54 protein-coding genes and 1 pseudogene (1 of these 55 only partly in view) are annotated in these 56,094 nt (G+C 72.2%); 21 read left to right on the plus strand and 34 right to left on the minus strand.

Annotation, left to right across the window (positions count from 1 at the left end; all coding sequences use genetic code 11):
• Positions 1–155: 155 nt before the first annotated feature.
• From LG395_RS27235 to LG395_RS27250, 4 genes are all read right to left on the minus strand, one after another.
• Positions 156–1,562, minus strand: a complete 1,407-nt coding sequence (locus tag LG395_RS27235) for a carboxyl transferase domain-containing protein (protein WP_225811546.1) — start codon at positions 1,560–1,562, stop codon at positions 156–158.
• Complete coding sequence (locus tag LG395_RS27240) at positions 1,555–3,039, minus strand: acyl-CoA synthetase (protein ID WP_225811547.1); 1,485 nt, start codon at positions 3,037–3,039, stop codon at positions 1,555–1,557. The genes LG395_RS27235 and LG395_RS27240 overlap by 8 nt, the downstream gene beginning before the upstream one ends.
• A gap of 78 nt (positions 3,040–3,117) precedes the next feature.
• Positions 3,118–3,723, minus strand: coding sequence for an O-methyltransferase (locus LG395_RS27245; RefSeq protein WP_225811548.1), 606 nt, complete (start codon positions 3,721–3,723; stop codon positions 3,118–3,120).
• A gap of 10 nt (positions 3,724–3,733) precedes the next feature.
• Positions 3,734–4,825 (minus strand): MerR family transcriptional regulator, encoded by a 1,092-nt coding sequence (locus tag LG395_RS27250; protein WP_225811549.1) that lies wholly within the window; start codon positions 4,823–4,825, stop codon positions 3,734–3,736.
• Positions 4,826–4,967: 142 nt separating this feature from the next.
• Between LG395_RS27250 and LG395_RS27255 the strand changes: the two genes are divergently transcribed.
• Positions 4,968–5,867 (plus strand): ATP-grasp domain-containing protein, encoded by a 900-nt coding sequence (locus LG395_RS27255; RefSeq protein ID WP_225811550.1) that lies wholly within the window; start codon positions 4,968–4,970, stop codon positions 5,865–5,867.
• Between the two features lie 17 nt (positions 5,868–5,884).
• Here LG395_RS27255 and LG395_RS27260 read toward each other — a convergent pair whose 3' ends face one another.
• Positions 5,885–6,442, minus strand: a complete 558-nt coding sequence (locus tag LG395_RS27260; RefSeq protein ID WP_308071359.1) for a hypothetical protein — start codon at positions 6,440–6,442, stop codon at positions 5,885–5,887.
• A gap of 140 nt (positions 6,443–6,582) precedes the next feature.
• On the opposite strand from LG395_RS27260, the gene LG395_RS27265 reads away from it, so the two are divergent.
• Together LG395_RS27265 and LG395_RS27270 are read left to right on the plus strand one after the other, a co-directional pair.
• Entirely contained in the window at positions 6,583–7,356 is a 774-nt protein-coding gene (locus LG395_RS27265) for an IclR family transcriptional regulator (protein ID WP_225811552.1), read from the plus strand.
• Positions 7,353–8,198: an SMP-30/gluconolactonase/LRE family protein gene (locus LG395_RS27270; RefSeq protein WP_225811553.1), complete on the plus strand. Its 846-nt coding sequence runs from the start codon at positions 7,353–7,355 to the stop codon at positions 8,196–8,198. The genes LG395_RS27265 and LG395_RS27270 overlap by 4 nt, the downstream gene beginning before the upstream one ends.
• A gap of 105 nt (positions 8,199–8,303) precedes the next feature.
• Here LG395_RS27270 and LG395_RS27275 read toward each other — a convergent pair whose 3' ends face one another.
• The 4 genes from LG395_RS27275 to LG395_RS27290 form a co-directional block, all read right to left on the minus strand.
• Positions 8,304–9,695, minus strand: coding sequence for an NAD(P)/FAD-dependent oxidoreductase (locus tag LG395_RS27275; RefSeq protein WP_225811554.1), 1,392 nt, complete (start codon positions 9,693–9,695; stop codon positions 8,304–8,306).
• On the minus strand, positions 9,688–10,917 hold the full coding sequence (locus tag LG395_RS27280; RefSeq protein WP_225811555.1) for an MAB_1171c family putative transporter: 1,230 nt from the start codon (positions 10,915–10,917) through the stop codon (positions 9,688–9,690). The genes LG395_RS27275 and LG395_RS27280 overlap by 8 nt, the downstream gene beginning before the upstream one ends.
• Positions 10,914–11,546, minus strand: a complete 633-nt coding sequence (locus LG395_RS27285; protein WP_225811556.1) for a toxin-antitoxin system, toxin component family protein — start codon at positions 11,544–11,546, stop codon at positions 10,914–10,916. The genes LG395_RS27280 and LG395_RS27285 overlap by 4 nt, the downstream gene beginning before the upstream one ends.
• A 189-nt stretch (positions 11,547–11,735) precedes the next feature.
• Positions 11,736–14,690 (minus strand): beta-galactosidase, encoded by a 2,955-nt coding sequence (locus tag LG395_RS27290; RefSeq protein WP_225811557.1) that lies wholly within the window; start codon positions 14,688–14,690, stop codon positions 11,736–11,738.
• Between the two features lie 82 nt (positions 14,691–14,772).
• Here LG395_RS27290 and LG395_RS27295 point away from each other — a divergent pair.
• The 3 genes and pseudogenes from LG395_RS27295 to LG395_RS27305 form a co-directional block, all read left to right on the plus strand.
• Positions 14,773–14,900, plus strand: a pseudogene (locus LG395_RS27295) (transcriptional regulator); the annotation flags it as partial.
• 89 nt (positions 14,901–14,989) lie between these two features.
• A complete protein-coding gene (locus LG395_RS27300) occupies positions 14,990–15,193 on the plus strand; it encodes a hypothetical protein (RefSeq protein ID WP_171156654.1) in 204 nt (67 codons plus the stop codon).
• A gap of 267 nt (positions 15,194–15,460) precedes the next feature.
• Complete coding sequence (locus LG395_RS27305; protein ID WP_225811558.1) at positions 15,461–16,105, plus strand: DUF4360 domain-containing protein; 645 nt, start codon at positions 15,461–15,463, stop codon at positions 16,103–16,105.
• A 40-nt stretch (positions 16,106–16,145) separates the two neighbouring features.
• Here the strand turns inward: LG395_RS27305 and LG395_RS27310 are convergent, their stop codons facing one another.
• The 8 genes from LG395_RS27310 to LG395_RS27345 form a co-directional block, all read right to left on the minus strand.
• Positions 16,146–17,801 (minus strand): pyridoxal phosphate-dependent aminotransferase, encoded by a 1,656-nt coding sequence (locus LG395_RS27310; protein ID WP_225811559.1) that lies wholly within the window; start codon positions 17,799–17,801, stop codon positions 16,146–16,148.
• Positions 17,802–17,903: 102 nt separating this feature from the next.
• Positions 17,904–19,052, minus strand: a complete 1,149-nt coding sequence (locus tag LG395_RS27315) for an aldose epimerase family protein (protein WP_225811560.1) — start codon at positions 19,050–19,052, stop codon at positions 17,904–17,906.
• Between the two features lie 25 nt (positions 19,053–19,077).
• Positions 19,078–20,322 (minus strand): multiple monosaccharide ABC transporter permease, encoded by a 1,245-nt coding sequence (mmsB, locus tag LG395_RS27320; protein ID WP_171156661.1) that lies wholly within the window; start codon positions 20,320–20,322, stop codon positions 19,078–19,080.
• On the minus strand, positions 20,319–21,869 hold the full coding sequence (mmsA, locus tag LG395_RS27325; protein ID WP_171156663.1) for a multiple monosaccharide ABC transporter ATP-binding protein: 1,551 nt from the start codon (positions 21,867–21,869) through the stop codon (positions 20,319–20,321). The genes mmsB and mmsA overlap by 4 nt, the downstream gene beginning before the upstream one ends.
• 34 nt (positions 21,870–21,903) lie before the next feature.
• Positions 21,904–23,013 (minus strand): multiple monosaccharide ABC transporter substrate-binding protein, encoded by a 1,110-nt coding sequence (gene chvE, locus LG395_RS27330; protein WP_171156665.1) that lies wholly within the window; start codon positions 23,011–23,013, stop codon positions 21,904–21,906.
• 6 nt (positions 23,014–23,019) lie between these two features.
• Positions 23,020–24,036: a hypothetical protein gene (locus LG395_RS27335; RefSeq protein ID WP_171156666.1), complete on the minus strand. Its 1,017-nt coding sequence runs from the start codon at positions 24,034–24,036 to the stop codon at positions 23,020–23,022.
• A 122-nt stretch (positions 24,037–24,158) separates the two neighbouring features.
• Complete coding sequence (locus LG395_RS27340; RefSeq protein WP_225811561.1) at positions 24,159–25,163, minus strand: zinc-dependent alcohol dehydrogenase; 1,005 nt, start codon at positions 25,161–25,163, stop codon at positions 24,159–24,161.
• Complete coding sequence (locus LG395_RS27345; RefSeq protein WP_171156670.1) at positions 25,160–26,323, minus strand: mandelate racemase/muconate lactonizing enzyme family protein; 1,164 nt, start codon at positions 26,321–26,323, stop codon at positions 25,160–25,162. The genes LG395_RS27340 and LG395_RS27345 overlap by 4 nt, the downstream gene beginning before the upstream one ends.
• A gap of 200 nt (positions 26,324–26,523) precedes the next feature.
• On the opposite strand from LG395_RS27345, the gene LG395_RS27350 reads away from it, so the two are divergent.
• Together LG395_RS27350 and LG395_RS27355 are read left to right on the plus strand one after the other, a co-directional pair.
• The gene (locus LG395_RS27350) at positions 26,524–27,402 is read left to right on the plus strand and encodes an SCO2400 family protein (protein ID WP_225811562.1); all 879 of its coding nucleotides are present in this window, start codon (positions 26,524–26,526) and stop codon (positions 27,400–27,402) included.
• A 249-nt stretch (positions 27,403–27,651) separates the two neighbouring features.
• Positions 27,652–28,809, plus strand: coding sequence for a serine hydrolase domain-containing protein (locus LG395_RS27355; RefSeq protein WP_225811563.1), 1,158 nt, complete (start codon positions 27,652–27,654; stop codon positions 28,807–28,809).
• 95 nt (positions 28,810–28,904) lie between these two features.
• On the opposite strand, the gene LG395_RS27360 is transcribed toward LG395_RS27355, so the two are convergent.
• Positions 28,905–29,324, minus strand: coding sequence for an organic hydroperoxide resistance protein (locus LG395_RS27360; RefSeq protein WP_171156676.1), 420 nt, complete (start codon positions 29,322–29,324; stop codon positions 28,905–28,907).
• 121 nt (positions 29,325–29,445) lie between these two features.
• Positions 29,446–30,444, minus strand: coding sequence for an NADP-dependent oxidoreductase (locus LG395_RS27365; RefSeq protein ID WP_225811564.1), 999 nt, complete (start codon positions 30,442–30,444; stop codon positions 29,446–29,448).
• A gap of 97 nt (positions 30,445–30,541) precedes the next feature.
• On the opposite strand from LG395_RS27365, the gene LG395_RS27370 reads away from it, so the two are divergent.
• A complete protein-coding gene (locus LG395_RS27370) occupies positions 30,542–30,979 on the plus strand; it encodes a MarR family winged helix-turn-helix transcriptional regulator (protein WP_171156679.1) in 438 nt (145 codons plus the stop codon).
• An 82-nt stretch (positions 30,980–31,061) separates the two neighbouring features.
• A complete protein-coding gene (locus tag LG395_RS27375) occupies positions 31,062–31,856 on the plus strand; it encodes an EI24 domain-containing protein (RefSeq protein WP_171156681.1) in 795 nt (264 codons plus the stop codon).
• A gap of 42 nt (positions 31,857–31,898) precedes the next feature.
• Here the strand turns inward: LG395_RS27375 and LG395_RS27380 are convergent, their stop codons facing one another.
• Together LG395_RS27380 and LG395_RS27385 are read right to left on the minus strand one after the other, a co-directional pair.
• Positions 31,899–33,140: a pyroglutamyl-peptidase I gene (locus LG395_RS27380; protein ID WP_171156683.1), complete on the minus strand. Its 1,242-nt coding sequence runs from the start codon at positions 33,138–33,140 to the stop codon at positions 31,899–31,901.
• Positions 33,141–33,441: 301 nt separating this feature from the next.
• Positions 33,442–34,419, minus strand: coding sequence for an aldose epimerase family protein (locus LG395_RS27385; protein WP_225811565.1), 978 nt, complete (start codon positions 34,417–34,419; stop codon positions 33,442–33,444).
• A 163-nt stretch (positions 34,420–34,582) separates the two neighbouring features.
• Between LG395_RS27385 and LG395_RS27390 the strand changes: the two genes are divergently transcribed.
• Positions 34,583–34,753: a hypothetical protein gene (locus LG395_RS27390; protein ID WP_225811566.1), complete on the plus strand. Its 171-nt coding sequence runs from the start codon at positions 34,583–34,585 to the stop codon at positions 34,751–34,753.
• Between the two features lie 41 nt (positions 34,754–34,794).
• Here the strand turns inward: LG395_RS27390 and LG395_RS27395 are convergent, their stop codons facing one another.
• Positions 34,795–35,679, minus strand: a complete 885-nt coding sequence (locus LG395_RS27395) for an SGNH/GDSL hydrolase family protein (protein WP_225811567.1) — start codon at positions 35,677–35,679, stop codon at positions 34,795–34,797.
• A 257-nt stretch (positions 35,680–35,936) separates the two neighbouring features.
• Here LG395_RS27395 and LG395_RS27400 point away from each other — a divergent pair, with 257 nt between their 5' ends.
• Positions 35,937–36,431 (plus strand): DUF3145 domain-containing protein, encoded by a 495-nt coding sequence (locus tag LG395_RS27400; RefSeq protein ID WP_103810905.1) that lies wholly within the window; start codon positions 35,937–35,939, stop codon positions 36,429–36,431.
• An 88-nt stretch (positions 36,432–36,519) separates the two neighbouring features.
• Here LG395_RS27400 and fabF read toward each other — a convergent pair whose 3' ends face one another.
• The 5 genes from fabF to LG395_RS27425 all read right to left on the minus strand — a co-directional run bounded on the left by fabF (position 36,520) and on the right by LG395_RS27425 (position 41,473).
• Positions 36,520–37,782, minus strand: coding sequence for a beta-ketoacyl-ACP synthase II (gene fabF, locus LG395_RS27405; RefSeq protein WP_171156690.1), 1,263 nt, complete (start codon positions 37,780–37,782; stop codon positions 36,520–36,522).
• Positions 37,783–37,888: 106 nt separating this feature from the next.
• Positions 37,889–38,137 carry an acyl carrier protein gene (locus LG395_RS27410; RefSeq protein WP_018545314.1) on the minus strand — a complete coding sequence of 83 codons (249 nt, stop codon included), beginning with the start codon at positions 38,135–38,137 and terminating at the stop codon, positions 37,889–37,891.
• Between the two features lie 81 nt (positions 38,138–38,218).
• The gene (locus LG395_RS27415; RefSeq protein WP_225811568.1) at positions 38,219–39,250 is read right to left on the minus strand and encodes a ketoacyl-ACP synthase III; all 1,032 of its coding nucleotides are present in this window, start codon (positions 39,248–39,250) and stop codon (positions 38,219–38,221) included.
• A 10-nt stretch (positions 39,251–39,260) separates the two neighbouring features.
• Positions 39,261–40,178, minus strand: coding sequence for an ACP S-malonyltransferase (locus LG395_RS27420; protein ID WP_225811694.1), 918 nt, complete (start codon positions 40,176–40,178; stop codon positions 39,261–39,263).
• Positions 40,179–40,267: 89 nt separating this feature from the next.
• A complete protein-coding gene (locus LG395_RS27425) occupies positions 40,268–41,473 on the minus strand; it encodes a PucR family transcriptional regulator (RefSeq protein WP_171156696.1) in 1,206 nt (401 codons plus the stop codon).
• An 88-nt stretch (positions 41,474–41,561) separates the two neighbouring features.
• Between LG395_RS27425 and LG395_RS27430 the strand changes: the two genes are divergently transcribed.
• Positions 41,562–42,227, plus strand: a complete 666-nt coding sequence (locus LG395_RS27430) for a pirin family protein (protein WP_225811695.1) — start codon at positions 41,562–41,564, stop codon at positions 42,225–42,227.
• Here the strand turns inward: LG395_RS27430 and LG395_RS27435 are convergent.
• Positions 42,224–43,045 (minus strand): serine hydrolase domain-containing protein, encoded by an 822-nt coding sequence (locus LG395_RS27435; protein ID WP_171156698.1) that lies wholly within the window; start codon positions 43,043–43,045, stop codon positions 42,224–42,226. The two genes, LG395_RS27430 and LG395_RS27435, sit on opposite strands and share 4 nt — an antisense overlap.
• A gap of 19 nt (positions 43,046–43,064) precedes the next feature.
• Positions 43,065–43,541, minus strand: coding sequence for a GNAT family N-acetyltransferase (locus LG395_RS27440; protein WP_171156700.1), 477 nt, complete (start codon positions 43,539–43,541; stop codon positions 43,065–43,067).
• A 96-nt stretch (positions 43,542–43,637) separates the two neighbouring features.
• Here LG395_RS27440 and LG395_RS27445 point away from each other — a divergent pair, with 96 nt between their 5' ends.
• Positions 43,638–44,093, plus strand: a complete 456-nt coding sequence (locus LG395_RS27445) for a MerR family transcriptional regulator (protein ID WP_030649469.1) — start codon at positions 43,638–43,640, stop codon at positions 44,091–44,093.
• Here LG395_RS27445 and LG395_RS27450 read toward each other — a convergent pair whose 3' ends face one another.
• The 3 genes from LG395_RS27450 to LG395_RS27460 all read right to left on the minus strand — a co-directional run bounded on the left by LG395_RS27450 (position 44,094) and on the right by LG395_RS27460 (position 46,980).
• The gene (locus LG395_RS27450) at positions 44,094–44,942 is read right to left on the minus strand and encodes a DUF4429 domain-containing protein (protein ID WP_225811569.1); all 849 of its coding nucleotides are present in this window, start codon (positions 44,940–44,942) and stop codon (positions 44,094–44,096) included.
• Between the two features lie 66 nt (positions 44,943–45,008).
• On the minus strand, positions 45,009–46,226 hold the full coding sequence (locus LG395_RS27455; protein ID WP_225811570.1) for an alpha/beta hydrolase: 1,218 nt from the start codon (positions 46,224–46,226) through the stop codon (positions 45,009–45,011).
• 127 nt (positions 46,227–46,353) lie between these two features.
• A complete protein-coding gene (locus LG395_RS27460; RefSeq protein ID WP_171156705.1) occupies positions 46,354–46,980 on the minus strand; it encodes a TetR family transcriptional regulator in 627 nt (208 codons plus the stop codon).
• A gap of 112 nt (positions 46,981–47,092) precedes the next feature.
• On the opposite strand from LG395_RS27460, the gene LG395_RS27465 reads away from it, so the two are divergent.
• Both LG395_RS27465 and LG395_RS27470 read left to right on the plus strand, forming a co-directional pair.
• Complete coding sequence (locus tag LG395_RS27465) at positions 47,093–48,712, plus strand: MFS transporter (protein WP_171156707.1); 1,620 nt, start codon at positions 47,093–47,095, stop codon at positions 48,710–48,712.
• Between the two features lie 237 nt (positions 48,713–48,949).
• The gene (locus tag LG395_RS27470; RefSeq protein ID WP_171156709.1) at positions 48,950–49,255 is read left to right on the plus strand and encodes a small hydrophobic protein; all 306 of its coding nucleotides are present in this window, start codon (positions 48,950–48,952) and stop codon (positions 49,253–49,255) included.
• 54 nt (positions 49,256–49,309) lie between these two features.
• On the opposite strand, the gene LG395_RS27475 is transcribed toward LG395_RS27470, so the two are convergent.
• On the minus strand, positions 49,310–50,131 hold the full coding sequence (locus LG395_RS27475; protein WP_225811571.1) for a potassium channel family protein: 822 nt from the start codon (positions 50,129–50,131) through the stop codon (positions 49,310–49,312).
• Positions 50,132–50,254: 123 nt separating this feature from the next.
• Positions 50,255–53,002 carry a pyruvate dehydrogenase (acetyl-transferring), homodimeric type gene (aceE, locus tag LG395_RS27480; protein ID WP_171156713.1) on the minus strand — a complete coding sequence of 916 codons (2,748 nt, stop codon included), beginning with the start codon at positions 53,000–53,002 and terminating at the stop codon, positions 50,255–50,257.
• A 395-nt stretch (positions 53,003–53,397) separates the two neighbouring features.
• On the opposite strand from aceE, the gene LG395_RS27485 reads away from it, so the two are divergent.
• The 5 genes from LG395_RS27485 to LG395_RS27505 form a co-directional block, all read left to right on the plus strand.
• Positions 53,398–53,835 carry a DUF3052 domain-containing protein gene (locus LG395_RS27485; RefSeq protein WP_030649446.1) on the plus strand — a complete coding sequence of 146 codons (438 nt, stop codon included), beginning with the start codon at positions 53,398–53,400 and terminating at the stop codon, positions 53,833–53,835.
• Positions 53,836–53,963: 128 nt separating this feature from the next.
• Positions 53,964–54,422, plus strand: coding sequence for a peroxiredoxin (locus LG395_RS27490; protein WP_171156715.1), 459 nt, complete (start codon positions 53,964–53,966; stop codon positions 54,420–54,422).
• Positions 54,423–54,560: 138 nt separating this feature from the next.
• A complete protein-coding gene (locus LG395_RS27495) occupies positions 54,561–55,136 on the plus strand; it encodes a calcium homeostasis/redox stress adaptation protein (protein WP_132783663.1) in 576 nt (191 codons plus the stop codon).
• Positions 55,137–55,248: 112 nt separating this feature from the next.
• The gene (locus tag LG395_RS27500; RefSeq protein WP_171156718.1) at positions 55,249–55,827 is read left to right on the plus strand and encodes a TerD family protein; all 579 of its coding nucleotides are present in this window, start codon (positions 55,249–55,251) and stop codon (positions 55,825–55,827) included.
• A gap of 76 nt (positions 55,828–55,903) precedes the next feature.
• Positions 55,904–56,094, plus strand: partial view of a DUF475 domain-containing protein gene (locus tag LG395_RS27505; protein WP_225811572.1) — the beginning only. The gene runs 949 nt beyond the window's last position; 191 of the gene's 1,140 nt are visible here — the first part of the coding sequence; the start codon lies at positions 55,904–55,906; the stop codon falls past the right edge of the window.

Here is a 56,094-nt window from a genome sequence, read left to right on the forward strand (position 1 = left end):
GGCCCCCGCCGCCGCCCCCCCCGGCCCCCCGGCCCCCGCCCCCCCCGCCCGCCCCCCCGGGGGGCGCCCCCCGGCCCCCGCCCCCCGCGGCGCGTCCTCCGTCTCGCTGCGGGCCTCGGCCCGGGACGACAAGGGGGGAGCGGTGACGCAGGAGATCATTCGGGCCGTGGCGGTCCGGTGACGCTCCCGGGCGCGGACGTGCCGACGACGCCCCGGACCACGCCCAGTTCCACCAGGTCCTGGGGACGGACGCGCAGCTGGTCCGCGGTCGGGCGGACCTGCTCCGGCGGGCGTTTCAGGATGGCGGCCGCCAGTTCGGGCGCGATCACCGAGAAGTAACTGTCCGGCGTCGCCCAGGTGTTGCCGGGTGCGGCCAGCGCGAGGGCGCCGCCGGAGCCGCCCTCGCCGATGACGAGGGTGGTGATCGGCACCCGGGCGGCGGCCACCGCGCCGAACACCCCGGCGACGGCCGCGCCGACGCCCTGCCGCTCGGCCTCCGCGTCGTTCGCGGCACCCGGGGTGTCCACCAGCGTCAGCACGGGGACGCCGAGCCGGTCCGCCAGCCGGATCAGCCGGGCGGCGGTGCGGTACCCGGCGGGGCGGGTCGCCGTGCCGGTCTGCGCCGCGTACGCCACGGTACGGCCGTCCCGCTCACCGAAACCGCACAGCATCCCGCCGGGATCGGTGCCCCCGCACCGGTCACCGACGATCGGCAGCCGGTCGTCGAAGTAGGCGTCCAGGTAGGCCCGCGCCCGCGGCCGTCCGGCTGCCCGGGCCCGTTCGACGGCCTCCCATCCGGTCCCGGCCGGCCCGCCCGGCCCGAGCGCGTCCGGCACGGGCGCCGGCTCGGGCGGAGTGGGGCCGTCCGGCGCGGTCCCCGCCCCGCGCCCGGCCAGCAGCCGCAGCCACCTGCCCAGCACCCCCTTCAGCTCGGCCGGTGCCACGATCGCGTCCGCCGAGCCCGCCGCCAGCTGGGACTCCGCCGTGTACGCGGCCGGGTCGGCGTCCGGCGGGCGGACCCGGGAGCCGGCGAAGCCGACCTGGGCGCCGGGGAGGGCCAGGACGACGTCCGCGCCCGCGCCGAGGGTGGCCCAGCCGCCGCCGGTCGTCGGGTCCCGCAGGACCGCGATCTGCGGCAACCCCGCCTCGCGGGTGAGCGCGGACTGCCGGGCCACCCGCTGGAGCTGGGTGAGCGCGAGCATGCCCTCCTGCATCCGGCTGCCCCCGGTCGCGATCAACGGCACGACGGGCAGCCGGTGTGCGCGGGCATGGGCGTACGCCGCCTCCAGCCGGTCCCCGGTGCGCTCGCCCAGCGAGCCGCCCAGGAAACCGAACTCGAAGGCGATCAGCACGGCCCGGGTGCCCGCGACGCGCGCGGTGCCGCAGACCACCGACTCCGCCTCGCCGGTGCGGGCGGCGGCACGGGCGCGGGAGGCGTCGTAGCCCTCCCAGCCGAGGGGGCCGTCGCGCGGTGACTCCCGGGCCGGCGCGGGGAGTTCACGGAAACTGTCCGCGTCCGCGACCAGCGCCAGCGTCTGCCGTGCCGTGAGCCGCTCAGGCATCGGCCAGGGCCCGCTTCATGATCTTTCCCATGTCGTTGCGGGGGAGCGCCCGCAGGTAGCGGACGACCCGGGGGCGCTTGTGCGGGGCCAGCCGCCGGGCCACGTGGTCCGCCAGCTCCTCGGCTCCCGGCGGACTCGCCGCGTCCGCCGGGACGATCCAGGCCACGATCCGTTCGCCCAGGTCGGCGTCCGGCTCCCCGGTGACCGCAGCCTCCCGCACCCCGGGGTGCTCCAGCAGCGCGTTCTCGATCTCACCGGCCCCGATCTTGTACCCACCGCTCTTGATCAGGTCGGTGGCCTTGCGGCCGACGATGCGGACGTAGCCGTCGCTGTCGCGTACGGCCATGTCCCCGGTGCGGAACCAGCCGTCGGCGGTGAACGCGGCGGCGGTGGCGTCGGGCCGGTTCAGGTACTCGGTGAACAGGTTCGGGCCGCGCACCTGGATCTCCCCGACGCTCTCCCCGTCGTACGCGGTGATCTCCGTGCCGTCCTCCTCGACCAGTCGCAGTTCCACGCCCGGCAGCGGCACCCCGACCGTCCCGGGCCGGGCCTCCCCGTCGGCCCGCACGGCGGTGTTCATGAGCGTCTCCGTCATGCCGTACCGCTCGATCACCCGGCGCCCGGTCGCAGCCGCGATCCGCTCGTGGTCGTGCACCGGCAGCGCGGCCGAGCCCGACACCAGCAGCCGGGCCCCGGCGAGCGCCCTGGCCAGTTCCGGGTCGCCGGGCAGCGCCTCCGCGATCCGGTGGTACATCGTCGGCACCCCGAACAGCATGGTCGCGCCCGCGGTCAGCTCCCGGGCCACGCCCTCGGGGGAGAACCGCCCCAGGTGCCGCACCGAACCGCCGCGCCGCAGCGGGCCCAGGACGCCCAGCACCAGCCCGTGCACATGGAACAGCGGAAGCCCGTGCACCAGCACGTCGTCGCCGGTCCAGCGCCAGGCGTCGGCGAGCGCGTCCAGGGTGGCGGCGAGGGCCCGGCGGGGGAGGACCGCGCCCTTGGGCGGGCCGGTGGTGCCGGAGGTGTAGACGATCAGGGCCGGGTCGCCGTCCTGGGCGCGCTCCCGCGGGACGGCACCGGTGGCGGAGGCGTCGACGTCGATCCGCGGCAAGTCGCCGAACACGGGCGGCAGTCGCGTGCCGGGCGCGGCGAGCACCAGCGACGGCGCGCTGTCGGACAGGATGTGCGCCAGCTCCTTCTCGCCCGACTTGGGATTCAGCGGCACCGCCGCCACCCCGGCGAGCAGCGCGCCGGTCACCGCGACGGCGGTCTCCAGCTCGGCGGTGGCCCACACGGCGACCCGGCCGGAGCCCTCGATCCGCGCGGCGAGGGCACCCGCGGCGCCCGCCAGCCCGCCGTACGTCAGGGTCCGTGGCCCGAACCGCAGGGCGACCCTGTCCCGGACCTCGTCCGGGGGGACCCCCTTCTCGCTGCGCTCACCTGGACCGTCCGTCAGAGCGGGAAAGAGGGAGGACACGCGGCGCACTCCTTACTGTCGGACGGTGCCGACTGCACTGTCGGACGGTGCCGACTGCCGGGGACGACAGCACCCTTCCTACACCAGGACCCGCGTCCCGACGACCGCGCTCAGATCGGCCGCGAGCCGCAACTCCACCGCCCGCAGCGCCGGATGCTCCAGCCAGTGCAGCCGGGCCCGGTCGACCCGGCCCTCGTGCAGCGGCGGCCATCCGGCCGCGGGCGTGAAGTCGTCCACGACGACCGTGCCGCCGGGCGTCAGCAGCCGCTCCACGTCGGCGGGCGCGTCCCCGGGCGCCTTGCCCTGCCCGCCCCCGTCGAGGACGAGCAGGTCGAAGGGGCCGCGCTCCTCGATCCGCCGCCAGTCGCCGGTCAGCACGGCGACCTCGCGGCGGCCGGCGAAGACCTCGGCGGCGCGCCGGGCCCGCTCCGGCTCCCGCTCCACGCCGACCAGCTCCACCCCGGGCGCGGCCCCCGACGCGAGCCAGGCCAGGCCCACGCCGAGCCCGGTGCCGGTTTCCCCGATCCGCAGCCGGGCGCCGCCCGCCAGCACGCGCAGCAGGCGGCCATGTTCGGGCCGGCAGGAGAAGGGGAAGCCGTGCGCGCGGGCGGCGGCCAGGGCGTGCCGCACGAGCGGCGGCAGCCCGTCCGCACCGGTGTACGCGTCCGTGCCGTCCTGTGCCATGCGGCCGGTTCTAGCCGACGGCGGCGGCCGGCCGGGCGGATTCCACCACATCGGCCACGGCACAGCTGACGTTGTCGGGGCCGCCCGCCGCGTTGGCCGCGCCGATCAGGGACCGTACGGCGGCCTCCGGGTCGGGTTCGGCGGCCAGCAGCTCCTCGATCAGCGCGTCGGGGACGACCCGGGTCAGCCCGTCCGAGCACACCAGGTACCGGTCCCCGTCCCGGGCCTCCCGCACCCGCAGGTCCGGCACCGCGGGCGCACCGGAGGTGCCCAGCGCCTTCAGCAGCAGGGCCCGCTGCGGATGGCTCTCGGCCTCCTCCTGCGTCAGCCGTCCCTCGTCGATCAGCGACTGGACCACGCTGTGGTCGTGGGTGATGCGGAACAGCCCGCCGTCCCGCAGCAGATACGCCCGCGAGTCCCCGATGTGCACGAGGGCCAGCTTCGACCCCGTCCACAGCAGCGCGGTCAGCGTGGTCCCGCTCTCCCCGCCGTCCCCGTCCCGCGCGAGGTCCTGCACGGCCTCGTTCGCCCCGCGCACCGCCTCCTCCAGCAGGTTCAGCACACTGCCGGCGGCCGGTTCCTCCGCCTCGTCCAGGAACCTCAGGGCCGCCACGGCGGCACGACTCGCGGGTGCGCCCGCCGGGCCGCAGCCGTCGGCGACGGCCAGCAGCCTGCGGCCCGCGTACACCGTGTCCTGGTTCGCCGGGCGGACGTGCCCGCGGTCCGAACGGGCCGCGTAACGCAGTTCCAGCATGGTGTGTCTCCCTCTCGGTTCGCCGGTCAGCTCCGCGACGAGGAACGCGGCGAGGTCCCGCCGTACGGCCGTCTCCGCCTCCACCCGCGCCCAGTACGCCCGGATCTCCCGGGCCGCGTCCGCCGCGTCCAGCGCGCACACCGCCCGGATCCGCGCCAGGGGCATGCCCAGGCGGCGCAGCCAGGCCACGAGCCGGGCCCGTTCCAGCTGGGCGAGGGTGTAGTAGCGGTAACCGGTGTCCGGGTCGACCCGGGCGGGCGGCAGCAGGTCCAGCTCGTCGTACAGGCGCAGGGCCTTCGGTGACAGCCGGCTCGCCTTCGCGAACGCCCCGATGGTCAGCAGTTCCATGCGCACCTCGCCGTCTCGTCGTCCGCCACCGATGCTGGGGCTTGACCGAAGGGGAAGGTCAACAGGGGTGTCCCGGTTCCCCGGCGCTTGTTAGCCTCGCAGCCGCACCGACCGTCGAACCCGCGTACGACAGGAGTCCGCCGTGCCCCGCATAGCCCTCGCCACCTACGACCCCGGAGCCGGGCCGAGCAGGGACACGGACCTGCCGGCGCTGGTGCGGGCGCTCGCGGACGCCGGTGCCGAGGCGGAGGCCCGGCACTGGGACGACCCGGCGGTGGACTGGGCCGGGTACGACCTGGTCGTCATCCGCTCCACCTGGGACTACAGCTGGCGGGCCACCGAGTTCGCCGCCTGGGTGGACCGGGCCGGCGCGCTGACCCGGCTGGCCAACCCGGCCCCGGTGGTGCGCTGGAACGCCGACAAGCGGTACCTCGGGGAGCTGGCGGCGGCCGGCGTGCCCACCGTCCCCACCCGCTACCTGGCCCCCGGCGAGCCGGCCGGTCTGCCGGCCGGGCACGAGTTCGTGATCAAGCCGACCTCCGGCGCGGGCGCCCGGTTCGCGGCCCGCTACACGCCCGCCGAGCACGACACGGCGGTACGGCACCTGGCGCGGATGCACGCGGAGGGCTTCACCGCGATGGTGCAGCCGTACATGCCGGGCATCGACGTGCGCGGTGAGCGGGCGCTGCAGTTCTTCGGCGAGCGGCTGCTGCACGCCAGCCGCAAGGGAGCCGTGCTCTCACCCGGCACCCCGTACGACGCCGACAAGGTGGCCCACCCGGACCTGGAGCGCTGGCGGCCCACGGAGGCCGAACTGGCCGTGGCCGAGAAGGCGTTGGCGGCCGTGCCCGGCGCGCACGCGCTGCTGTACGCGCGCGTGGACCTGGTGGACGGCGAGGACGGCGAGCCCCGTCTGATGGAACTGGAGCTGGTGGAGCCGAACTTGTTCCTGTGGCTGCACCCGGACTCGCTGCCGCGCGTGACGGAGGCGATCCTCGCGGCGGCCGAGGGGGCGGCCACGACCGCCCCGACGATCGCCTGAGCCCGCACGCCCGGCGCTCAGGGAAGGACGGCCGTCCGCTGGAGCAGCCCCCAGGTGAACTCGGCGACCACCTGCCGCCGTACGCCGTCGCGGTCGGGGGCGGTGAGGGCCAGCCCCCACCGGGTGGGGGCGGTGCCCTCCAGCGGACGGGCGGGGGCGAAGGCGCGGGCGGCCTCGTCCACCGTGCAGGACCAGGGGGTCAGGTCCTCCAGCGTGCGCAGCTCCGGCGCCGGCGCGTCCGGCGCCCGCACCAGCCACTCGTTCCAGACCCCGCCGTCGGGCCCGACGAGCACCTCGAAGCGCAGGGCGGGCCAGAGCGGCAGGGCCCACCGCCGGGCCTCGCAGTCGACGTCGCCCAGCCGGCGGGGCACCACGGACTCCGGCTCGCCGAGGACGGAGCGGTAACGGGCGGCCGCGCTCCGGGACCGTGGTGAGCGGACCATGGCCTGCCACCGCTTGTTGGCCTCCCGCATGTCCGCGATCGAGGCGCCCAGCCGCCGCCGGGCGTCCGCCACGAGGTCGGGGTTGTGGTCGGCCATGCGGCGCAGGAGGACCAGCTGGAAGTCGAGATCCATGGTGTCCATGGTGCCCGTGACCACAGGGGCCGTTCCCGACCCATTGCCCGCGCCACCCGCCATGACTAGCCTGTGTTCGTCATGCCGATCGTCTGTTGAAATCTCGAACGCAGACACCAGACCAAGGGAGGGGGCCAGACGTGGGACGCCTTGTGCCTGCCGTGACCCGGGCTCTCGACATTCTTGAGCTGTTCCTCGACGGGGACGGGACGCTCTCCGCCCCCGACATCGTGCGCAGGCTCCAGCTGCCCCGCACCACCGTGCACGAGCTGGTCACCACGCTCGCCGCCCGGTCGTACATCGTGCAGGTGCCCGGACAGCCCGGACGGTACCGGCTCGGCGTGCGCCCGTACCAGCTCGGCAGCCGCTACGCCGAGCAGCTCGACCTCGCCGCCGAGGGCCAGCAGGTGGCCCGCTCCGTCGCCGAGACCTGCGACGAGACGGTGCACGTCGCCATCCTCGAGGGCACCGACGTCATCTACATCGCCAAGGTCGACTCCACGCACGCGGTCCGCATGGTCTCCGCCGCCGGCCGCCGGCTGCCCGCCCACTGCACCTCCGTCGGCAAGATGCTGCTGGCCTCGCTGCCCGAGCCGGAGCTGACCGCGCGGATCCCCGACGGCACCGAACTGGCCGGGATGACCCCGAACAGCATCACCGACCCGGCCGTCCTGCGCGAGGCCCTCGCGGACATCCGGCAGCGCGGGATCGCCGTGGAGAACCGCGAGTCCAACCCGGACGTCTCCTGCGTGGCCGCGCCGGTCCGCGACCGCACCGGACAGGTCGTGGCCGCGCTGTCCATCTCCGTGCCGATGATCCGCTGGAGCGAGGAGCGCCGGGCCGAGCTGGAGCAACTGGCCGCGAAGGGCGCGGCGGAACTGTCGGAGCGGCTCGGCCACCGGAGCGCGGCATGACGGCGTACGAGGTCGCGGTGCGGGCGGAGGCCACCCTCGGCGAGGGCCCCACCTGGGACCCGGCGACGGGCCGGCTGGTCTGGCTGGACGTCCTGGGCGCGCGCCTGCACACCTACGACCCCTCCTCCGGCCGGCGCACGATCCGTACCGCACCGCAGCACATCGGCGCGGCCAAGCCCCGGGCGGGCGGCGGCCTGGTGCTCAACCTGCGGGACGGCGTGGGCCTGCTGGACCCCGACGACACGTTCCGCTGGCTGCACCACGAGCCGGTCGCCGGGCGCCGCGCGAACGACGCGGCGGTGGCGCCCGACGGGTCGCTGTGGGCGGGCACGATGCGGTACGACGAGGCGCCCGGCGGGGGCACGCTGTCCCGGCTGACCGGGGACGGGTCCGTGCGCACGGTCCTGGCGGACGTCACGGTCAGCAACGGCACGGGCTGGAGCCCGGACGGCCGCCTGATGTACTACGTCGACAGCCCCACCCGGCGCGTCGACGTCTTCGACCACGACGAGGACGGCATCCGAGGGCGCCGCACGCTGGCGGAGATCGAGGAGGGCGCGGGCTTCCCGGACGGGCTGACCGTCGACGCGGAGGGCTGCGTGTGGGTGGCGCTGTGGGACGGGGGAGCCGTGCGCCGCTACACGCCCGCCGGTGAGCTGGACCGGGTGATCACCCTGCCGACGCCCCGCACCACGGCCTGCGCGTTCGGCGGCACCGGCCTGACCGACCTGTACGTCACCACGGCCCGCACGGGCCTGCCGTCCTCCGACCCCCTGTCGGGCTCCCTGCTCGTGGTGCCCGACGCCGGAAAGGGCCTGCCCCAACCACCGTTCGAGGGCTGAGCCCGGCCCGGGGCCGACCGGGCGGTTCCCCAGGGGCGCGGGGAGCCGCGCGATCAGCCGCCGCGGCCCCGCGGCCGGCGGACGGCACGAGCTGCCCGGCGTGCCCTACAACCCCGCGGACCGCCGCTCCTCCCGAGTCAACGGCGGAGCGGCGAGCGCCGGTCTCAGGGGTCCCGCCACCGCCGCCACCACCACACTCGGCGCCAGCAGCACCTCCGCCCCACGCTCCAGCGCGGTCACGTCGGTCACCCGCCGGGCCACGCGCCCGTTCCCCGCGGCGGTCCGCAGCAGGCGGCCGACGTACGCGGCCAGCACCCGGTCCCGCAGCGTCGGCCCCTTCTCGGTCGCGCCGGGATAGAACACGTCCGCCCCGACCGCGAGATCCCATGCCGCCCGGACGGTCCGCCCGACCGCCCTCTGCGCCTGCCGGGCCAGCCCCCGGCTCCCCAGCCCCCGGCGCCGCACCACGTCCCGCACGGCCAGCGCCGAGCGCGCGGCCACCGCCATGCCGTGCCCGTACACCGGGTTCAGCGCGCACACCGCGTCGCCGACGACCAGGAAGTTCTCCGGCCACACCGGCATCCGCTCGAAGAAGTGGCGCCGGTTCGCCGTCGTCCGGGTGACCGCGACCTCGCCGAGCGGCTCCGCGCCCCCGCCCAGCAGCTCCCCGATCAGCGGATGCCGCAGCCCGTCACGGGCATAGCGCTCGAACCCGGCGGCACAGGCGGGCGGTTCGTCACCGCGGCCCCCGAACAGCGTGACGATCCACTTGCCGTCCTCCACCGGCATCAGCACGCCCCCGCGCCCGGTCCCCGAACCCCGCGGATCGGGCTCGATGTTGACGACCGGGAAGCCGGCCCGCGCCGCCGCCGGCGCCCGGTACAGCCGGCTGGCGTACACCAGCCCGGAGTCGACCTCCCGCCGCTCGACCGCGGGCAGCCCCAGCCCGGTCAGCCACCCCGCCGCCCGCGAGCCGCGCCCGGTCGCGTCCACGACCAGGTCGGCCGTCAGCGTCCGCTCGGCGCTGTCGTGGGCGCGGACGCGCACCCCCGTCACGGCGCCGCCCGTACCGGTGAGCCCGGCCGCCTCGCCCCGCTCCAGCGAGATCCGCCCGTCGGCCAGCACCAGTTGCCGTACCACCCAGTCGAGCAGGTCCCGGCTCGCCGGCAGCATGAACGCCGACTCGGCCCAGCGCCGGTACCAGCCGTACGGCGACAGCGCCACCATGTCCGTGGTCATCGGCACCCGGCTCACCCCGGCCGCGCGCAACCGCCCGATCGCCCCGGGCAGCAGCTCCTCCAGCGCCCGCGCCCCGCCCGACCACAGCTGGTGCACGTGCCGGGCCTGCGGCAGCCCCTTGCGGGGCACCGGCCCGTCGGGCAGCGCGTCCCGCTCCACCACCGTCACCCGGGCGCCGCCGGCCACGAGGGCGCGGGCCGTGAGCAGGCCGGCGAGGGAGCCGCCGAGGACGACGGCGGTGGGTCTGTCCTCAGTCATGAACGGCGACGCTCTCTGCTGGGACGGCCGCACGCGCGCGCACCGCCGCGATGTCGTCGGGACGGCGGAGGGCCCGGGAGACGGCCCCGATCTCCTGGAGCAGGTTGGTGGTGTCCGGCCCGGCGGCCGGCTCGGGCGGCTCCGGCGTACGGGCCTTGGTCTCGACGGCGTCGAGGATGCTCACCGCCGCCGCCAGCGCGCGGGCCCGCTCCGGCGGGTGGCCGAGCCCGAGCGCGGCGTCGTGGGCGCGCCGGCCGAGCCCGGTGTCGATGTGCCGGGCCAGCGGCAGCAGCACGTCCCGGATGAACGTCTCGCGCCGGGTGAGCCGCAGTTCGGGCGTGGCGCGCAGCACGAACGGCACCCCTTCGCCGTTCGCGGTGCGCATCAGCTGGTACAGGGGCCGCAGTTCGCGGTGGGCGAGCCGGACCCGCCAGCGGTCGTGCAGGTACTGGCCGGCGTGCGGCAGGATGAAGCCGACGGCGATGAGGATGGCGGAGAGCGCGGCCACGGGCGGGGCCAGATTGGTGCTCAGCCAGTCCAGGTCCCGGCCGAACCAGCGGGCGACGACGGCGGTCAGCTTCACCGCGTCGAAGATCAGGTTCAGCACGTAGCCGGCGCCCAGCAGCTTCAGGCCCCAGCGCAGCCAGGCGTCCAGGCCCTCGGTGCGCACCCAGTTCCAGATGAGCCGGGAGGTGATCAGGCAGGCCACGGCGTGCGCGACGAGGTAGAGCAGGATCTCCTCGCGCATGAACGGGGTGGTGGCGTAGTGGGTGTCCAGGTCCCGCAGCCGCTCCTCGGGGGCGTCGGCGAGCAGGAACAGCACCCACAGGGCGACGATCACCCCCGAGTACACCGAGATCACCCAGCGCATGGCGCGGCGGGTGGCGGCCGAGCGGTCGGACAGGCCGTTGCGCCAGGTGATGATGAGCAGCAGACAGGAGCCGCAGAACGCGGTGATCAGCGAGTAGCACCAGGGCGCCGAGATGTTGGGCACGCCGGTCAGCCGGTTGACCCAGGCGATGATGGACGGGGTGCAGAACACGAACACCGCGCAGGCGAGCAGCAGCAGTCCGCCGACCGCGCGCAGCAGCGGGTCCCGCCACAGCCGGATGATGGTGGGCAGCTTGATCACCAGGGCGGCGGTGAGCACGGCGGTGGGGATCCAGAAGGAGATGTAGAACTCGCCGAGGAATCCCGAGGGGTTCAGCGCCAGCCGGGTCACCGTGCCGTTCCTCCACGTCCCCGGTACCCGAGGGACCGCTGCACCGGGTCCGGCGGGCTGGTGCGGCTCCCCTCGAGGTGGCCCCGGAACAGGGTGGCCAGACGGTGCCCGAAGTCGTCGGCCTCGGCCTCGTCGGTCTCCCGGGAACCGTCGCGGGCGGCCACGGTGAGGGCCGCCTCCCGCCAGCCGGGCGTGTCGGTGAGGGCCCGGGCGGCGGCGGCCCCGGCCAGGTGGTGGTGGCGGTGCCCGGCGTGCAGGTGCCACAGCTCGTGCCCGAGGATGACCAGTTGCTGCACGGCCTCGGCCCGCTCCTCCACGATGACCAGGTCGAAGTCGGCGAACTCGACCCACAGGCCGGTGACTTCGATCTCGTCCGGGAAGCGTTCGAAACGCAGCTCCACCGGGCGTCCGCCCCGCAGCGCGCTCATCTCCTCGCACAGCGCCCGGCACAACGCCGCTGTGCCGTCGGGCGGTTCGGGCCGGGCGCGGACGGCGGCGGCGAGGTCGCCGGCCAGGGTGCGCATCGCCGCGCCGGAGCCGGAGCGCCGGGTGCGGGCTGGGCCGGAGCGGGAGCGGCGCAGTCGTGAGACCAGGCGTTCCGCCTGCTCCCACGCGCCCCCGAAACTCATCTGTCTCCCTTCCCGCCGCCGGTTTCGGCTGGTCCGAGCGTACGCGCCCGGGTGTGTCCGCGTCATGCGATCCGGCGGCTGTCGTTCAACAGGGAACCACCTTGGCGGACGGAAGCCGACCGGTCGAGGGCACGGCCCCCGGGCACGGCACCCTCACCGCCGTACCGGAACCGCCGTCCTGGCGCCTGGTCAGACCGGCGTGACCGGCACACCGCCCGACGCCCTGCCGAGCAGGGTCAGCCGTACCGACCCGGGGCCCGACAGCGTGGTGAACTCCGAGAGGACCGCCAGCGCCAGGGTGTTGGTGCCCCGGGTGCGCAGGATGCCGTTCGGCAGGACGAAGGTGTGCTGCGGGCCGACGTTGTTGATGTACTGGCCCATGTTCCAGCCGTTGAGGAAGATCTGCGCGCGGTAGGCGCGGTACGGGTCGTCGTCCAGGGTCAGGCCGACCGACGCGTCGACGTCGGCCGGCACCGACAGCCGGAACGTCGTCCGGTACCAGGTCACGCCCTGGTACCGCACCGCGCGCGGCAAGGCGACCCGCTCCCAGTCCCGGTCCCGGAAGCCGGGCAGGTGCCAGCCCTCCCGCTCGCCGTACAGGCCGCCGTTGTTCATCGGCCCGCGCACGGGGTCGGCGGGGCCCGCGCCCTGGATGCGCCACCGCACCCGCGGCGAGGCCCCCTTGAAGGTGACCGCCGTCAGACCCCGCGCCGCCTTGTGGGTGTCGAGCGCCTTGCCGTCCTGGTCGTGCTGCATGCGCCGGACGAGGACCGACAGGACGTGCCGGCCGGGGGAGCGCAGCCGCTCCCGCACCGGGAAGACCGCCGTCTCCGCCCAGCTGCCCTTGCGGATGGTCACGTTCTTGTCCGGCACCGGCATCCGGTGGGTGCCCAGCGGCTCGCCGTCCAGCCAGGCCATCAGCAGGCCCTGCGTGCCGGTGCTGTAGGCGAGCGAGACCTCCTCGACACCGGTGGTGCCGGTCAGTTCACCCCGGTACCAGACGTCCCCGTAGTGGAAGCCGTAGTCGTCCGCGAAGAGGACCGGCCGGCCGTCCGGGACCGCCGTGGTGCTGTACGACGACGTCTTGTCCGCCACCGTCCAGGACGAGTCGTCGAAGCCCGGCCCCGCCTCCGGGTTCTCCCTGCGCATCCGCCAGCCGCCCAGCTCCGGCAGCCGCACCTCGGGCACGTCCGGCAGCATTCCGGTGGTCAGCAGGCTGCCGGAGAGCGTGGCTCGGGTGGGCAGCTTCCGCCCGTTCCAGACCAGGGTGTCGATCCCGCGCGGGCCCCACACCTCCATGCCGGTCCGCTCCACGACGTCACCGGTCAGGTGGACCTCCGAACCGCGCAGCTCCGCGTGCCGCAGCAGTGCCGGGCCGTAGACGAGGAGGGTCCCGGACGGGGTGTCGTACGGGAAGAGGCGTACGGCGGTGGCGTCGTCGGCGAAGAGCAGCAGCAGCGGGGTGTCCGTCCCGCCCCCGCGCACCAGCACCCGGGTCAGCCCGTCCTGGCCGAGGGGGGCGTTCACATGGAGTTCGTTCCGGTCGTAGGCCCAGCCGGCCTCCGGGTCCAGCCGCTGCGCGGAGGGCTCCTCCGGGCACTTCAGCACCAGCTCGGCCATCTCCTCGCGACGCCCGGCGAACACGGCGATGTCCTGCCGGCCCGCCGTCAGGACCGTCATGGGCGCGACGGTGGCGTACTTCAGGGTCCGCCTGCCCAGCGGCAGCCCGGTGGTGAGCAGCTTGGCGTCCTTGCCGGGCACGGTGACCCGCAGCCTGCCGGCATCGGTGGGCAGTTCGGTGGTGACCGGGTCGGCGCCGTCGTTGCGGGCGACGTACACGTGGGTGCCGGTGTCCGGGTTGGTCAGGTGGTAGACCTTCAGCCCGTCGGCGCTCACGTCCGCCGCCCGGTCCAGCTTCGCGAAGTCGGGTACGCGCTGGAGCAGATGGCCCAGCTGGTGCATCGGGGCGATCTTGTCCGTGACGTTCCGGCCCTCGTCGATGGCGGCGCCGTAGTCGTACGACGTGTAGACGACCGGCGCGGGCAGCCAGCCCCACGATGTCCCCCCGAACGTCATGTACACGTTGTGCAGGGTGAGCCCGTTGGCGAGGTTGGTCAGGTAGAAGCGCCGCTCGTACGCGGCGTCCCGGGTGCGCCGCGCCTCGGCGTAGCCCTTGCCGTCGAACCACGCCCCGCCCCACGGATCGAACCAGCCGCCCCCGAACTCGGGCACGAACCCGGGCGTGGTGGGGGAGGCGGTGGCCCCGCCCTTCGCCCCGCCGGGACCGTAGTGTCCCCAGTCCGGCGGGGTCTGCGACGGCGAGGGGTACCCGTCGAACCCGTACAGCCAGCCGCCCCTCTCCCCGCCGGTGCCGAACGACCCCGGCACCCAGTACCCGTTGCGCCCCTTGTCGTTGTGGAACAACGGGACGTCGATCCCGTCGCCGCGCACCTTCCGGTACAGGTGGGACATGTAGTTCCGCCCGGTGGCCTCGTCCACGTGGGCGTCGTACTCGTTCTCGATCTGGTACAGCAGGATCGTGCCGTTGCCCTGCGTGAACAGGTGGCGGCGGGCGATCCGGTTCACCCGGGTCAGCCACTCGTCCACGTGCGCCAGGTAGACCGGGTCGTCGGTCCGGGCCGTGCCCCTGGTCGCCGTCAGCCAGCCGGGGAAGCCCCCGCCGTCCACCTCGGCGTTGATGTAGGGGCCGGGGCGCAGGATGACGTACAGCCCGGTCTCGGCGGCCGTCCGCAGGAACAGGTCCAGGTCCCGGACGCCGCTGAAGTCGTACTCGCCGGGCGCGGGGGAGTGGTAGTTCCAGGCCACGTAGACGCTCACGGCGTTGTAGCCGTGCGCCCGCATCTTCTGCAGCACGTCCCGCCACAGGGACGGGCTCGGCAGCCGGAACGGATGCATCTCGCCGGACCACACCGCCAGCCGCCGCCCGTCCACGAGCAGCGAGTACCGGTCGTACCCGATGGTGTGCCGCTCGCCGTCGGCGCTCGGCGGCAGCGGCGCCGGGCCGGTGGGCGCACTGCTGCCCGCGTACGCGGACGGCGCCCCGGGGCCGCCGCTGCCGCCCAGGGCGAGACCGAGCGCGGCGGAGCCGGCCAGGGCACTGAAGGTACGTCTGCTGAGCGCCAAGGTGGGTCCTCCCGGGCGGTCCTACGGGGGCGCGGTCCGGCCATTCTCCCCACGGACACACCCCCGCGACGGACCCACGAGGATCTCGGCACGGGCGGATTACGCGGTACGGGCGGTACTGGAGCTGGCCGTACGGCAGGGTAACGGCCCCGTGAAGGCAGGAGAAATCGCCATCGTGCGGGGGAGCTTCCGCACAAGGTCCCGCAAGGTCCCGCGAGGGCACCCGTCAGGGGGAACGCCGGTCCCCCGGCCGGCGCACCGGCGGGTTTCCCCCGCGCGCGTCCGTCGTTAGGGCGGGCATGATCAAGAAACTCGCCTGTGTCACCGTCCTGACGACCGCTCTCCTGGCCGCCGCCGCCTCCGCCGAAGCCGGCACGCGCCCCGCGCCGCACACCGCCGTCCCCGGCGCCGCCCTCCTCGACGGCGTCCTCGGCTCCCTGGAGATCGGCCACCCGGCCACGTCCCTCAGGACGGTTCTCCCCTCGGGCGTCCGGGGCGAGTGAACGGCACGACCACCGCGGGCGCCCGGACCGCCGGGCGCCGCGCGCACGGCGGGAGTGCGTGAAAACCCCGCTGTGAATGGCCGGAGTCCGCTCTCCCGGCGCCGGGCCGGGCTCCCTACGCTACCCACGCCTCCACGCTCCGTCCACATCGGACACACAGTTCCTTCAAACTTGAACGGCTCGTACTACTCGAACGGCTGAACGACTGAACGGCCCGGAGCGGATGCGGCGGGAGGCGAACCCCCCACTCGACAACCGGGAGAAACCATGGCTGGTGGAGTCCTGCTGAGCGGCGCCGTGGCCGCTCTCCTCACCACCGCACTGCCCGCCCAGAGCCCCTCCTCCGTCTTCGACGACCCGCCCCCGGACAAGATCGTCATCGACGTGGCGACGGTCAACGGCTCCGGCTGCCCCGCCGGTACGGCCGCCGTGGCGGTCTCGCCGGACAACACGGCCTTCACGGTCACCTACAGCGCCTACCTGGCCCAGGGCGGCGGCACCTCGGACCCGACGGCCTTCCGCAGGAACTGCCAGCTCAACCTGGTCGTCCACGTCCCGCAGGGCTTCACGTACGCGATAGCCAGCGCCGACTACCGGGGCTTCGCCTCGCTCCAGCGGGGCGCCACGGGCACGCAGAAGGCGTCGTACTACTTCCAGGGCTCGTCGAGCACCGTGCCCAGGACCCACCCGTTCAACGGCCCCTACAACGACGACTGGCAGGCCACCGACTCCACCGACTGGGCCCAGCTGGTCTGGGCGCCCTGCGGTGTGCTGCGCAACTTCAACATCAACACCGAACTGCGCGTGAGCGCAGGCACCACGGCGCCCGACAAGGTCAGCTTCATGACGATGGACTCGACGGACGGGGACATCAGTACGGTGTACCACTTGGCCTGGAAGGAGTGCGGCTGAGAGGTGGCCGTCGGCCGGCCGCCCCGGCCAGGGGCCCGCGTCAGACGGCCGCCTGGCCCGTCCCCGCCGCGTTCGGCCAGCTCTGCGCGTTGGGCCAGCCCGTCGCGGGGGCCGGGGTCAGGCCGGCGGCCGGGGCCGGAGCCGTCATCCCGCGGACCTGGGCGGCGGTGAGCCCGCCCCGGGCCGGCACCCCGGGCGGGGTGGGAGCGACGGCCGCGGGGGCCATCGGTGCCGGAACCGGAGCCGGTACGGGAGCCGGTACCGGGGCGGGGACCGGCGGCACGGCGGCAGGTACCGGGGCGGGGACCGGCGGCACGGCGGCAGGTACGGGCATCACGGCCGCCGCCGGAACCGCCGGAACCGCCGGGGTCGGTGGCGGGGCTGCCGCCGGCATCGGCATCCCGCTGCCGGGCGGGGCCACGGCGGCGGGGAGCGGCATGCCGGTGCCGGCGGCCGGTGCGGGGCCGGGCGCGGTCAGCCGCATCCCGGCCCCGTTGGTCTCGCTGACCAGCCGGTCGACCGCCGCCGTACCCGAGCTGTAGCCGGTCCCGGTGCCCGGCCCGGGTACGGCGGCTCCCCTCCCGGACCCGTAGAGCACCTGTTCCAGGCCGGACACCAGGCGACGCACGTCGACCTGGGGGCGCACCACGAGCCGCAGGAAGCGGCTGGAGGATCCGATCTTGTTGCCGCACTCGCGGACCAGGATCCGGTGCTCGGTGAGCATCCGGTCCCGCACCACCGTGCCCTCGGCGCCGAGCGGCAGGCGCACGAAGAGGAAGTTGCCCTGGGAGGGGTAGACGGTGAGGCCGGGGAGCGCGGAGAGATGGCTGGCCATCTCCAGCCGGTCGCGGCGGACCTGCGTCAGGCTCCGCGCGTACTCGGCGCCGTGCTCCTTCAGCATGAACACCACGTGCTCGGCGAAGGAGTTGAGGTTCCACTTCGGCAGCATGGAACGGACCTTGCCCGCGAGCGCCGGGTTGGCGACGAGGTAGCCGAAGCGGATGCCGTGCAGGCCGAAGTTCTTGCCGAGGCTGCGCAGGACGATCACGTTGGGGCGGAGCATGGCCTCCTGGACGACGCTCGGCTCGGCCTCCGCGTCGGCGAACTCCAGGAAGGACTCGTCCACGATCACCAGGTCGAGGTCCGCCATGGCGTCCATGAACTGCACGATCTGCTGCCTGCGCAGGAAACCGCCGTCGGGGTTGTTGGGGTTGCAGATCACGGCCACCCGGGTGCCGCGGGCGCGGATGAAATCGGCGTACTGGCCGAGGTCCAGGGCGAAGCCGTTCGCCTCCTGGAGGGGGAACATGTCGACCCGCTTGCCGGTCTCCATCGGCTGGTCGGTCCAGCGGCCGAAGGTGGGCACGGGGACGGCCAGGGACTCGCGGACCAGCAGGTGGTCGATCCAGGTGATCAGCTCCGTGGATCCGTTGCCCATCGCCACGCACTGCGGCGGGAGCCGGAGCAGGTCGCACAGCTCCGCGGTGACGGTGTCGGCGCCGCTCGGGTAGTACGTGACGATCTCGCGCAGCCGGGCCGCCATCTCCTCGAACATGGCGGGCGTCGGGAAGTACGGATTGCACGGAATGCAGAAGTCCACCGGGCCGGTCCCGTCGCCGCCCTCCCGCGTCAGCGCCGCCATGGAGGGGCTGTGCGCGGCGGTGCCGCGGAACAACGAGGTGACGTTGCCGGCCAAGGGAACCTCCGTCGAAGGGCGGCCCGTGCGGGGGAGCACGGGCCGCCCTTCGATACGCAGGCGGCGGCGGTGGCGTTCAACTCGCCGCCGGTGTGAGCCGGTTCACGCTCCGAAGGTGTGGAGGGTCGACGTCCGGTACGTCCGCCCCGGCCGCAGCACCGTCGACGGGAAGTTCGCGTGGTTCGGCGAGTCCGGGAAGTGCTGCGTCTCCAGGCACAGGGCGTCGCCCTGCCGGTAGGTGCGGCCACCGGTGCCGGTGAGCGTCCCGTCCAGGAAGTTGCCGGAGTAGAACTGCAGGCCCGGCTGGTCGGTGGCGATCTTCAGGGTGCGGCCGGAGCGCGGGTCGCGCAGGGTGGCGACGTGCTCGGGCCTCGCCGTGATCCCCTTGTCCAGCACCCAGTTGTGGTCGTACCCCTTGGCCAGGACCTGCTGCTCGTGGCCCGCCCGGATGTCCCGGCCGACGGGCTTGGCGTGCCGGAAGTCGAACGGGGTGCCCGCGACCCCGGCCAGCTCGCCGGTGGGAATCAGGCCGGAGTCGGTCGGGGTGTAGCGGGAGGCGGCGATCGTGAGTTCGTGGTCCTCGATCGTGCCGCTGCCCTCGCCGGCCAGGTTCCAGTAGACGTGGCTGGTGAGGTTGACGACGGTGGCCTTGTCGGTGGTGGCCGCGTAGTCGATGCGCCAGTCGCCGTGCCGGGTGAGGGTGTACGTGACCGTCGTCCGCAGCGTGCCCGGGTAGCCCATCTCGCCGTCGACGCTGGTGTAGTGCAGGTGCAGCCCGACGTCGGAGCCCTTGACGAACGGCTCGACGTCCCACACGTGCTTGTCGAAGCCCTGGGCGCCGCCGTGCAGGCTGTTGTCGCCGTCGTTCACGGAGAGCTGGTACGCCGTGCCGTCCAGCGTGAACCGGCCCTTGCCGATGCGGTTGCCGTACCGGCCGATCAGCGCGCCGAAGTACGGGCTCTTCGCCACGTAGTCGGCGACGTTGTCGAAGCCGGCCACGACGTTGGCGTACCGGCAGTGCCGGTCGGGCAGCTCCAGGCTCTGGACGATGCCGCCGTAGGACAGCACCTTCAGCCGGGTGCCGCCGTTCTCCAGCGACCAGCGGTACACCTTCGTGCCGTCGGCGAGGGTGCCGAAGAGTTTCCTCACCGGCTTCCTTCCCGAGGCGGCTTCGGCGGTGCCGCCCAGGGTGGTGGCGGCGATGCCCGCCGCGGCTGCTCCCGCGATGACCGTGCGTCTGTTCAGTTCCATAGGTGCGGCTCCGTTTTCTGGGCGCTTACGAACCGGACTTGCGCTTGTTCCACACGTCGAACCCGACCGCCACCAGCAGGGCGAGGCCCTTGATGACCTGCTGCCAGTCGGTGCCGACGCTGAGGAGGTTCATGCCGTTGTTCAGCACGCCGAGGACGAGACCGCCGATGATGGCGCCGAGGACGGTGCCGACACCGCCGCTCATGGACGCGCCACCGATGAACGAGGAGGCGATGGCCTCCAGTTCGAAGTTGACGCCCGCCTTCGGCGAGGCCGCGTTCAGCCGGGCGGCGACCACCAGACCCGCCAGGGCCGCGAGCACGCCCATGTTCAGGAAGACGTAGAAGGTGACCTTCTTGTCCTTCACGCCGGACAGCTTGGCCGCCGGCAGGTTGCCGCCGATCGCGTAGATGTGCCGGCCGAAGACGGCGTTGCGCATGACGTAGCCGTAGCCGACGACCAGCGCGCCGAGGATGATCAGCACGATCGGGGCGCCCTTGTAGCTGGCGAGCAGCAGGGTGACGACGAGGATCGCGGCGACCAGGGCGGTCAGCTTGAGCAGGAACAGCCGGGTCGGCAGCACGTCCAGGGAGAACTCCTGCTGGCGGCGGCGGTCCCGGAACTCCTGCCACACCACGGCCGCGATCAGGACGAGCCCGAGCAGCAGGGTGAGGTTGTGGTAGTTGGTGTCCGGGCCGACCTCGGGCAGGAAGCCGTTGCCGAGCTTCTGCAGACCGTCCGGGAACGGGCCGAGGGTCTGGCCCTTGAGCAGGATCTCGGTGAGGCCGCGGAAGAGGAGCATCCCGGCGAGGGTGACGATGAACGACGGTATGCCGAGATAGGCGATCAGATAGCCCTGGACCGAGCCGGCGACCGCGCCGACCACCAGGCACAGCACCAGCGCGACGGGCCAGGAGATCCCGTGCTGCACGGTCAGTACGGCCGCGAAGGCGCCGACGAACGCGGTGAGCGAGCCGACCGACAGGTCGATGTGCCCGGCGATGATCACCAGCATCATGCCGATCGCGAGGATCAGGATGTAGCTGTTCTGCAGCACCAGGTTGGAGACGTTGCGCGGCAGCAGCAGGTCCCCGTCGGTCCAGATCGCGAAGAGGACCACGATCAGGCCGAGCGCGATCAGCATGCCGTACTGGCGCATGTTGCGGCGCAGACCGGCCAGCACCAGGCCGAGCAGTCCCCCGTCGGCGGCCGGTCCGCTGCCGCCCGGCGGCGCGGGGGCCGGGCTCTTGGCGGTCACATCCGTGCTCATCGCGTTACCTCTTTGTCCTTCGTCATATGGCGCATCAGCACTTCCTGCGTGGCCTCGGCCCGTGGCACCTCACCGGTCAGCCGCCCGGCGGCCATCGTGTAGATGCGGTCGCACATGCCGAGCAGTTCGGGCAGCTCGGAGGAGATGAAGACCACCGCCTTGCCCTGGGCGGCGAGCTGGTCGATGACCGTGTAGATCTCGTACTTGGCGCCCACGTCGATGCCGCGGGTCGGCTCGTCGAGGATCAGCACGTCGGGACCCGCGAAGATCCACTTGCTGAGGACGACCTTCTGCTGGTTGCCGCCGGAGAGCTTGCCCACCGGCTCGAAGACCGTGGGCGCCTTGATGTTCATGGACTTCCGGAAGCCCTCGGCGACCTGCCGCTCCTCGTGCTCGTCCACCACACCCCGCTGGGCGACCTTGTCCAGCGCGGTCAGCGAGATGTTCCGGTTGATGGTGTCGATGAGGTTCAGGCCGTAGTGCTTGCGGTCCTCGGTGACGTACGCGATGCCGTGCCCGATCGCCTCCGCCACGGTCTTCGTACGGATCTCCGTGCCGTCCTTCAGGACCGTGCCGGCCGCGTACCGGCCGTAGGCCCGTCCGAAGACGCTCATCGCGAGTTCGGTGCGGCCCGCGCCCATCAGGCCCGCGATGCCGACGATCTCGCCGCGGCGCACGGTCAGCGACACGTCGTCCACGACCTTGCGCTGCTGGTCGATCGGGTGGAACACGGTCCAGCCGCGGATCTCCAGCGCCGGTGCCGCACCCTCCTCCGGCTGGTGCGGGGTGCGCTCGGGGAAGCGGTGGTCGAGGTCGCGGCCGACCATGCCGGCGATGATCCGCTCCTCGGTCGTCTCCGGCGCCTTCACGTCGAGGGTCTCGATGGACCGCCCGTCCCGGATGATCGTCACCGAGTCGGCGACCTTGCGGATCTCGTTGAGCTTGTGGGAGATGATGATCGAGGTGATGCCCTGGTTCTTCAGTTCCAGGATCAGGTCGAGGAGCTTGTCGCTGTCCTCGTCGTTCAGGGCCGCCGTCGGCTCGTCCAGGATCAGCAGCTTCACCTGCTTGGACAGCGCCTTGGCGATCTCGACGAGCTGCTGCTTGCCCACGCCGATGTCGGCGACCCGGGTCTCCGGGTGCTCGTCCAGACCGACCCTGCGCAGCAGCGCGGTGGCGTGGCGCAGGGTCTCGCGCCAGTTGATGAGTCCGCGCGTGGCGTGCTCGTTGCCGAGGAAGAGGTTCTCCGCGATGGACAGATGCGGCACCAGCGCCAGTTCCTGGTGGATGATGACGATGCCGTGCTGCTCGCTCGCCCTGATGTCCTTGAACTGGCAGGTCTTCGACTCGAAGAGGATGTCCCCCTCGTAACTGCCGTACGGGTGGACGCCGGAGAGCACCTTCATGAGGGTGGACTTGCCGGCGCCGTTCTCCCCGCAGATGGCGTGGACCTCGCCCTGCCGGACGGTCAGGGTGACGTCCGACAGCGCCTTGACACCGGGAAAGGTCTTGACGATCGAGCGCATTTCCAGGACGGGTCCCGCCATGGTCGTGCCTTCCAATCCGTAGGAGATGGGCGGGTTACTTGAGGTCGCCCTCGGTGTAGTAACCGCCGTCGACCAGCACCTGCTTGTAGTTGCTCTTGTCGACGCTCACCGGCTGGAGCAGGTAGGCGGGCACGACCTTCGTCCCGTTGTCGTACGTCTTGGTGTCGTTGACCTCGGGCTTCTTGCCCTTCAGGGAGTCGTCCATCATCGTGGCGGCGACCTCGGCGAGCTTGCGGAGGTCCTTGTAGACGGTCTGCGTCTGCTGACCGGCGATGATCGACTTCACCGAGGCCAGCTCGGCGTCCTGGCCGGTGATGACGGGCAGCGGCTTGCTGCCCGAGCCGTAGCCGTCCGACTTCAGGGCGGACAGGATGCCGATGGAGATGCCGTCGTACGGCGACAGGACCGCGTCGACCCGGCCGCTCTTGTAGGCGGAGGTCAGGACGTCCTCCATGCGCTTCTGCGCGGTGGTGCCGTCCCAGCGCAGGGTGACGACCTGGGTCAGCTTGGTCTGCCCGGACTTGACCACCAGCTGCTTCTTGTCGATGTACGGCTGGAGGACGCTCATGGCGCCGCCGAAGAAGTACTTGGTGTTGTTGTCGTCGTTGGAGCCCGCGAACAGCTCGATGTTGAAGGGGCCCTTCTTGCCCTTGTTCAGTCCGAGCTTGTCGACGATGTACTGGCCCTGGAGCTTGCCGACCTTCTCGTTGTCGAACGAGGCGTAGTAGTCGACGTTCTTGGTGCCGAGGATCAGCCGGTCGTAGGAGATGACCGGGATGTGCGCGTCCGCGGCCTCCTGAAGGACGTGGCCCAGGGACTTGTTGTCGATCGCCGCGATGATCAGGCCCTTGACGCCCTGCGTGATCAGGTTCTCGATCTGCGAGACCTGGGTCTCCGGGTCGTCCTCGCCGTAGACCAGCTTGGTCTTGTAGCCCTTGGCCTGGAGGTCCTTGACGACGTTCTTGCCGTCGGAGATCCAGCGCTCGGAGGACTTGGTCGGCATGGCGATGCCGATGGTGGCGCCCTTGACGTCGCCCGCCTTCTCCTTGCTGCCGCCCTCGCCGCTCTGACCGCAGGCGGTGAGGGTGAGGGCCAGCGAGGCGGCTCCGGCTATGGCGGCGAGTGCGGCTCTGCGGTTGCGCATCTGGGATCAGTCCTTGTCGTTCTCGTCGTTGAGAGGAGCGGAGGTGCGAGGTGCGGGTGCTTCCACGGGGAAGCGGTGGAGCGTCCCGGGCAGCCGGGAGCCGAGCGGCGCCATGTCGCCGTCCGCGCCGTGCCGGGCGAGCAGGTCCAGGGCGAGCCGGCCGCGCCGCACCCGCTCCCGGGCGGTGTCCAGGGTCACGTCCCGCAGGTGGGTGCCCCACGGGTAGATGCCGGGGGCCTTGGACAGACCGAACTTCAGGTAGAGGGGTGCGCCACGCCGGATCAGCTCGGCGACCTCGTACATCCGGACGTAGCCGCCGAGGTCGTCGGGGGCCTCGATGTACATGTCCATGGGGGCGCCGGAGACCCGGCGGATCTCGGTGAGGTGGTCCAGCGTCAGGTCGCTGGGCACGTTGACGGAGTCGGCGCCGAGCCGCTCGTAGACGGCGTACGAGGCGGGGTTGACCGGGCCGATGAGCGCCGAGACCTTCAGCGTGGTGTCGGCCGGGATGATCCCGGCCTGGCGGGCCCGGTGCAGGGTCCACAGCACGCCCTCGTCGGCGACCAGCAGGCACTTGACGCCCAGTTCGGTGGCGCGGACGGCGTCCTCGACGCAGCCGGCGACGGCGTCGTGGCCCCGGGCGCGCAGTCCGGCCCCCCGGGAGTCGGACCGCACCGAGCCGCCGATGTCCCAGGTGCCGCGCGGGCCGGTGAACAGGCAGAGCTCGATGTCGCGCTCGTTCGTGGCGTCGACCATCTCGGTGATCTCGGCGTCGGTGAGCATCCACACGCCGCTGCCCTGGCTGATCCGGTGGATCGGCACATCGAGGCGCGAGGCCTCCTTCAGGACGACCGCCAGCGCTTCGGGACCCTCGCACGAGGGGATCTCGGTGCGCCAGCGACCGCCGCCCGGGAAGGTGCGGGCGGAGGCGTCGGCGGGGTCGAGGGCGGGCGCGCCGAGGCCGAGCGCGGCGAGCACCTGCTCGCCGGGCCTGCGGGCTGCCGGGGCGGAAGCGTCGGTCACAAGCTGTCCTTAGGGTGCTGGGTGTTCGGTATTTCGGACAAGGTTCGCGGCTCCGGGTACGGAAGAGCGCTGGGCGTACGCCGGTCGGGGCGTCGTCAGGTCACGCCCCGGCCGGCGTACGGTCAGGGGCGGAGCAGCACCTTGCCCACCTTGGGATCGCCGGCCCCCACCAGCTCGATGGCCTGCGGGAAATCGGTCAGCGGCACCTCGTGGGTGACCAGCGGCAGCGGGTCCAGCAGCCCGGCCCCGAAGACCCGCACGGTGTGGGCCCAGGCGTCCGGCGGTGCCCCGAAGACGGTGTGCACCTCCAGCTGCCGCACGACGAGGTCGGTCGGGTCGAGCCCGTCCGCGCCCGGCGCCGGGATCCCGGTGAGGACCAGCCGGCCGCCGCGCCGCAGCAGCGCGGCGGCGGTGCGCGCGGCGGACGCCGACCCGGCGGTCTCGATCACCACGTCGAAGTCGCCGGGCAGCTCCTGGTCGCGCAGCCGGAAGTCGCTCGCCCCGAACCGCCGGGACAGTGCCTCCCGGTCGTTCCGCGTGCCCACCACGAGCAGCTCCGCCGGCGAGACCGCCTTCAGGAACTGCACGGCGAACATGCCCAGCGTGCCCGTGCCGACCACCGCGACCCGCTCGCCCGGCCGGGCGTTCGCCTTCAGCGCGGCGGCAGCGACGCAGGCGGCCGGCTCCAGCAGGGCGGCGGCGGTGAGGTCGGCGTCGTCCGGCAGGACGTGCAGCAGCCGGGCGGGCAGGGTCAGCGTGGCGGCCATGGCGCCCGGCTGGGTGAAGCCGGTCTCCTCGTACCCGGCCGAGCACAGCGTGGTCTCGCCCGCGTGACAGCGTTCGCACACCTGGCAGTTGCGGAAGCCCTCGCCGACGACCTTGCGGCCGACGAGCGAGCCGGGCACCCCGGCGCCCACCGCCGTGACCGTCCCCGACCACTCGTGCCCGGGCGTGAGCGGATAGCGCACGTACCCTTCGGGCCGGTTGCCCTGGTACACCTCGCGGTCGCTGCCGCAGATGCCGGCCGCGTGCACCGCGACCAGCGCCTCTGCGGGACCGGGCCGCCGGGGCGTGTGGGCCTCGACCCGGTACACCCCCGGCGCCTCGACCAGGACCTGGGAGCTCACTTCGTGCCCTTCGGCCTGCGCTGCTCCCAGCCCTCGGCCCACAGGTCGAACCGGGCCTGCTGCTGCGGGAACTCCGCCGCCGCGTCGACGTCCAGCTCGACGCCGAGCCCCGGCGCGTCGGAGAGGTGGAAGCAGCCGTCCTCCGGGTTCACCTGCGGGGCGCCCTTGACCACCTTCTTGATCTCCGCGTCCGCGAAGTCGTTGAAGTGCTCAAGGATCTTGAAGTTCGGGGAGGTGAACCCGACCTGGAGCGAGGCGGCGGTGAGCACCGACCCGCCCACGTTGTGCGGGGCGACGAGCATGTAGTGGGTCTCGGCGGTCGCGGCCAGCTTCCGGGTCTCCCAGATGCCGCCGAGGTGGCCGACGTCGGGCTGGATGATGTCGACCGCCTGGCTGTCGAACAGCTCGCGGAACTCGATCCGGTCGTGGATGCGCTCACCGGTGGCCACCGGGATGTCCACCTTGGCCGCCACCTTCTCCAGCGCCTTCAGGTTCTCCGGCGGCACCGGCTCCTCCAGCCAGGCCGGCTTGAAGGGCGCCATCTCCTTGGCCAGCCGGACGGCGGTGGCGGGGGAGAAGCGGCCGTGCATCTCCAGCATCAGCTCCGCCTCCGGGCCGATGGCGTCCCGCACGGCCTCGATGAGCGAGACCGCGTACACCGTCTCCTGGTGGTCCAGTTCGAAGTGCCCGGTGCCGAAGGGGTCGATCTTCAGCGCCTTGTAGCCGCGCTCCATGACCCCCCGCGCGGCCTTGTGGTAAGCCTCCGGGGTCCGCTCGGTGGTGTACCAGCCGTTGGCGTACGCCTTGACCTTGTCGGTCACCTTCCCGCCGAGCAGCTGCCACACCGGCACGCCCAGGGCCTTGCCCTTGATGTCCCAGCAGGCCATCTCGACCACCGCGATGCCGGACATGACGATCTCCCCGGCCCGGCCGTAGTCGCCGTACTTCATCCGGCGCACCAGGTCCTCGACAGCGAACGGGTCCGATCCGAGAATGTGGTTGGCCTCGGCCTCCCGCAGATAGCCGATCAGCGCGTCGGTGTGCCCGAGCATCCGGGTCTCGCCGACTCCCGTGATGCCCTCGTCGGTGTGCACCTGGACGTAGGTCAGGTTGCGCCACGGCGTCCCGACCACGTGCGTGCTGATTCCGGTGATGCGCACGGCAGTTGCCCCTCAGCTGTTCGAGATTTCGTCACACGTTCGAAATGTTGGCGTGACAGTAAGGACGGTCCGGCGGGGGTGTCAATGGGTCGAACAGGTAACGGTTTCGGCAAGGCTTTCGAGAAGTCTTTCGACCCCGCACCAAACCTTCACAACGACGCCTGGAACCGGAACCTCGCGGACTTTAGTCTTCCCGCGTCATGAACTACTGCCTCCCGTGCCGACGGCACCTCAACGGCGCCCTGGCCTGCCCGGGGTGCGGTACTCCGGCCGACCGGCTCGCGACTCCGACGGCGGCGCCGGACGCGCTCGCGCACGAGCAGGGGGACGGGCACGGGGCCGCGCTGACACCGGCGGCGCACGAGCAGCCGTACGAGCCGTACGAGCAGCCGCGCGAGGAGGCGCCAGGCGGTTCGCACGCCCCCGGGGAACCGGAGCCGGCGGAAGAACCGGAACCGGCTCGGGCGGGGGCCGGCGAAGCGGACGAGGCGGAGGCCGACGACGCGGGTGACGACGGGGGCGCCCCGGCCGGCCGGCGGGCCCGGGGCGGGGCCGAGGGCAGCCGCCGCGACCGCAAGGCCGCCGCACACCGCCGAAGACGCCGCCGTACCGTCCTGGTCGCCGCCGGGTTCGTCCTCGCGGCGGGCGGCCTCAGTCTCGCCGAACTGGGCACGGACGCGCCCTTCTCCCCCTTCTCCGGCGAAGCCCCTGCCCCGGCCGGGGACACCTCGGCGGACGGCGGCGCTGCCTCCGTCGCGCCGGACCGCACCGTGGGCCCGACAGGCGCCACGTCCGGCGCCACCCCCCGTGCGGGCGAGTCGGCCTCCCCGGACGCCTCGGCCTCCGCCTCCCCGTCGCAGTCCCCGAAGGACACGGACTCCGCTTCCCCCTCCGCCACGCGGAGCGGCACCGCGCAGCAGTCGGCCACGACGAGTGCCGGTGCGACCCCGGTGACCCCGGCCGCCCCGGCGCCCAGCCAGTCGTCCGCCACCCCGACCGCGGCCCCGACCACCTCCTCGCCCTCGCCCGAGCCGTCGCCCACGAAGACCTGTGACCGCTTCCTGTGGTGGTGCAGATGAGGACGTCCGCGGGCAGGTGAGTGCCCCGCCCGGGGTGCGGCTCCGTCCGTGTGTACGTGAAGCACGCCCGGGCGCGTCCCCGCCACCCCGCGCCATCGGCCATCCGGGGTATCCATGACACCCCCCGGCCCTCCGGGGGGTTGAGTCGAACGGGCACGTCTCGCCGTACCGGTCTCGGGAACGCCCGGCGTCGCGGGGGGCGTCGTGCCGAGGGGGAGCAGCGAGCAGCGGATCGGCCGAGGAGAGCGGATGACGCAGGAGACCACCGTCCAGGGCACGGTAGCCGAGGGCTTCGAGCCGGTACGCGAGGAGTTCGCCGCCTTCGTCGCCGGGGAACGGGAGGACTACGAGGGCCAGTTGTGCGCGTACGTCCGCGGACGGCGGGTCGTGGACCTGTGGGCGGGCGCCGGGGTCACCGGCGACTCGCTGTACGCCCTCTTCTCGGCCACGAAGGGCGCGGCCCACCTGGTGGTGGCGCTGCTCGTGCAGGACGGCACCCTGGAGCCGGACCGCAAAGTCACCTACTACTGGCCGGAGTTCGCCGCCGAGGGCAAGGGCGCGCTGACGCTGCGGGACCTGCTCGCGCACCGCGCGGGGCTGGTCGGCACCGACACCGGGTTCCGTGCCGACGAGCTGGCCGACGACCGGGTGATCGCCGAACGCCTCGCCGACCAGCGGCCGTTCTGGCGGCCGGGCACGGCGTTCGGCTACCACGCCCTGGTCATCGGCGCGTTGACCGGCGAGGTCGTCCGCCGGGCGACGGGCCGCACGCTCCAGGAGGTGTACGAGGAGCGGGTCCGTGCCCCGCACGGCCTCGACCTCCACCTGGGTCTGCCCGAGGCGCACGAACCGCGCTTCCGCACCGTCCGGCCGATGCTGCCGACGCCCGCGCAGCAGGCGCAGCTCGACGCCGTGCCGACCGGCCCGCACACCCTCGCGTCGATCGCCTTCAACCGGCACGGCGCGGAGCCCACCGGCCTGGAGAGCCTGCCGAACGAGCGGCTGATCCGCGCCCGGGGCCCCGCCTCAGTGGGCGGGATCGGCTCGGCACGCGGTCTCGCGGGCATGTACGCGGCGATGATCGGCGAGGTGGACGGCAGGACGCCGCTGCTGAAGGGCGACACACTGGCGGAGTTCGCCCAGATCCACTCCACGGGGTACGACCTGGTGACCCGCGCCCACACGTCCTTCGGCCTCGGCTTCCAGGCGGTCGCCGACACCTCGTACCCGTTCCTGGGCGCGGGCACGCTGGGCCACGGCGGCACAGGCGGCGTGCAGGCCTTCGCGGACCCGCACGCGGGCATCGCCTACGGCTACACGAGGCGCAGGTTCGCGTTCCCGGGCGCGCCGGCACCCGAGAACGACAGGTTCGCGGCGGAGGTCCACAGGGCGGCGCTGGCCGGCTGAGGAGCCCCCCGGGGGGGGGCGTGGGCACCGCTCGCCGGAGGGCAGCCGCACCCCACGTCCAAGGATGCGGCTGCCGATGTGAGGAACGACGGAGGTCAGACCAGCGTCACGCTGATGTTCCCGCGCGTCGCCTTCGAGTAGGGGCAGACCTGGTGGGCCTTCTCCAGCAGCTTCCGCGCGGTGGCCTCGTCGGTGTTCGGGATGACCGCCGAGATCTCCACGATGATCCCGAAGCCCTCGTCGTTCCTGCCGATGCCGACCCTGGCGGTGACGGTGGACCCGGACACGTCGGCGCCCTCCTGCCGGGCCACGACCCCCAGCGCCCCCTGGAAGCACGCGCTGTAACCGGCGGCGAACAGCTGCTCCGGGTTGGTCCCGGCTCCGCTGCCGCCCATCTCCTTCGGCGGGTTGACGACGACGTCGAGTCGGCCGTCGTCCGTGGCGACCCGTCCGTCGCGGCCGTTCTCGGCGGTGGCGACGGCGGTGTACAGGACGTCGGACTGCGTGATGGGCATGCGGTTGTCTTCCTCCTCGGCCGCCGCGACTCGCGCCCACGATCGCGACGGATTCCGGAAAGAAGCTACCGCATGCCGGAAACCACGGGAAGGCCAGGGCCTCTCGTCCGGAAGACGCCGGCTAGAGCTTGACGACCATCTTGCCGATGTTGTCGCCGCGCAGGACCCCGAGGAACGCCTCCAGGTTGTTCTCGATGCCCTCGACCACGGTCTCCCGGTACTTCAGCGCGCCCGAGGCGACCCAGGGGCCGACCTCCTGGACGAACTGCGGCTGGAGGTCGTAGTGGTCGCCGACCAGGAAGCCCTCGATCCGGCCGCGCGTCTGGATCAGCCGGGCCAGGTTCTTCGGGCCGGGCGCGGGCTCGGTGTTGTTGTAGACCGAGATCATGCCGCAGACGGCGATCCGGCCGCCCTGGTTCAGCGAGCCGATCGCGGCCTCCAGGTGGTCCCCGCCGACGTTGTCGAAGTAGACGTCGACGCCGTCGGGCGCCGCCTCGCGCAGCTGCTCGGCGACCGGGCCGTTCTTGTAGTTGAAGGCCGCGTCGAAGCCGTACTCGTCCAGGAGCAGCCTGACCTTCTCGTCGGACCCGGCCGAGCCGATGACCCGCGAGGCGCCCTTGAGCCTGGCGATCTGGCCCACCTGGCTGCCCACGGCCCCGGCGGCGCCCGACACGAACACGCTGTCGCCCTCCTTGAAGGAGGCGGTGCGCAGCAGGCCCGCGTAGGCGGTCAGGCCGGTCATGCCGAGGACGCCGAGGTACGCCGACAGGGGAGCGGCCTCCGGGTCGACCTTCACGGCGTTCTTCGCGTCCACGGCCGCGTACTCGCGCCAGCCGGAGAAGTGCAGGACGTGGTCGCCGACGGAGAGGCCCTCGGCGCGCGACTCGACCACCTCGCCGACCGCGCCGCCCTGCATGACCTTGCCCAGCTCGAAGGGGGCGGCGTAGGACTTCGCCGCGCTCATCCTTCCGCGCATGTACGGGTCCACGGAGAGGTACTTGTTCCGCACCAGCACCTGACCCTCGCCCGGGGTCGGGACCGGCGCCTCGACGAGGGCGAAGTCCTCGGGCTTCGGCCAGCCGACGGGTCGGCTGAGCAGGTGCCACTCGCGGTTGATCATGACGGAGCCTTTCGTGTCACTGCAATTACTTCAGTACCTGAAACAACCATGCCCCTGAATATTTCATGATGTCAAGTAACCGGGTATCCTGGAGGGCATGTCCCACCCATCGAAGACCCACCGCCCCGACCCCCTGACCATGGAAGTGGTCGAGCTGATCGGTGACGTCGTGGCCCGTTTCTACGCGGACTACGAGGAGGCGGCGGGCGAGCACGCGCTGACCGGCCCGCAGGCCAGGCTGCTCAGCCTGCTCTCGCTGGAGCCGCTGCCCATGCGCAAGCTGGCCCAGAAGCTCAAGTGCGAGCCGTCGAACGTCACCGGGATCGTGGACCGGCTCGAGTCGCGCGGCCTGGTGGAGCGCCGCCCCGACCCGGCCGACCGCCGGGTCAAGGTCGCCGCCGCCACCGACGAGGGCCGCCGGGTGGCCCGGGACCTGCGCGAGGGCCTGCACTTCGCCCGCGAGCCGCTCGCCGCGCTCACCGACGACCAGCGCCGCTCCCTGCGCGACCTGCTCCGCCGCATGCTCGACGCCTGAGACCCGGCCCGGCCGGGCGCCGGCCGGCCCCCGCCGCCACCGGCCAACCGCGCTGTCACACCCAGCCAGTAGAGTCCTCGCCATGCGTGATCTCGGGGTGGGTTTCGGGTATCTGCTCAAAGGCCAGCGATGGGTGGCCCGGCACGGGCGGAGCTACGGCTTCGGGCTGCTGCCCGGACTGATCACGCTGGTGCTGTACGCCGCCGCGCTGGTCGCGCTCGCCGTGTGGGGCGCCGACGCGGTCACCTGGGCGACCCCGTTCGCCGACGACTGGTCCAGCCCCTGGCAGGGCCTGTTCCGCGGCTTCCTGACGGCCGTCCTCTTCGCCCTCGGCCTGCTGCTGGCCGTGCTGACGTTCACCGCCGTCACCCTGCTGGTCGGCCAGCCCTTCTACGAGAACCTCTCGGAGAGGGTCGACGCCGACGTCTCGCCCGACGGCACCGCCCCGCGGTCGGAGCTGCCGCTCTGGCGCGAGCTGTGGATCTCCGCCCGGGACAGCCTGCGCGTGCTGGTGCGGGCCGGCCTGTGGGGCGTGCTGCTCTTCGCCCTCGGTTTCCTGCCGGTCGCCGGGCAGACCGTCGTCCCCGTGATCGGCTTCTTCGTCACCGGCTTCTTCCTCACCGAGGAACTGGCCGCCGTGGCGATGCAGCGCCGGGGCGTCGACCTGCGCGCCCGGCTCACCCTGCTCCGCTCCCGCAAGACCCTCGTCTGGGGCTTCGGCACGCCCCTGGGCCTGGCCTTCCTTGTCCCGTTCGTCGCGGTGTTCCTGATGCCGGGCGCGGTCGCGGGCGCCACGCTCCTCGCCCGCGACCTGCTGGGCGAGGAGAACGGCGGGGACGGTGCCGACGCGCCCCGGACGCAGGACGTCAGCCCCTGACCGGGACGCTCGCCGCGGGTCACGTCCGGGCCGGCCCCGGCGTCAGCCCGGCCTTCGCTGGGCCGCGCCGACGGACACGGCGACGATCGACCGGACCTGCGCGATGATGTCCAGCCGGTTGCGCACGAACTCCGGGTCCGTCACCTCGGTGGTGTTCCCGGCCCCGAACTGCAGCACGGGGGTGTGCACATGCCCGCCCGGCAGCGTGCCGTGCAGCCCCAGCCGGTCCCGCAGCAGGGTGGCCCGGTAGGCGATCTCGTTGGAGAGGTAGTCGCCGCCGCCCCCGGCACGGGCGGTGGAGCCGGGGGTCGGCCCGTCCGGCCGTACGACGGGCGCGCCGGCGCCGGCCGGTATCTCGGTCACCTCCGTGTGGTCGTACACGGGGAAGCGGCCCGTCCGCGCGGCCACGACGGCGGCGTACGGCAGGGTGGTGCTCGTCCACTGCGGCTGTGACGCCGGGTCCGCGACCGGGACGGTCCCCGTCACGCCCACGTCCTCGTTGTCCGCGAAACCGCCCCGCCACGCGCCGTTGGTGCGCTCGACGTCGAACCGGCCGACCCGGCCCTGGCTCACGGTCGTGAACAGGTCCACCCGCGGCAGGTACGGCCGCAGCGTCCGCTCCACCGTGCCCTCGGCGAAGTCCCGCCAGCGCACCGGGAACACGGCCGTCTCGACGCGCGCGGGCCCCCGCGCCGTCTCGACGACCGTGCCGTCCAGCGCGAGCGCCGTCGCCCCCGAGGGATTGGAGATGCGGATGTCCCGGTCGAGCGTGAAGGGGTCGAACCCGGTGAGCAGGACGCGCCGCAGGTGCCCCTTCCCCGGGTAGCGGATGTCGCTCTGCCCGCGCGAGGTCCGCTCCAGCCACCCGAGGAGCGCCTCCCGTTGCCCCTCGGACAGCCCGAAGCCCGGCTCCCAGGCGCGCACTTCCCGGGTCATCCCCAGCCGGGCCCAGTACAGCGGCCGGTCGTCGTCCCGGCTCAGGTCACCGCCGGCCGGCCCGCGCCCCTGCGCCCGCTCCACGGCCCGCCGCCACAGTGCGGACCCCTCGCGCACGACGATGCCGCGGGCCTGCGCGTAGGAGCGCGCCCGGTGCAGGGCACGGCGGAACTCCGGTGCCGCGTCGGCGAACCCGGAGCGCCGCAGGATCTCCTGCGGCACGGCCTTGTCCAGCCGCTGTTCCTCGACGGTGGGGGAGGGCGGGGCGGTGGCGGCCCACGCCGGGGTGGCGGGCCCGGACAGGCCGGTCAGCAGGGCCAGCCCGAGGAGGCCGATACGTAGACGCATCAAGGGAGTTCGGGTCCTTCCGTCGCTGTGGGGCGCGTGGTGCGGTGGACGGCCGCAGTATCGCGTGACGGAAGTGACCCGCGCCATGGTGCGGGCGCTCCCCGGCGGGGGAGACGTGGGCAAGTGTGAAGGGTTCGTACGAGATCTCCGCCGGACGCTCGATCGAGAACCGCCGCGTCATCACGACGATTAACGTCTGATCCGGGACAAGTCCCCCGCCAGGGGGGTGCGTGTCCCCCGCGCAGCCCCGGTCCGGGAACCTGACCCCCGGACCGGGGCTTCACGGCCCCGGGGCGACCGGCTACCGGCCGCGGGTGCCGAAGCCGTACACCGTCTCGGAGCGGAAGACCTCGCCGGGCCGCAGCACCGTGCTCGGGAAGTCCGGCCGGTTGGGGGAGTCCGGGAAGTGCTGCGTCTCCAGGGCGATCCCGGCGCCCGGGCCGAGCGGCCCGGACAACGTGTCGGCGGTGAACACCTGGAGGCCCGGCTCGGTCGTGGCCACCGTCAGGGTCCGTCCGGACGCCGGGTCGTACAGCTCGGCCACCTCCTCGGCCGTGCCGGTCACCCCCTTGTCCAGGACGAAGTTGTGGTCGTAGCCGGAACCGGTCTTGCGGGCCGTACGGAAGTCGAAGCGGGAACCGGTCACGTCCGCCGGCGCGCCGGCCGGGATCAGGTCCGCGTCCACCGGCGTGTACCGGGACGCGGCCAGCCGCAGCTCGTGCCCGCCCGCGTCCCCGGAACCGCTCAGGTTCCAGTACGCGTGACTGGTCAGGTTGACCACCGTCGGCGCGTCCGTGACCGCCTCGTAGGCGATCCGCAACGCGCCCGACGCGTCGAGCGTGTACGTCACCGCCACCTCCAGCCGGCCCGGGAATCCCTCCTCGCCGTGCGGGCTGACCCGGCTCAGGCGCACGCCGTACGGGACCGGCGTCACCTCCCACACCCGCTTGTCGAACCCGCGTTCACCGCCGTGCAGCGAGTTCGGGCCGTTGTTGCGGGCCAGCGCGTACGTCCGGCCGTCCAGCGAGAAGCGGCCGCCCGCGATGCGGTTCGCGTACCGGCCGATCACGGCACCCAGGTACGGCTCCGGATGCGCCAGGTAGCCGTCGAGGTCCGGGAAGCCCAGCGCCACGCCCACCGTCCGCCCGGCGCCGTCCGGGACCTCCACGGACTGCACGATCCCGCCGTACGACAGCACCCGCACCCGCACCCCGCCGCGCTCCAGCGTCCACCGGTGCACCGGCGTGCCGTCGGGGAGTGTGCCGAAAAGTTCGTTCATGTGGGAAACCCTAGTAGTGCCGCCGGAAGCCGGATCCGGCGCGGGTGCCGGTCCACCGCGTGTGTCCCACCGGCACTTGACGGCCTGTCGGGTGTCTGGTGGTGTTTCCCTTCACCCCGCTCGCTGTCGGGGCGGACGAGGACTCATCACGCGCGGGGGACGCATGAGTGATCGCGAGCTGTGGGCGAGTACGGGCCTGCTGGCCACGTTCCTGGCCTTCGTCGTGTCGGTCTTCGTCGGCCCTCCGGCCTGGTTCGTGGGCATCCTGTTCGGCGCGCTGGCCGTGAGCGTACTGATCATCTGGACCGAGCAGAGGAAGCGCGGCCACCGCTGAAGCCGCACCGTCTGTTCGGCCCGCTCACCGAACGGGGCCGGTCACGGATTTCCGGCCGTGATCCTCCGGTACGCGATCTCCGCCAGCCGTGCCTGACCGTCCTTGCTGGGGTGGAACCAGTCCCAGTGGCTGAGCTGGTCCGTGCCGAAGCGGTAGTCGTACACCGCGTCGTCGTCGAAGCGGCAGCGCCGGTCCTTCGCGCAGACCTCCTCCAGCACCCGGTTGTACTCCACCACCCGTCGCTGCACGGAGTCCCGGCGCAGCATCGCCGCGCCGGTCAGGTCGTCCGCGTCGCCCAGCATCGACGGGCAGATGCCCAGCTTCCACACCTGCTTGCCCAGCGGGTTCGTCCGGCCCTGCGACCACAGCCGCTTCAGGTTCGGCACGCTCGCCACGTACACCTGCGTCTTCGGCAGCGCCGAACGCAGCGTGCGCAGCGCCTCCTCGAAGTCCGCGCGGAAGCCGGCCACCGGGGTCATCGCCGACGCCGAGGCCCGGCAGGCGTCGTTGGCCCCCACCATCACCGTCACCAACTGCGGGGCGCGGGAGACCGCCTGCTCCATCTGCCCGGGCAGGTCCGCCATCCGGGCGCCCGTCACCGCGTAGTTCCAGCTGCGCTCCGCCGCCCCCGTCACGCCCAGCAGCCGCACCGCCACGCTGTCCACCGTGGCGTCGCTGCCCGTCGCCCACGACACCTCCGGGCAGTCCGACAGCACCGTGCACGCGTCGAAGCCGCGCGTGATGGAGTCGCCCACCGCGGCGATCGAGTCCGGGCTGCGGTCCCACACCGGGGGCCGGGCCGCGCCCGCCCTGGTGCCCGCCGGCGCCGGGGCGCTCCCCGCCCCGTCGTCACACCCCGCGGCGCCCAGCAGCACGGCCGCCACTACGGCGAGAACGGCCCGTACACGGTGGCTTCGCTTCCGCATCCCTGCTGTTCCCCTCGTTCGACGGCGGGCATCCCCCTCCCCTGACAACGTCCGAGGGTTCCCGGCCCGGGGCCCCGGGAACGGCGCACCCCCGCACAAGCGTCCCCCTGGGTGAATGGCGACGGTTTCCTGGCACCGGGACCGACCGTACGTCACACTCCTTGCCCCGCCGCAAGGTAGCCTCGCCATCAACGCGGCCGTCGCGCCACTGCCGCCCAGCCAGTCCGCAAGATGTCCCGCTCTGCCCGGAGGTTCCGGTGACGACACGTGGAGTTCTGTACGTGCACTCCGCGCCGCGCGCGCTGTGCCCGCACGTCGAGTGGGCCGTCGCCGGGGTGCTCGGCACGCGCGTCAACCTCGACTGGATCCGGCAGCCCGCGGCGCCCGGCACCTGGCGCTCGGAGTTCTCCTGGCAGGGCCAGGCCGGCACCGCCTCCAAACTCGCCTCGGCGCTGCGCGGCTGGCACCTGCTGCGCTTCGAGGTCACCGCCGAGCCCTGCGCGACCGCCGAGGGCGAGCGCTACAGCTGCACCCCCGACCTCGGCATCTTCCACGCCGTCACCGGCATCCACGGCGACATCCTGATCCCCGAGGACCGCCTGCGCGCCGCGCTGACGCGGTCCCGGCAGGGGGAGACCGACCTGGAGGCGGAGATCGCCAAACTCCTGGGCAAGCCCTGGGACGACGAACTGGAGCCGTTCCGCTACGCCGGCGAGGGCGCCCCGGTCCGCTGGCTGCACCAAGTGGTGTGACGTCGCGCACGCAGCAAACCCGGCCGGCGCTCCCGGTGGACAGACCGAAGGGCCCTCACCAGCTGGTGAGGGCCCTTCCACACGTTTCTCAGATGGTCCGGAACGCCAGGACCACGTTGTGCCCGCCGAAGCCGAACGAGTCGTTCAGCGCGGCGACACGGCCCTCGGGCAGGGCCCGCGCCTCACCGACGACCACGTCCGCGTTGACCTCGGGGTCGAGGTTGTCCACGTTGATGGTCGGCGGAGCCGTGCGGTTCACCAGCGCCAGGATCGACGCGACGGTCTCCACACCTCCGGCACCGCCCAGCAGGTGACCGGTCATCGACTTGGTCGCGGAGATCGCCATGTGGTCGACGTCGTCGCCGAACACCTTCCGCAGCGCCTTGATCTCGGCCACGTCACCCTGCGGCGTCGAGGTGGCGTGCGCGTTCACGTGCACGATCTCGGCCGGCTTCAGATCCGTGTTGTCCAGCAGGTTCTGCAGGGCGTGCGCGATCCCGTTGCCGGACGGCTCCGGCTGCGTGATGTGGTGCGCGTCGGCGGAGATGCCCTGGCCGAGCGCCTCGGCGTAGATCCGGGCGCCGCGGGCCTTCGCGTGCTCCTCGGACTCCAGGACGATCACACCGGCGCCCTCACCGAGCACGAAACCGTCCCGGCCGGCGTCGTAGGGACGCGAGGCGCCCTGCGGATCGTCGTTGTTCTTGGACATCGCCATCATGTTGCCGAACGCGGCGATGGGCAGCGGGTGGATGGCGGCCTCGGTACCACCGGCCACGACCACGTCCGCACGCCCGGTGCGGATCATCTCGATGGCGTACCCGATGGCCTCCGCGCCCGAGGCGCAGGCCGAGACCGGGGTGTGCACACCGGCGCGGGCGCCCAGCTCGATCCCGACGTTGGCCGCCGGGGAGTTGGGCATCAGCATCGGCACGGTGTGCGGGGAGACGCGGCGTACGCCCTTCTCCTTGAGGATGTCGTACTGGTCCAGCAGGGTCGTCACGCCGCCGATGCCGGAGGCGATGACCGCGCCGAGACGGTCGGGGTTGACGGACGGGTCCTCACCGGCCCTGGCGGTGAAGCCGGCATCCTTCCAGGCCTCCTGAGCGGCGATCAGCGCGAACTGCGCGGACCGGTCCAGCTTGCGGGCCTGCGGGCGGGGGATGATCTCGCCCGGCTCGACGGCGATCTGCGCGGCGATGCGGACCGGCAGCTGAGCCGCCCACTCCTTCTCCAGCAGGCTGACGCCGGACGTGCCGGCGACGAGGGCCTCCCAGGTCGAGGCTGCGTCGCCACCCAGCGGTGTGGTTGCGCCGATACCGGTGACGACCACGGTGCGATTGGTCGGGCTCACGGGAATTCTTTCTCCAACGGATACGGGAGGACTATCCCCGCGTCTGCGGGGATTACGGCGCCACCGCCGGGTGGCGGGGCTTGCAGCCTGCGGCCTACGCGGTGACTCAGGCCTGGTGCTTGAGGATGTAGTCGGTCGCGTCGCCGACGGTCTTGAGGTTCTTGACGTCCTCGTCCGGGATCTTCACGTCGAAGCGCTCCTCGGCGGCGACGACGACCTCGACCATGGACAGCGAGTCGACGTCCAGGTCGTCGGTGAAGGACTTGTCCAGCTGGACGTCCTCGGTGGGGATCCCGGCGATCTCGTTCACGATCTCGGCGAGACCCGCGACGATCTCTTCCTGAGTGGCGGCCATGTCAGGCGCTCCTTCTTCGATAATCCAGACGGTTTGTGGCAGTTGTCCCCCTGCCGGACCGCATGATCCGGCACGGAGTGCCTAGGGGAGGGTAACGACCGTGGCGGCGTAGACGAGACCCGCCCCGAATCCGATGACGAGCGCGGTGTCGCCGCTCTTCGCCTCCCCGGTCGCCAGGAGCCGCTCCATCGCGAGCGGGATCGAGGCGGCCGAGGTGTTGCCGGTGGTGCGGATGTCACGGGCGACCGTGACGTGCTCCGGCAGCTTCAGTGTCTTCACCATCGAGTCGATGATCCGCACATTGGCCTGGTGCGGGATGAAGACGTCCAGGTCGTCCGCGGTGATTCCGGCCGCGTCCAGCGCCTGCTGGGCGACCTTCGCCATCTCGAACACGGCCCAGCGGAACACCGCCTGGCCCTCCTGCGTGATCGCAGGGAACTTGATGTTGCCCTGGCTGTCCAGGGGCAGCTGGGAGACGTCGCCGACGGCGAACCGGTCCCAGGTGACGGTCTGCTTGATGGTCTCGGACTTGTCGCCCTCGGAGCCCCACACGGTCGGGCCGATCGCCGGCTCGTTCGAGGGACCGACCACGACCGCGCCGGCGCCGTCACCGAACAGGAACGCGGTCGCCCGGTCCTCCAGGTCGGTCAGGTCGCTCAGCCGCTCCACGCCGATCACGAGCACATAGTCGGCGGAACCTTCCACCACCATGCCCTTGGCGAGGGTCAGGCCGTAGCCGAAGCCCGCGCAGCCGGCCGAGATGTCGAAGGCGGCGGCCTTGTCCGTGCCCAGCTTGTCGGCGATCTCGGTGGCCACGGCCGGGGTCTGGCTGAAGTGCGACACGGTCGAGACGACCACCGCGCCGATCTGCTCGGCGTCGATGCCGGCGTCGGCGATGGCCTTCCCGGAGGCCTCGATCGCCATCGCGGCCACGGTCTCCTCCGGGCCCGCCCAGTGCCGGGTCTCGATGCCGGAGCGGGAGCGGATCCACTCGTCGGACGAGTCGATCCTCTCCAGGATCACCTCGTTGGGCACGACCCGGGTCGGCCGGTAGCCGCCGACGCCGAGGATGCGCGCATACGGGGCGCCCTTGCTGGGCTTGATCTTCGCCATGTACGGCTCCTTAGGCACCGGTGTGCTCTGCGAGCAGAGCACGGGCCGCGTCGAGGTCGTCGGGGGTCTTCAGGGCCAGCGTCGCGACACCGGGCAGCGCCCGCTTGGCCAGGCCGGTCAGGGTGCCGCCCGGGCACACCTCGACGAGCGCGGTGACGCCCAGCTCCTTGAACGTCTCCATGCACAGGTCCCAGCGCACGGGGTTGGCGACCTGGCCGACCAGCCGCTCCAGCACCTCGGCGCCGGACGCGACGACCCGGCCGTCCTTGTTGGAGACGTAGGGAACCTTCGGGTCGGCCGGCGACAGCGCCGCCGCGGCCTTGGCGAGCGTCTCGACCGCGGGCGCCATGTGACGGGTGTGGAAGGCGCCGGCCACCTTCAGCGGGACGACCTTGCGCACGCCCTCGGGCTTGTCCTCGGTCAGCGCGGCCAGCTGCTCCAGCGTGCCGGCGGCGACGATCTGGCCCGCGCCGTTGATGTTCGCCGGGGTCAGGCCCAGCTTCTCCAGGTGGGCGACGGAGGTCTCCGGGTCGCCGCCGAGCAGCGCCGCCATGCCGGTCTCGGTGACCGCGGCGGCGTCGGCCATCGCCAGACCCCGCTTGCGGACGAGGCCGAGGGCGGCCGTGTCGTCCAGGACACCGGCGAAGGCGGCGGCGGTGATCTCACCGACACTGTGCCCGGCGACCGCGCCGGGATCGATGTCACCGAGTGCCGCGGCGGACAGCAGGCCGGCGGCCACGAGCAGCGGCTGGGCCACCGCGGTGTCCCGGATCGCGTCGGCGTCGGCCTGGGTGCCGTAGTGCACGAGGTCCAGTTCGATGGCGTCCGACCAGGCGGCGACGCGGTCGGCGGCACCGGGCAGTTCGAGCCAGGGGGTCAGGAAGCCGGGCGTCTGAGCGCCCTGGCCGGGAGCGACGAGTACGAGCACTCTCACACTCTCTCTTGGGGACGGGCACGGCCGCCCGTGAGGACAGGGACGAAGAACACGAAGGGCTTTTGTGGGCCTCCGACAAAACCCTATGTCTGGGTTTCGGCGTCGGCCAGACGCCCCAGGATGAGCGCGATCCGTAGTGTGAACGCGGATCGTACATCCGAAGGCGACCATCCGGTGACGTCAGTCACACGTCGGAGCCGGTAGCGCACGGTGTTCGGGTGAACGAAGAGCATTCTCGCCGCGCCTTCCAGGCTGCTCGCCTGCTCCAGGTACACACTCAGTGTTTCCAGGAGTGCCGAGCCCGCCTCCTCCAGCGGTCTGTAGATCTCCTCCACCAGTTGCTCACGGGCGCCCGGATCACCCGCGATGGCGCGCTCCGGCAGCAGATCGTCCGCCAGCACCGGACGCGGCGCGTCCTGCCAGGCCGAACACGCCTTGAGCCCGGCCGCGGCGGCCTGCGCGGACCGGGTCGCGGCCAGCAGGTCGGGTACGACGGGCCCCGCGACGACCGGTCCGGCGGCGAACGGCCCGATCAGCGACTTGGCCACGGCGAGCGGGTTGGCGCTGCCACCGGCGACGACGACCAGCCGGTCGCCGAGCACCCCGGTGAGCACCTGGAGCTTGGCGTGCCGGGCGGCCCGCCGGATCGCCTCCACCGTCAGCTCGCTGTCCCCGTCCGGCGCGGTCCCGAGCACGACGCACACGTGCTCGGGCGAGTTCCAGCCCAGGGCGGCGGCCCGGCTGACGGCGCCCTCGTCCGCCTCCCCGCTCAGCACCGCGTTCACGACCAGCGACTCCAGCCGCGCGTCCCAGGCACCGCGTGCCTCGGCGGCCTGGGCGTACACCTGGGCGGTGGCGAAGGCGATCTCCCGGGCGTACACGAGCAGCGCCTCACGCAGCACGCTCTCGTCGCCCGGCGCCGCCACCTCGTCGATGGCGGACTCCATCACCTCGATGGTGGTCCGCACCATCTCCACGGTCTGCCGCAGCGTGATGGCCCGGGTCAGCTCACGCGGCGCGGTCCCGAAGACGTCCGTGGAGATCGCCTGGGGCGCGTCCGGGTGCCGGAACCACTCGGTGAACGCCGCGATGCCCGCCTGGGCGACGAGGCCGATCCAGGAACGGTTCTCCGGGGGCATCGCCCGGTACCACGGCAGGGACTCGTCCATGCGCGCGATGGCCTGCGCGGCCAGGCTCCCGGAGGATTTCTCCAGTCGCTTCAGGGTCGCGGAGTGCGGATGGACGACGTGGGCTGCGGGATCGCCGTTGTGGGATTCGGGTTCGGGCACGGGGACAAGACTGCCTTATCGGGCCGGGCCCGTGCGCCGCCGGGGTGGTCCGGTTCCGTGGGCCGGGTCCGGCTACCGTGGTGCCGTGATGGAGGTACGGCGCGCCGGCGAGCGCTATCGCGGAGGGGATCCCGAGGGCGGGATCGACACCTGGCACGCCTTCTCCTTCGGGCCGCACTACGACCCGGACAACCTCCGCTTCGGCGCGGTGATCGCCTGCAACGAGGAACGGCTCGCGCCCGGCGCCGGCTTCGACGAACACCCGCACAGCCACACCGAGATCGTCACGTGGGTGGTGGAGGGGGAGCTGACCCACCGTGACTCCGCGGGCCACGAGACCCGGGTCGGGCCCGGGGACCTCCAGCACCTCAGCGCGGCGGCGGGCGTCCGGCACGTCGAGCGCAACGACGGGGACGCCCCCCTGACCTTCGTACAGATGTGGCTGACGCCGCGCGAGCCCGGCGGCGACCCCTCCTACGGCCTCGTCCCCGGCATCGCCGACGCCACGCCGTACGCGGTGCCGGCGGCGGGCGCGACGCTCCACGTGCGCCGCCTGCACCCCGGCGAGCGGACCGCCGTCCCGGACGCGGCGTACGTGTACGCGCACGTGGTGCGGGGCGAGGTCCGGCTGGCGGGGGAGGAGCTGGGCCCCGGCGATGCGGCGAGGATCACAGGGGCGGAGGGCCTGGAGGCGGTGGCGGCGACGCCGGCGGAACTGCTGCTGTGGGAGATGACCCCGGACGAAAGACCCTAGCCGCGCACCTCGGCGAGCACCGCGTCCGTGAAGGGCGGCCACGCCTCGGCGGCCCAGGGGCCGAACGCCCGGTCCGTCAGGGCGACCGCGGCCAGTCCGGCATCCGGGTCGATCCACAGGAACGTACCGGACTGCCCGAAATGCCCGAAAGTGCGGGGTGAGGAGGAACCCCCGGTCCAGTGCGGGGACTTCCCGTCGCGGATCTCGAAGCCCAGTCCCCAGTCGTTCGGGTTCTGGTGGCCGTAGCCCGGCAGCACCCCCTTCGTCCCCGGGTACTGCACGGTCATCGCCGCCGCCACCGTCCGCGCGTCCAGCAGCCTCGGCGCCTGCACCTCCGCCGCGAACCGCAGCAGGTCCCCGACCGTCGACACCCCGTCCTTCGCCGGCGACCCCTCCAGCGACGTCGCCGTCATCCCCAGCGGCTCCAGCACCGCCTGCCGCAGATACTCGGCGAACGGGATGTCCGTCGCCTTGGCGATGTGGTCCCCGAGCTGCTCGAACCCGGCGTTGGAGTACAGCCGCCGCTCCCCGGGCGGCGCCGTCACCCGGTGCTCGTCGAAGGCGAGCCCGGAGGTGTGGGCGAGGAGGTGACGGACCGTCGACCCGGGCGGCCCGGCCGGCTCGTCCAGCTCGATCGCGCCCTCCTCGTACGCGACGAGCGCCGCGTAGGCCGCCAGCGGCTTGGTGACGGAGGCCAGCGGGAAGCGGTGCCCGACGGGACCGTGCGTCCCGAGGACGGTCCCGTCGGCTCGTACGACACCCGCCGCGGCGGTGGGGACGGGCCAGTTCTCGATCAGCGCCAGGCTCTGCAACGACATGCCTCCGAGCCTATGCGGCTCACAGCGGCAGCCGCATCGACGGGTCGGGGTCCCGTGTGAAGCCGAGGGAGGAGTACAGCGGCTCGGCCTCCGGCGAGGCGTTCAGCAGCACGTGCCCGGCACCGCGCGCCCGGAACCAGTCCAGCAGCTCCTCCATGCACGCGCGCGCGTACCCCCGCCGCCGGGCGTCCGGGTCGGTCGCCACGCTGAAGACGTGCCCGACCCGCCCCCGCGGGTTTCCTGCCCGGCCGATGCGGTACTCCACCGTCCCTGCCACCAGCGCGGCCAGCGCCCCGGGCCGGCCGGGATGCTCCACGACGAACGCCGCGAAGTCCCCGTCCCGGTCGGCGAGCCGTTCCCGCAGCACCGGCAGCGACTCCGCGTGCCACTCGGCGGACCCGGAACCTCCCGCACCCGACAGGGAGTCGATCATCACCTGGCGCAGTCGCAACACTTCGGCGGCGTCCTCGGGCCGGGCCCGGCGTACACGTCTCATGGGACGCACGCTAACCAGCCGCCCCGGGTGCCGTCCCGCCGATTTCCCGGCGAACCCGCTTGCTTGGAGTGCACTCCAAGGCCATAGCGTGGGGGCATGACGGTGATGCAGACCACGCCAGCGGCCACCGAGCACGCCACCCCCGCCGACATCTGCTCCGCCCCGCCCCGGCGGCACCCCCGCCCCGACGGCCAGGACCGCTACACGATCAGCGAGGTCGTCGCGTTCACCGGCCTGACCGCGCACACGCTGCGCTGGTACGAGCGGATCGGGCTGATGCCGCACGTGGACCGCTCGCACACCGGCCAGCGCCGCTACAGCAACCGCGACCTGGACTGGCTGGACTTCGTGACCAAGCTCCGGCTGACCGGCATGCCGGTGGCGGACATGGTGCGCTACGCCGAACTCGTCAGGGAGGGCGACCACACCTTCGCGGAGCGCCGTCAACTGCTGGAGTCGACCCGCAGGGACGTCCTGTCCAGGATCGCGGAACTCCACGACACGCTGGGCGTCCTGGACAGGAAGATCAGCTTCTACGGGCGCGAGCGGTAGCTACAGTTCGGCCAGCAGCTCGGCCTTCTTGGAGGAGAACTCCTCGTCGGTGACCAGCCCCGCCTGGTGCAGCTCCCCGAGGTGCCGGATCCGTTCGGCGATGTCGGCGGGGTCCCGCCGTGCCGGGGCCGGTACGGCGGGCACCGGACCGCGCGCCCGCACGGCCGCCAGCACGGCAGCGGCGAACGGCAGCGACTCGTGCACCGGCCCGTACCCGAGCCCGAACACCACCGACGCCGGATCCTGGTCCGGCTGCGCCGAGCGCGCGGAGCCCGGTTCGCGGGGCACCAGGCGCAGGTGCCCCTCGAAGATCTCCGGGGAGCGCCACTCCACCCCGCTCAGCCCGGCCACCGGAAAGCTCTGGTCGCCGGCCTTCCACTTCGCCGACGACGCCCCGGTCCAGGACCAGCGGAACTGCACGGACGTCCCGTCGAAGGACGCCTTCCCGTCGTACGCCTTGAACTGCAGCGGCGCCTCGGGCGCCGCCACCAGGTGCTGCTCGGCGGGCCCCGACTCGGTCAGCAGGCCCTTCAGTTCGTCGGCGTAGTACTCGGCGAGGGTCTCCCGCTCGGCCGGCAGCACCAGCCGGTAGGGGTCGGACCCCTCCTTCAACTGGCCGTCGGCCGCCTCCATCAGCGGATCGGCGCCCGCACGAGGCGTCAGGCGCAGGACGACTGTGCCGCGCCTGCCCGGGGCGAGGGTCACGCCCTCGACCGCGGACAGCGGGATCCGGCGCTCGCCGAGCGCCTGGAACAGCTTCGGTGTTCGAATCCCCCGTTCGTAACGGATGAGCACGGAGTCGGACTCGAACTCCCAGACGGCATGAAAACCCGCCAGTACGTCACCCATGCGGCTCATCGTATGCGGCACGTGCTCCTCCGTCGCCACCCGCGCAGACCGCACTTCCTGCTGTTTCTACGCGCGTCCGGCCGTCACCGTGCCGGACAGACCGGACCGGCACGCATCGTTCTCCCGTGCGCACGTCACCGCGTCGTACGCGCCCACGCCGATGTCGGCGAGGTTGCGCAGGCTGTCCGTGCCGGGCTGGAAGTAGCCGCTGTGCCCCTGGGCGTCCCGGGCCGACAGCACCCGCGCCCCGAACGCCGAGGAGACCGGGTCGGCGCCGTGGCCGAGACCGCCCAGCTCCAGGTACGGAACATCCTGCACCCAGTCACTGGCGTCCCGCATGGCCCACACCCGGGCCGTCGTGCCCAGGTGGGAGGCCTTGGCGACGCGCATGCCGGGGCTCGCGGCCACCGCTATGTCGGCGACCCGGCGGGGCATGCCGTGTGCGGCGACCCCGCAGACCACCGAGCCGTAGCTGTGACAGAACATCGACACCGGGGCCCGGCCGGGCAGCGCGCGCAGCAGCGCGTTCAGCCGTACGGCCCCCTCCTCGGCGCGCAGCCCGGTGGCCGCGTCCACCCCCAGCCCGTCGGGGGAGGTGTAGTCGGCCCAGGCGATCACGGCCGTACGGGTCCCCGGGCTCGCCTCGCGCTCCGCCGCGTACAGGGCCGTGGCCATGCCGACCGGGGCGCTGTACTTGCGGTTCGTCCGCTGGAAGGTGAGCACGTCGGTGTCGACGCCGGGGACGACGACCGAGATCCGCTGCGCCGTGGAGAGGTCGCCGAAGACCTCGGCGACCCGGCCCGAGCCCTCGGGGTCGAAGGCCAGGATGTGCCGGCCGGGGCTCAGCAGGGACGCGTAGCGGTCCATCCGGCGGGCCGCGTCCTGCTGGCCCGCCGTGCTGAGCCGGCTGTCGTGCACGCGCTTGTGCTCGGTCTCGCGGGCCTGCGCCAGCGCGATGCGGTTGGCCCGGTAGCGCAGGGAGACGGGCGCGCCGTTCATGTTGCCGACCGCCAGCGGGTAGCGGTGGGCGAGGCGGCCGCGGTCGTGCGGGGTGAGCGAGGCGAAGAAGCGGGCCAGCCGGGACGGGTCGGCTCCCGGGTCCGGCAGGCCGCGGCCGTGGAGGCGGCCGTGCTCCCACTTGGTGAGCGAGGCCTGAAGGGCTGTCGACTCCCGGTGACTGCGCAGGGCGGTCCAGCCGGTGGTCGCGAGCATCACGAACACGACGGCCAGCGCCAGCAGTGCGCGCCAGACGTTCCATTGCGGGGAGGTGTCGAAGGAAGTCACTGGGAGGACACACTAGGAGAACGGCAGGGTCTCGGGGTAACCGAGTGACAGGGATCACGTTTCGGCGGTAACCGAACGCCGGGACGGCGATCCGCCGGACACGGTGTCCGGCGATCCGTCAACGCTCTCAGGCCGCGCGCCAGTTACCCGTGAGTGCCGAACCCACCTGATCGAGGTACGCCGCGCTGAGCGTGCGGAGCGCCTCCGGGCCGAAGTCCTCGCGCAGGGAGCACTGCCGCTCGGTGACCCGTATCACCCCGGCGAAGACGGCCACCGCCAGCCGGGGGCGCGGATCGGTGTCCACGTCGACGCCCTCCCGCTCGGCCAGCAGGCGGGCGAGCGTCTCCTCGGTCGCCGCCGACCGGCGCAGATGGGCGGCGAGCAGCGCGGGCGTCGACTCGATCGTCCGGTACATGCGCAGGTACAGCTCGACCGGGACGAGCGACTCGACGGTCTCGCGTATCGCGTCCCAGCCCTCGAGGAACGCCTGCCGCAGGGCCTTCATCGGCGCCTCGTGCGGCGGACGCGCGCGGACGGCCGCGACGAAGGCCGCCTCCGTGATGTTCTGCACCGCGAAGGCCACCTCCTCCTTGCCCGCGAAGTAGCGGAAGAAGGTGCGCTGCGAGACGTCGACGGCCTCGGCGATCTCGTCGACGGTCGTGTGCTCGTAACCCTGCGTGGTGAACAGTTCGAGAGCGGCCCGCAGCAGCGATTCCCTCGTACGCCGCTTCTTGCGCTCGCGCAGCGTCTCCATGGCCTCTCTCCCGTGCGTCTTAGGCCGTCCAGCCTATGCGCCGATGTCGTGTCAGTAACCGGCGAGTGAATTGGTTTGTCAACTGTCAGTGACTGTCACTAGCCTGAGAAGTATGACTAGTCAGACCACTGTCGACGCGACGGGGCCGGGGGACGAGGCGCCGGCAGCCCCGTCGGGGCCCCCGTCGGCCCCTGGCCTGCGCGGCCACCCGTGGCTCACCCTCATCACCGTCGCCGTAGGGGTCATGATGGTGGCCCTCGACGGCACCATCGTGGCCATCGCCAACCCGGCCATCCGCGACGACCTCAACGCGTCCTTCGCCGACGTGCAGTGGGTGTCCAACGCCTACTTCCTCGCCCTCGCGGTCACGCTGATCACCGCGGGCAAGCTCGGTGACCGCTTCGGCCACCGGCAGACCTTCCTCATCGGTGTGACCGGCTTCGCCGCCGCGTCCGGCGCCATCGGGCTGTCCGGCAGCATCGCCGCCGTCGTCACCTTCCGCGTCTTCCAGGGCCTGTTCGGCGCGCTGCTGATGCCGGCCGCGCTCGGTGTGCTGCGGGCCACCTTCCCGGCCGAGAAGCTGAACATGGCCATCGGTGTGTGGGGCATGGTGATCGGCGCGTCCACGGCGGGCGGCCCGATCCTCGGCGGCGTCCTCGTCGAGCACGTCAACTGGCAGTCGGTCTTCTTCATCAACGTGCCGGTCGGCGCCCTCGCGCTGCTCCTCGGCACCATGATCCTGCTCGACCACCGGGCCGAGAACGCCCCGCGCTCCTTCGACCTCCTCGGCATCGCCCTGCTGTCCGGCGCGATGTTCTGCCTGGTCTGGGCGCTCATCAAGGCCCCGACCTGGGGCTGGGGCGACGGCAAGACGTGGACGTTCATGGCCCTGTCCGTGGTGCTCTTCGCCCTGTTCGCCTTCTGGGAGACGAAGGTCGCCGAACCCCTGATCCCGCTGGGCCTGTTCCGCTCGGTGGCCCTGTCGGCGGGCGTCGTCCTGATGGTCCTGATGGCCATCGCCTTCCTGGGCGGCCTGTTCTTCGTGACGTTCTACCTGCAGAACGTCCACGGGATGACCCCTGTCACGGCCGGTCTGCACCTGCTGCCGCTCACCGGCATGATGATCGTCGGCTCGCCGCTCGCCGGCACCGCGATCACCAAGCTCGGGCCGCGCGTCCCGCTGGCCTTCGGCATGGCCGTGACGGCGGTGGCGCTGTACGGCATGTCGACGCTGGAGCCCGACACCGGCAGCGGTCTGATGTCCGTCTGGTTCGCGCTGCTCGGCCTGGGCCTCGCGCCGGTCATGGTCGGCGCCACCGAGGTCATCGTCGGCAACGCGCCCCTGGAGCTGTCCGGTGTCGCCGGCGGCCTCCAGCAGGCGGCCATGCAGATCGGCAGCAGCCTCGGTACGGCGGTGCTCGGCGCGGTGATGGCCTCCAAGGTCGACCGTGACCTGCCGGGCAACTGGGCGGACGCCGGGCTGCCGAAGCTGACCCCGGATCAGCTCGACAAGGCCTCCGAGGCGGTCCAGGTCGGTGTGGCCCCGGTGACGAAGGGCATGCCGGAGCCGGTCGCCGCGAAGATCACCGCCGTCGCCCACGACACCTTCATCTCGGGCATGAGCCTCGCCTCCCTCGTCGCGGCCGGCGTGGCACTGGTCGCCGTCCTCGTCGCGCTGCTCACCAAGCGGGGCGCGAACGCGGAGGCGGGCGTGGGCGTGGGCCACATCTGAGCCCGGCCTCCGCGCCCTTGCCCGGCGGAGTTCCCCTATCAGGGTGACTCCGCTAAAGATCGCTCGCTCCCGGCACGCGCCGCAGGTCACAGTGGGTCAAGTCCTCCGCAGGGCAGGTCGGGGGCCGGACCGCGGCGCGCGCTGCTGGAGGGGGGCAGCGCGCGCACGTCTGCCGGCGCGGAACCGGGGTACCCGCACACCGAAGCCGAACGGTCCACACACCGCGAGGAGTTGATGATGGCGGGCTTCGGGCGAGGAACGAGCGGGTACCCCCGGTCGCGCGGCCGCACGTGGCAGCGGACCGGGCCGGACCGTGCGACGCTCGGGATCATCGGCACGATCTGTGCCGTGGCCGGATTTTTCGCGCTGGGCATCATCCTCGGCCCGGTGGCGATGTTCTGCGGTTGGCAGTCGATGGGCCGCAAGTGGTCCAACGACGGCAACATCCCCGCACTGGTCGCCCTGATCCTGGGCGCCATCGACACGTTGCTCGCCATCGTCGCCCTGGCGGGCGCGGCGACGTGGGGCCACGGGCTCCTCTAGGGCCTTTTCGTCCGGATCATGCCGGGCTCGCGGCCTGATCCGGACGAAAAGACCCTAGCCGGCGGCGTCCCGCCCCAGGGGCGCGGGCGCGTTGGCGGCCGCGGGCACCTCGTGGCCGCTCGCGCGGTCCTCCACCTCCCGTCCGGGGCGCTCGCGTTCGGCCAGCCGGGCCACCTCCGCCCGCAGCAGCCGCAGCTCTTCGGCCAGGGCGGCGATGGCCTCGGTCTGACGCCGCTCCTCCACGTCGTCCTTCTCGAACCGCGAGATGAACCACGCGGCGATGTTCGCGGTGACGACACCGAGCAGCGCGATCCCCGACAGCATCAGCCCGACGGCGATCATCCGTCCGAGCCCGGTCGTCGGCGCGTGGTCCCCGTACCCGACGGTCGTCATGGTGGTGAACGACCACCACACGGCGTCACCCAGTGTCCGGATGTTCCCGTCCGGTGCCTCCCGCTCCACGGACAGCACCGCCAGCGACCCGAACATCAGCAGGCCGATCACGGCCCCGACGACGTAGGTGGTCAGCCGGATCTGCGGAGCCATCCGCGCCCGCCGGCCGACCAGCAGCAGCGTCGACACCAGCCGCAGCAGCCGCAGCGGTTGCAGGACCGGCAGGACCACCGCGCACAGGTCGGGCCAGTGCCGCCGTACGAAGTCCCGTCGGTGCGGGGCGAGGGTCAGCCGGACCAGGTAGTCGAGGGCGAACGCCGCCCACACCACCCACTCGACACCCGTGCACAGGGTGGTCAGGAAGTGCCCGGCGGAGGCGTCCACGATCGGCACCGCGTACGCCACGGCGAACGCCACCGCGAGCCCCAGCAGGGGCCGCTGCGTACGTCCCTCCCACCGAGCCTGCGCCGACAGCTGATCCATGCCGACAATCGTAAAGAAACCGTAAGGGCGGCGCCCCGTCAGGGGCGCGGGGAACCGCGCGATCAACCCCCCCCGGACCGGCAGATCCCCACGCTCCTTGTCGGCCGAAGCCGAGGGCACCGGCTACGCGTCGCCGCCCGCCGCCCCCGGATCCGCCGCCCGGACGTCCAGCAGCTGGTAGCGGTCGATGGCCTGCTTGAGCACGGAGCGGTCGACCTTGCCCTCGCGCGCCAGCTCGGTCAGCACCGCCACCACGATCGACTGGGCGTCGATGTGGAAGAAGCGGCGCGCCGCGCCCCGGGTGTCGGCGAAGCCGAAGCCGTCGGCGCCCAGGGACTGGTACGTCCCGGGCACCCAGCGCGCGATCTGGTCCGGAACCGATCGCATCCAGTCGGACACGGCCACGAACGGGCCCTCGGCGCCACTGAGCTTCCGGGTCACGTACGGCACCCGCTGCTCCTCCTCCGGGTGCAGCAGGTTGTGCTCCTCGCACTCCACGGCCTCGCGGCGCAGCTCGTTCCAGGAGGTCGCGGACCACACGTCGGCCCTGACGTTCCACTCCTCGCCGAGGAGCCGCTGCGCCTCCAGCGCCCACGGGACCGCCACGCCCGACGCCATGATCTGCGCGGGGACGGAGCCGTTGGTGCCCTGCCTGAGCCTGTAGACGCCCTTGAGGATGCCCTCGACGTCCACGCCCGCCGGCTCGGCCGGGTGCTGGATGGGCTCGTTGTAGACGGTGAGGTAGTAGAAGACGTCCTCGCCGTGCGGGTGCTCGGCCGAGCCGCCGTACATCCGGCGCAGCCCGTCCCGCACGATGTGCGCGATCTCGTACGCGTACGCCGGGTCGTACGCCACGCAGGCCGGGTTGGTGGAGGCCAGCAGCTGGGAGTGGCCGTCCGCGTGCTGGAGACCTTCACCGGTCAGGGTCGTACGACCGGCGGTCGCGCCCAGGACGAATCCGCGTGCCAGCTGGTCGGCCATCTGCCAGAACTGGTCACCCGTGCGCTGGAAACCGAACATCGAGTAGAAGACGTACACCGGGATCAGCGGCTCGCCGTGCGTGGCGTACGCCGAGCCCGCCGCGATCAGCGAGGCCGTACAGCCCGCCTCGGAGATGCCGTCGTGCAGCATCTGGCCGGTCGGCGACTCCTTGTAGGCCAGGAGCAGCTCGCGGTCGACCGACTCGTACTGCTGGCCCAGCGGGTTGTAGATCTTCGCGCTCGGGAAGAAGGAGTCCATGCCGAACGTGCGGTACTCGTCCGGTGCGATCAGCACGAAGCGCTTGCCGATCTCCTTGTCCCGCATGAGGTCCTTCAGGAGACGCACGAAGGCCATGGTCGTCGCGATGGACTGCTGGCCCGTGCCCTTCTTCACGGTCGCGTACGCCTTGTCGTCCGGCAGGGCGAGCGGCTGGGAGCGGACGACACGGGTCGGGACGTAACCGCCGAGGCCCTTGCGGCGGTCGTGCATGTACTGGATCTCCTCCGAGTTGCGGCCCGGGTGGTAGTACGGCGGCGGGCCGGACTCCAGCTCCCGGTCGGAGATCGGCAGGTGCAGACGGTCCCGGAAGCGCTTGAGGTCGTCGACCGTCAGCTTCTTCATCTGGTGGGTGGCGTTGCGGCCCTCGAAGTTCGGACCCAGCGTCCAGCCCTTGATCGTCTTGGCCAGGATGACCGTCGGCTGGCCCTTGTGCTCCTTGGCCGCCTTGAACGCCGCGTAGATCTTGCGGTGGTCGTGGCCGCCGCGGCCGAGGTGCAGGATCTGCTCGTCGGTCATGTTCTCGACCATGGCGCGCAGACGCAGGTCGTCACCGAAGAAGTGCTCGCGGATGTACGCGCCGGACTCGGTGGCGTACGTCTGGAACTGTCCGTCCGGCGTGATGTTCATCTTGTTGACCAGCACGCCGTCCCGGTCCTGCGCGAGCAGCGGGTCCCAGGTGCGGTCCCAGATCAGCTTGATCACGTTCCAGCCGGCGCCCCGGAAGACCGACTCCAGCTCCTGGATGATCTTGCCGTTGCCGCGGACCGGGCCGTCGAGGCGCTGGAGGTTGCAGTTGACCACGAAGGTCAGGTTGTCCAGGCCTTCCCGGGCCGCGATGGACAGCTGGCCGAGCGACTCCGGCTCGTCCATCTCGCCGTCGCCGAGGAACGCCCACACGTGCGACCGGGATGTGTCGGCGATGCCGCGCGCCTGCATGTAGCGGTTCATCCGCGCCTGGTAGATCGCGCCGAGCGGGCCGAGGCCCATGGAGACCGTCGGGAACTCCCAGAAGTCCGGCATCGAGCGCGGGTGCGGGTAGCTGGACAGGCCGTTCGGGTACTTCGACTTCTCCTGCCGGAAGCCGTCCAGCTGCTCCTCGGTGAGCCGGTCGAGCAGGTACGCGCGCGCGTAGATGCCGGGGGAGGCGTGGCCCTGGAAGAAGACCTGGTCGCCGCCGTCGCCCTCGTCCTTGCCGCGGAAGAAGTGGTTGAAGCCGACGTCGTAGAGCGACGCGGAGGAGGCGAAGGTGGCGATGTGGCCTCCGACGCCGATGCCCGGGCGCTGGGCGCGCGAGACCATGACGGCCGCGTTCCAGCGGGTGGCGTTCAGGATCCTGCGCTCGATCTCCTCGTTGCCGGGGAAGAACGGCTCGCTCTTGGTGGGGATCGTGTTGACGTAGTCCGTGCTGCGCATCTCGGGCACGGCCACGCGCCTCTCGCGGGCGCGCTCGATCAGACGCAGCATGAGATAGCGGGCCCGCTCCCGGCCGCGCTCGTCGACGGCGGCGTCCAGGGAGTCGAGCCACTCCTGGGTTTCCTCGGGATCGAAGTCAGGAACCTGACTCGGAAGGCCGCCAATGATGATCGGATTGCGATCGGATCCGGAAGCCACGCTGTTCCTTACCTGTCAGAGGGCCAGTTCGTTGCACCTGCCTACACCGTTCCCCATCGTGTACCTCGGGAAGGCGTACGTCATCCGCACCGTCATCTGCACCGGTCAAAACGCAACGATACGCCCGGGGTGTGACGGGCATGGCAAAGTTGTTCGAGCGACGTAACCCTGGATGATTCCGAACGCCACAAACCGGGCACATCGGCGTGATGTGGGTCGCGCGGAATCGAGATACGGTGCTGGGAGTTGCGGCGACACGGCCGGGATCGTCACCGTTTCGGCGGTCCCGACGGCCGGGTACTTGCGCGATCCGCCCCGCCCGTGTGGACTACGGCCAATGCTTCGCGCACGCGCGTGGCTGAGATACTTACCAAGACATGATCAGGAGGCAACCCGTGAGCGCGACCGCGGACCACGCGGAGGAGCGGACGAACCCTGCCGCCAGGCTGGGGTTCCAGCCCGGGCAGGTGGTCCAGGAGATCGGCTACGACGACGACGTCGATCAGGAGCTCCGCGAGGCCATCGAGGAAACCATCGCAGGCGACCTCATGGACGAGGACTACGACGACGTGGCCGACGCCGTTGTGCTGTGGTTCCGTGACGACGACGGCGACCTGACGGATGCGCTGGTGGATGCCACCACGTACATCGAAGAGGGCGGCGCGATCCTGCTCCTCACGCCGAAGACCGGCCGTGCGGGGTACGTGGAGCCGAGCGACATCCAGGACGCCGCCACGACGGCCGGCCTGACCGCTTCGAAGAGCGTCAGCGTCGGCAAGGACTGGAGCGGCAGCCGGCTGGCGACGCCGAAGGCGGCCAAGTCCAAGAGGTGACCGTCCTCGGACGCCGGACGGGCTGGACATCGCCCCAGCCCGTCCGGGAGTTCCCGGTGACCGCTGCGTAGGGTGGAACCGAGCGTCCGCGCTCCCACCCCGACAGCCCACCGAAGGGAAGCACGACGATGGCGATCCAGGTCGGCGACAAGGCGCCCGACTTCGAGCTGAAGGACAACCACGGCCGGACCGTGAGGCTCTCGGACTTCCGCGGCGAGAAGAACGTGGTCCTGCTCTTCTACCCCTTCGCCTTCACCGGCGTGTGCACCGGCGAGCTGTGCGAGCTGCGCGACAACCTGCCGAAGTTCGAGGACCGCGACACCCAGCTGCTCGCCGTCTCCAACGACTCCATCCACACCCTGCGCGTCTTCGCCGAGCAGGAGGGCCTGGAGTACCCCCTGCTGAGCGATTTCTGGCCGCACGGCGACGTCTCGCGCGCGTACGGCGTCTTCGACGAGGACAAGGGCTGCGCCGTCCGGGGCACCTTCGTGATCGACAAGGAGGGCGTCGTGCGGTGGACCGTGGTCAACGGTCTGCCGGACGCGCGTGATCTGAACGACTACGTGAAGGCGCTCGACACCCTCTGAGCGGATCGCGGGCGACACCTGTGATTGTTCGGGTCCAGGGTCTGCGGGGTGCGGGAACCCGTCACTAGGATCGGCACGTTGATCCCATATCCGAAGCACGACGGGGCTCCCCGCCCCTGGACACCACATGGAGGACCCGTGGGAGTCAGCCTCAGCAAGGGCGGCAACGTATCGCTGACGAAGGAGGCCCCGGGCCTGACCGCCGTCATCGTCGGCCTGGGGTGGGACGTGCGCACGACGACCGGCACGGACTTCGACCTCGACGCCAGTGCGCTGCTGCTGAACAACTCCGGCAAGGTCGCGAGCGACCAGCACTTCGTCTTCTTCAACAACCTCAAGAGCCCCGACGGCTCCGTCGAGCACACCGGTGACAACCTCACCGGTGAGGGTGAGGGCGACGACGAGCAGATCAAGGTCAACCTGGCCGGGGTCCCGGCCGACATCGAAAAGATCGTGTTCCCGGTGTCGATCTACGACGCCGAGAACCGCCAGCAGTCCTTCGGCCAGGTCCGCAACGCCTTCATCCGCGTCGTGAACCAGGCCGGCGGGCAGGAGATCGCTCGCTACGACCTGAGCGAGGACGCCTCGACCGAGACGGCCATGGTCTTCGGCGAGCTGTACCGGCACGGCGCGGAGTGGAAGTTCCGCGCCATCGGCCAGGGCTACGCGTCGGGCCTGCGGGGCATCGCGCAGGACTTCGGCGTCAACGTCTGACACGACGGACGTGTGAGACCCACCAGCCCGCGCAACCGGCGCCGCTCCGTTTAGGGGTGGCGCCGGACGCGCAGGACAACCAGGGAAGCACCACCAGGGGAGGACCAGCATCATGGGTGTCACGCTCGCCAAGGGAGGCAACGTCTCCCTCTCCAAAGCCGCGCCGAACCTCACCAACGTCATGATCGGACTGGGCTGGGACGCGCGGTCGACCACCGGAGCCCCCTTCGACCTGGACGCCAGCGCGCTGCTGTGCGGGGCCGGCAACCGGGTGCTGGGCGACGACTGGTTCGTCTTCTACAACCAGCTGACCAGCCCCGACGGCTCGGTGGAGCACACCGGTGACAACCTCACCGGTGAGGGCGAGGGCGACGACGAGTCGATCCTGGTGGACCTCGCCAAGGTGCCGCAGCAGTGCGAGAAGATCATCTTCCCCGTCTCCATCCACATGGCGGACGAGCGCGGGCAGACCTTCGGCCAGGTCTCCAACGCCTTCATCCGCGTCGTGAACCAGGCCGACGGCCAGGAACTGGCCCGCTACGACCTCAGTGAGGACGCCTCCACCGAAACCGCCATGATCTTCGGCGAGCTGTACCGCTACCACGGCGAGTGGAAGTTCCGGGCGGTGGGTCAGGGGTACGCGTCCGGCCTACGAGGCATCGCTCTAGACTTCGGAGTCAACGTTTCGTAAAACTCGGTACGACTCAGGGGAGACCCTCCCCCGGACTCCGTCTGGGAGGTGCCCCCCACACACGATGGGGTAGCCAGTGCTTCTGAAAACCTTCGGCTGGTCGTTCGCGGTCACCGCGCTCGGTCTGGTCGCGGCGGCGTTCTACGGGGGGTGGACCGCCTTCGGCATCGTGGCGATCCTGGCCGTCCTGGAGATCTCGCTGTCCTTCGACAACGCGGTGGTCAACGCCGGGATCCTGAAGAAGATGAGCGCCTTCTGGCAGAAGAT

This window comes from Streptomyces spinosus (assembly GCF_020400655.1).
Lineage (GTDB): Bacteria > Actinomycetota > Actinomycetes > Streptomycetales > Streptomycetaceae > Streptomyces > Streptomyces argyrophylli.

Excerpts from the sequence above, each read along its gene's own strand:
- LG395_RS27235 (WP_225811546.1), bottom strand. The coding sequence starts at position 1,562 with ATGCCTGAGCGGCTCACGGCACGGCAGACGCTGGCGCTGGTCGCGGAC.
- LG395_RS27245 (WP_225811548.1), bottom strand. The coding sequence starts at position 3,723 with ATGGCACAGGACGGCACGGACGCGTACACCGGTGCGGACGGGCTGCCG.
- LG395_RS27250 (WP_225811549.1), bottom strand. The coding sequence starts at position 4,825 with ATGGAACTGCTGACCATCGGGGCGTTCGCGAAGGCGAGCCGGCTGTCA.
- LG395_RS27260 (WP_308071359.1), bottom strand. The coding sequence starts at position 6,442 with ATGGATCTCGACTTCCAGCTGGTCCTCCTGCGCCGCATGGCCGACCAC.
- LG395_RS27270 (WP_225811553.1), top strand. The coding sequence starts at position 7,353 with ATGACGGCGTACGAGGTCGCGGTGCGGGCGGAGGCCACCCTCGGCGAG.
- LG395_RS27275 (WP_225811554.1), bottom strand. The coding sequence starts at position 9,695 with ATGACTGAGGACAGACCCACCGCCGTCGTCCTCGGCGGCTCCCTCGCC.
- LG395_RS27285 (WP_225811556.1), bottom strand. The coding sequence starts at position 11,546 with ATGAGTTTCGGGGGCGCGTGGGAGCAGGCGGAACGCCTGGTCTCACGA.
- LG395_RS27300 (WP_171156654.1), top strand. The coding sequence starts at position 14,990 with ATGATCAAGAAACTCGCCTGTGTCACCGTCCTGACGACCGCTCTCCTG.
- LG395_RS27305 (WP_225811558.1), top strand. The coding sequence starts at position 15,461 with ATGGCTGGTGGAGTCCTGCTGAGCGGCGCCGTGGCCGCTCTCCTCACC.
- LG395_RS27315 (WP_225811560.1), bottom strand. The coding sequence starts at position 19,052 with ATGGAACTGAACAGACGCACGGTCATCGCGGGAGCAGCCGCGGCGGGC.
- mmsB (WP_171156661.1), bottom strand. The coding sequence starts at position 20,322 with ATGAGCACGGATGTGACCGCCAAGAGCCCGGCCCCCGCGCCGCCGGGC.
- mmsA (WP_171156663.1), bottom strand. The coding sequence starts at position 21,869 with ATGGCGGGACCCGTCCTGGAAATGCGCTCGATCGTCAAGACCTTTCCC.
- chvE (WP_171156665.1), bottom strand. The coding sequence starts at position 23,013 with ATGCGCAACCGCAGAGCCGCACTCGCCGCCATAGCCGGAGCCGCCTCG.
- LG395_RS27350 (WP_225811562.1), top strand. The coding sequence starts at position 26,524 with ATGAACTACTGCCTCCCGTGCCGACGGCACCTCAACGGCGCCCTGGCC.
- LG395_RS27355 (WP_225811563.1), top strand. The coding sequence starts at position 27,652 with ATGACGCAGGAGACCACCGTCCAGGGCACGGTAGCCGAGGGCTTCGAG.
- LG395_RS27360 (WP_171156676.1), bottom strand. The coding sequence starts at position 29,324 with ATGCCCATCACGCAGTCCGACGTCCTGTACACCGCCGTCGCCACCGCC.
- LG395_RS27365 (WP_225811564.1), bottom strand. The coding sequence starts at position 30,444 with ATGATCAACCGCGAGTGGCACCTGCTCAGCCGACCCGTCGGCTGGCCG.
- LG395_RS27370 (WP_171156679.1), top strand. The coding sequence starts at position 30,542 with ATGTCCCACCCATCGAAGACCCACCGCCCCGACCCCCTGACCATGGAA.
- LG395_RS27375 (WP_171156681.1), top strand. The coding sequence starts at position 31,062 with ATGCGTGATCTCGGGGTGGGTTTCGGGTATCTGCTCAAAGGCCAGCGA.
- LG395_RS27380 (WP_171156683.1), bottom strand. The coding sequence starts at position 33,140 with ATGCGTCTACGTATCGGCCTCCTCGGGCTGGCCCTGCTGACCGGCCTG.
- LG395_RS27385 (WP_225811565.1), bottom strand. The coding sequence starts at position 34,419 with ATGAACGAACTTTTCGGCACACTCCCCGACGGCACGCCGGTGCACCGG.
- LG395_RS27390 (WP_225811566.1), top strand. The coding sequence starts at position 34,583 with ATGAGTGATCGCGAGCTGTGGGCGAGTACGGGCCTGCTGGCCACGTTC.
- LG395_RS27395 (WP_225811567.1), bottom strand. The coding sequence starts at position 35,679 with ATGCGGAAGCGAAGCCACCGTGTACGGGCCGTTCTCGCCGTAGTGGCG.
- LG395_RS27410 (WP_018545314.1), bottom strand. The coding sequence starts at position 38,137 with ATGGCCGCCACTCAGGAAGAGATCGTCGCGGGTCTCGCCGAGATCGTG.
- LG395_RS27415 (WP_225811568.1), bottom strand. The coding sequence starts at position 39,250 with ATGGCGAAGATCAAGCCCAGCAAGGGCGCCCCGTATGCGCGCATCCTC.
- LG395_RS27430 (WP_225811695.1), top strand. The coding sequence starts at position 41,562 with ATGGAGGTACGGCGCGCCGGCGAGCGCTATCGCGGAGGGGATCCCGAG.
- LG395_RS27435 (WP_171156698.1), bottom strand. The coding sequence starts at position 43,045 with ATGTCGTTGCAGAGCCTGGCGCTGATCGAGAACTGGCCCGTCCCCACC.
- LG395_RS27440 (WP_171156700.1), bottom strand. The coding sequence starts at position 43,541 with ATGAGACGTGTACGCCGGGCCCGGCCCGAGGACGCCGCCGAAGTGTTG.
- LG395_RS27445 (WP_030649469.1), top strand. The coding sequence starts at position 43,638 with ATGACGGTGATGCAGACCACGCCAGCGGCCACCGAGCACGCCACCCCC.
- LG395_RS27450 (WP_225811569.1), bottom strand. The coding sequence starts at position 44,942 with ATGGGTGACGTACTGGCGGGTTTTCATGCCGTCTGGGAGTTCGAGTCC.
- LG395_RS27460 (WP_171156705.1), bottom strand. The coding sequence starts at position 46,980 with ATGGAGACGCTGCGCGAGCGCAAGAAGCGGCGTACGAGGGAATCGCTG.
- LG395_RS27465 (WP_171156707.1), top strand. The coding sequence starts at position 47,093 with ATGACTAGTCAGACCACTGTCGACGCGACGGGGCCGGGGGACGAGGCG.
- LG395_RS27470 (WP_171156709.1), top strand. The coding sequence starts at position 48,950 with ATGGCGGGCTTCGGGCGAGGAACGAGCGGGTACCCCCGGTCGCGCGGC.
- LG395_RS27475 (WP_225811571.1), bottom strand. The coding sequence starts at position 50,131 with ATGGATCAGCTGTCGGCGCAGGCTCGGTGGGAGGGACGTACGCAGCGG.
- LG395_RS27490 (WP_171156715.1), top strand. The coding sequence starts at position 53,964 with ATGGCGATCCAGGTCGGCGACAAGGCGCCCGACTTCGAGCTGAAGGAC.
- LG395_RS27500 (WP_171156718.1), top strand. The coding sequence starts at position 55,249 with ATGGGTGTCACGCTCGCCAAGGGAGGCAACGTCTCCCTCTCCAAAGCC.